This window comes from Cylindrospermum stagnale PCC 7417, from assembly GCF_000317535.1.
GTDB lineage: Bacteria > Cyanobacteriota > Cyanobacteriia > Cyanobacteriales > Nostocaceae > Cylindrospermum > Cylindrospermum stagnale.
This window is the reverse complement of the sequence record NC_019757.1, coordinates 5,245,544-5,303,214: the sequence shown is the minus strand read 5'-3', so window position 1 is coordinate 5,303,214 and position 57,671 is coordinate 5,245,544. Positions and strand designations below refer to the sequence as shown.

Below are 57,671 nucleotides of genomic sequence, written 5' to 3'. Positions count from 1 at the left end.
CTAACCCTAGAGGCACGGTAGTCGTCCCAGTTCACGCTTCTAGTGCTGTGGAACAAGTAGCCCGTCGCCATGATGGTAAGGTGATTCGCACCAAAGCAAATCCGACAGCATTGATGGAAGCTTCGCAGAAATATGCCAATGTGGTGCTGGGAGGTAGTGGCGATACTGGTTTTATCTTCCCCCATCTGCATCCTGGCTTTGATTCTATGTTCTGTATTGCCAAGCTGATTGAAATGTTGACCATCCAAGAGCGATCGCTTGCAGCTGTCAGATCAGAATTACCCCGTGTATTGTACAAAACTTATACAGTGCGCTGCCCCTGGACAGCGAAAGGGTCACTGATGCGTTATTTGGTGGAAACTCACCCAGCCCAAAATCTAGAATTAATTGATGGGGTAAAAATTTGTCAGCCCTATGATGATAGTTGGCTATTAGTTTTGCCAGATGCCAGTGAACCATTAGTACATTTATACGCCAACAGTAACGATCGCGATTGGGTAGATGAAACCTTGAGAAATTACCGCTCTCGTGTGCAAACATTCGTCGAAAGACAACAAGAACAGTACGCAGCTGAAATTTAATGTCTGAATCAGGATGAATCGGATTATGGGATGAACAGGATAGCGTAATTGTCTGAATCAGGATGAATCGGATTATGGGATGAACAGGATAGCGTAATTGTCTGAATCAGGATGAATCGGATTATGGGATGAACAGGATAGCGTAATTGTTTAAATCAGTAAATCCTCAAATCCTGATTCAGAGATTATCCAGTAAATCCTCAAATCCTATAAATCCTGATTCAGACGAGGATTAAATACTTTTTTAAACTGAAGGCTTATAGCACCAAAGTTAATAAGTAACCCCACAGGGAAATCGTAAGCTACTACATAGTTTTTCACTTGTGCTAAATGCACATTCTCTAAATTTATGACTGCTTTTAACTCTACAATTACTTGGTTTTCTACCACAAAATCTGCTCTGCGTGTCCCGACATCTATTTTGTCATAATAAATAGTTTGTTCTATTTCTCTGCCAAAATTGAAACCTGCTTTTTTAAATTCAATTTCTAAACATCTTTGATAAATCACTTCCTGAAATCCATTTCCCAGTTTATTATGTACCTTCATGGCACATCCATTGATTTTATATGTTATCTCGTCTAATTTCATATCAGGATTTACTAGATTTTAGCTAGGTTGCTTTGAGTAATTAAACCCTCAGCAAATATTATTGTGTATCATAGGTGTGTGATGATTAATTTTTGGTTGTATGTGGTTGAACAAAAACTAGATTCCTAGTGATAGTGATATGCTGACGCCAACAAACAGACAATCCGGTAAATCCTCAAATCCCATAAATCTTGATTTTAGACATTAATAATAGCATAAAAAGTCAAGTCTAGCGATACGCTGACCTGAACAAACAGACATGATATAACTCAGACAATCCTATAAATCCTCAAATCCAGTAAATCCTGATTCAGACGTTTTTCTGATCATTGGGACACAGCATTGCTGTGTCCCTGAGCATGTGGTCTAATTAATTCCGCGAATCTGCAACGCCAACACCTCTAGTAAGCAATGACACCGCTGCTATTCTGATTAGAATTACCGCGTTGTATAACATTACCCGTGCTATTGCTAGCCGATGAATTGCCGCTGGTGACGTTCGGGAACCCTTCACCTAAAACACTCTTGATTGAGGCTGGGCCACCAGTTGGTTTAGGATAGCCAGTACCTAAAACATTGTCTGCGACAGAACTACCGCCACTTACGTTCGGGAACCCTTCACCTAAGACACTGCTTCCAAAGGAATTGTTGCCAGTTAGGTTGGGGATAGTACTATTCGTATTGCCTGAGCTAGTATTTCCAGATTTGCCACCAATTATAAGCTGCTGCTGCTCTATTAATAAATCCACAAGCATCGGAGCTTTGATATTTTGACCTGACATAGTTTATCGCCTCACTTACGTGCTTAGATGGAGATACCTCCAAGAATTTAACTGTAAGCATTTTCGCTCAGGAATTCATAAATCTAAAGGTAGAAATTAAACTGGCATTTTTATTTCTAAAAGTAGATAGAATATCTGATATTTTTTGGCATCTCCAAATAAAAAATATGACTAATTTAGTTTACTAATCGAACTAAAAATATTCAGATGTGTAAGAAGGCTTAAGCAGGAAGTGCTTGAAAACTAGCTAGAATTAAATAACAAAGGCTATTCTCTAATTCCATGAGAGCAAACTTTTTGAATGTTGAAATAGCTGATGATTGCCTTTTTCAAAAAACCTACTTCACCCCTGAATAAAACCTCCAAATGGAGGAACACAGCTTCATTAAACACAAACACATCGACGGGTATATCTACGCTATAGCTGGGGCACTTGACTCCCACGTTACCATCGCCGGGTCATTTTTCGTGCCTTAGTCTAAAGTCTAGTCGTAGAGAAGGCGATCGCATTCAAAATGAATTGATCATTTTGGACTTGGTAAATATCGAATAATCGTTTCATTGCTGAACTAACCCGTTCAGTTGAGATATTTTCGGAATTCGCCAACGGTATCCGGATCTCGGCGGAGATCCTAAAAGCGTAGAGATCGCCCGGATCAATTCCTCTGGTTCAATGGGTTTGGCAATATGCTGTTGAAAGCCTGCTTGTAGCGCTTGTTGCTGATTAAAATCTCCGGCGTAGGCAGTCAAGGCGATCGCGGGAATCTGTCCGCCCTGCTCTGGTGGCAAGGCTCTGATTTGCCGCATCAACATATAGCCATCTATGGACGGCATGCCGATGTCGCTAAGGAGGACATCGGGTGGGGATTGAGTTAAGGCTGTAAATGCTTCAGCGGCAGAGGCAGATGCGATCACCCTTGCCCCTGCTTGTTCCAATAGAAAAGCCACAAAGTCTCGTGTATCGGTCTCATCATCAACCACTAAAACCTGGATACCCTTCAAATCAAGAGATGGTTCTGACAATATATAATCTAGATTTACAGTTGGCACAGATGGCATCAGTGGAAGTTTAACCGTGAATGTGGCTCCCATTCCTTCACCCTGGCTCTCTGCCTCAATAGTACCACCGTGCAGTTCAACTAAGTGACGCACGATCGCCAGACCCAAACCTAGTCCACTAACCTTCCGAGTGGTAGTGCTATCTGCTTGACGAAAATAATCAAACACATGAGGGAGAAATTCAGGAGAAATACCCATGCCGGTGTCGCTAATGGTGATTTGAGCTTGATTGTCAACCTGTTCCAATCGCACCTCAACCCGGCCGCCTGCGGGTGTAAATTTAACGGTATTGGAGAGCAAGTTCCACATCACTTGCTGCAAGCGGGTTGAGTCACCAGAAACAAGTCCGACGACCGGATCTAGCATGGTCTCTATTTGAATAGATTTGGCTTCTGTTGCGAGTCGCACAGTTTCGATTGCCGCTTTAATAGTTGATGCTAGATTAATCGGGCTGCTCGTGAGACTGAGCTTGCCCCGCAGAATCCGGGAAACATCCAGCAAATCTTCAATCAGTTCAGCTTGCAGTTTGGCATTCCGCTCAATGGTTGTCAGGGCGATCTTTGTCTTGGCCTCGTCTAGAGAGCCGTTTTGCAGCAGCCTTGACCAACCGAGAATGGGATTGAGGGGCGATCGCAATTCATGGGACAGCACCGCTAAAAATTCATCCTTAATCCGGTTGGCGGCTTGGGCTTCTTCTCGAGACGCTTCTGCTGCCGACCGTGCTTGCTGTTCTGCTTCGTATAACCGGGCATTTTCAATGGCGACCGATGCCATCTGTGCTAATTGCACCAGGATGGCTTCGTCGGTTTCAGTAAATTCACCCTCATATTTGTCTGAAAGCTGAATTAACCCAATGTTTTGTCCGTTTCTCCCTACAAGGGGGACAGCAAGCCAGCCTCGCATCGGAGGATGGTTTTCTGCCTCTTTGCCAAAGCCTCGCCATCGCGGATGTGTCTCTAGTTCTGTTTGAGTCATCCGCATCGGGCGATTCAGATGACACACACAGGCATAGATGCCAGACCCATCGGGCTTTTGATCGTAATTCCGCCAAGCCGCATACTTATCAGACAAGTAGATGGCGGTAATTGCCTGTGCCCAGTTCTGGTCAATCGTCATGCTGGTGATAGATTGGTGAGTCCCAATGATTGATGCTGCCTGATCGGTGATCACCTGCAACAGTTGTTCAACAGAAAGGGCAAAATTGATTGTCAGTGCGGCTGTGGTTAATTCCTGCAATTGTTTGACGTAGTGGCGTTCACGGGCTAGCAATTGTTCGCGTTCGAGTTCGGCTTGTTGGCGATCGCGAAGCGCGGCTTGCCGTTCGCTTACATCCAATAAAACACCATGCCAGACAATATCCCCATTTTCTCGACACTCTGGACGAGCGCTTACCTGTACCCACTTGAGTTTGCCAGAGGGTGTAACTATTCGCCACTCGTAAGACAATGGTTTTAAAGTTTGAGCGCTCTGTTTGGCAGCCGCATAATATCCGGCGCGGTCCTCAATATGAATTTGTGCAAAGTAAAGAGAGGCATCTTTTAAAACTTGCTCTGGTGTTAACTCTAGCAGGTCTTTACAGCCAAAACTGACGTACTCAAAACCAGCCGAACCATCAGAATGCTGTACAAAGGTGTAAATCATTCCCGGTATATTAGACGCTAAAGTTTGAAGTAACTTTTGGCTATGCTGTAATGCGGCTTGCGCCTGTTTAATATCAGTAATATCTGTTGCCGAACCGATGACTCCCTGCACCCCCCCCTGGGTATCCACAAAAGGTTCCACAATGGTTTTATACCAACGGACTTCCCCTTGTTTGTTGACAATCGCTTGACAGGGATAAATTTGTCGCTGTCCAATCTGCTTTACTTCTTGGTTATTAACAAGATGATGCTTCGTTTGTTCTAAAGCAACATTTGTCAAGTCGTTTTCCCGCTTGCCAATGATTTCCTCTACCTTGACTCCATAGGCCATGGCTCCTGCTTGGTTAATGGTGACAAAACGACCTTGAGTATCCTTGACAAAAATACTATTAGGCACAACATCGAAGACTTGCCGCAGGAATATTCTTTGGTTTTCTAGTTCTGCTTGGGCTTGCTGACGCTCTGCTCGCACCTGTGCGTCCCGGATTTCTCGACGCACTGCCTCTGGCAATCGGTTTAAGTTGTCTTTCATCACATAGTCATGAGCGCCTGCTTTCATCATTTCCACAGCAGATACTTCGCCGATAATGCCAGAAATGAGAATGAAAGGTATATCTTTTTGACTCTGCTTGACGATTTCTAGAGCCGCAGGCGCATTAAATCCCGGTAATCGATAATCTGAAAGGATGACATCCCAGCTACAGCGATTGAGGGCTACGCTTAGTTCCTGGGCCGTTTGGACACGCTCCCAAATGGGATTGAAACCACCGCGATGTAGTTCACGGAGAACTAACATAGCATCAGCCTCTGAATCTTCCACAATCAGCACGTTCAAGGGTTGACTCATTTTGATAAGCTCTTTGGTAATCTTTGAGTATTCCCCAACTAATATTTTCAGGACTTACGCAACTGGTGCAGCGATCGCTAAAAACAAACCAGGGGAGATAACAATTGACGAGCTAGACACTTAAGAGGATATAGACCTATTTGCTCATGACTTAGCCCGCATGATTAAGAAATGTTAATTCTTGATGGGAGTAGGGCAATATTTTGGTCAAAGAAAATGATGACGACACCCACACTTGTTAATCAAATAATTTAATATCTATGTTAACTGATTCGCCCCAAGTCCCCCACTGAATTCTGGACTCAGAATCACCGCAGCGATTGCCTGATAAAGGATAGCTTTGCGCCATAGCCCTATTTTTTTTGCTCAAACACAGATACAGTAATGGTCATGACTACAAAAAGGGGTGCTTTAGCATCAAGGGAGCGGTAGAGCCACAATTGACAGGTGTAAAAGCTTATCAATGTCGCCAGGCATAGATTCAAAGAAATTTTATTAATTGTCCAATGTTTGTCTGGTCAAAGCTCAAAAATATTGCCTATGTTACTGGAAAAACTATTTATCAACTTAAGTATACATTGCTCTCTGATTACTTAATTAATCTGCTTAAATATCCATCTGTGTTAATAACTCTAGCTTCAATATAAATTGCCCAGCGCTGTGCCAGTTGCCTAAGTCCTGATTTTTATCCCAAATGCTAGCATATTTGTCAGACAGCGCGATTTAAGCCGCGTTCAAATGGCTGGGTCATCTTCTGCCTGCGCTCAAGGGAGAGATAATCTTTTTTGAGATACCTGCTCAGTTAACTTAACTTGACAATGCCCCCAGTGTAGATAAATGAGTTAATCAAAAGTTCGGCTATTGTAGAATATAGGTATAGAGTCAACCCGGCTTTCTGCATTAGTGTACCTATTCAAGGTGGTTGAACTATGATTACAATTCCGGGTTATCAAATTCATAAAAAAATCCACGAAAGTGCTAATTCACGGGTTTATCGGGGAATTTCTGAACGGGATATTTTGCCTGTAATCTTCAAGATTTTGAAGAAACAATACCCTACACCAGAGGAAATTACCCGATATAAACTCGAATACGAAATTACACACAGCTTGTCACTGGAAGGTGTGATTAAATCTTACGATTTGCAGCAATATCAAAGTACTTTTATCATCATTTTGGAGGATTTTGGTGGTAAATCCCTAGCAAAGATCATAGCTAAAAACAGGTTTACTTTAAGAGACTTTCTCAAGTTAGCTGTTCAAATAACTAAAAGTTTAAGTGATATTCATAGCGCAAAAATAATTCATAAGGATATTAATCCATCCAATATTGTTTTTAATCCAAAAACACAACAACTTAAAATTATTGACTTTGGTATTTCAACTTCCCTATCGCGGGAGACCTTAACTCTCAAAAGTCCAACAGTATTAGAGGGAACACTGGCTTACATATCTCCAGAGCAAACAGGCAGGATGAATCGTACTCTGGACTATCGAACTGATTTTTACTCTTTGGGTGTGACCTTTTATCAATTGTTAACCTATCGACTGCCATTTGAATCGAGGGATTCCCTAGAGTTAATTCATCATCATCTGGCTCTAGAAGCGATTCCACCGCATTTTATCGATCCAGAAATTCCTGTGATGGTTTCAGAAATTATCCTGAAACTATTAGCTAAAACAGCGGAGGATAGGTATCAAAGTGCTGGGGGAATTATAAATGATTTAGAACAATGTCTGATTCAGTTACAACAAACAGGACGAATAGAGTCTTTTACCTTAGCACAACAAGATATTTCCGATCAGTTTTATATCCCTGAAAAACTTTATGGCAGAAAAAAGGAGGTTGAGACCTTATTAGCAGCGTTTGACAGAGTAGCAGGTAAAGATGACGCAAAGATGGGAAGATGCAAAGACCTAGAGAGTGAAAATGTCCCCGTGTCTTCTTCTCTAGTCGAGATGATGCTCGTTGCTGGGTATTCTGGTATTGGCAAATCAGTATTGGTGCAGGAAATTTATAAGCCGATTACACAGCAACGGGGCTATTTTGTTTCGGGCAAATTTGACCAGTATCAGCGTGATATCCCTTACTTTGCGATCGCCCAAGCATTGGAATCGCTGATCAAACAATTATTGAGTGAAGATGAAGCACGGTTGAGTCAGTGGCGAGAAAAACTCTTAGTGGCACTGGGATCTAACAGTCAAGTGATTACTCAGGTAATTCCAGCATTAGAATTGATTGTGGGAAATCAACCAGAAGTACCTGTTCTACCGCCGACGGAAGCCCAAAATCGCTTTAATCAAGTCTTCCAAAATTTCATTCGCGTCTTTACTCAGTCAGAACACCCACTCGTCATCTTTTTGGATGATCTTCAGTGGGCAGATCATGCCTCCCTGAAGCTGATTCAACTGTTAGCTACCACTGAAAAACAATCGTTGTTGTTGATCGGGGCATACCGGGATAACGAGGTAAATGCAGCTCATCCCCTGATCCAAACGGTGGAGGAAATCCGGCAGGGTGGAGGAGTGGTGAACCAACTTTCTCTGGCAGCATTGAACTTACCTGATATCAATCAGCTGATTGCCGATACATTGCACTGCCAACCAGAGGATTCCCTGCTCTTAGCCGAACTGGTGCAACTAAAAACTGGTGGCAATCCCTTTTTCATGAATGAATTTTTGAAATCTCTCTACACCGAAGGGCTACTGAAATTCGAGCGCCAAACCAAAAAATGGCAATGGTCGATAGAGCAAATTCAGAATCAGGGCATTACTGATAATGTTGTCGATTTGATGGCCAGCAAGATTCAGAAACTCAATGAACAGACGCAGCAAGTGTTGAGCCTATCTGCCTGTATCGGCAACTCTTTTAATTTAGAAACCCTAGCTTATGCCGCTGAACTATCCCAACGAGAAACCGCCCAGATTTTGGGAGTTGCGATCGCTCAAGGGTTGATTCTGCCCATGAACAATGCCCACAAATCAGTAGTCTTCGATGTGCCACTCCCTGGCAGCCCGACAATTGAATATAAATTTGTTCACGATCGCATTCAACAAGCAGCTTATTCTCTGCTTCCGCAAGCCGAGCAAATCAAAACCCATTGGCAAGTGGGACAGTGTTTATTGCAAATGACTTCCCCCGAACAGTTAGAATACAAAATTTTTGATATCACCAACCAACTAAACCTGGGCAAAAAACTGATAAAAACTCAATCTGAGCAGGATAATTTGTCTCGGTTAAACCTAATGGCAGGGGAAAAAGCCAAGGCATCAGCTGCTTATGAAGCTGCCTGGCGATATTTGCAAACTGGTTTGGATCTGCTGACAACAGATAGCTGGCAAACTAACTATGATCTTACCCTTACACTGTATAGTGCCACGGCAGAAGCCGCCTATCTTAGCGGTAATTTCGAGCAAGTAGAGCAACTGTGCCAAGAGGTACTTAATCATGCCAAAACCCTACTAGCCAGCTTAAAAGTCTACGATGTCAAAATTCAGACTTATGTTGCTCAAAGTAAATTGCTAGAGGCGATTCAGATTGGTTTACACTTACTGGAAAAATTAGGAATTTATCTCCCCATCCAGCCAACCTTTGAGGATGTTCAACAAGCAATCTCGGAAACTGCCTCAAAGTTAGCAAACAGACCCATTGAAGATTTGGTTAACTTGCCAATCATGTCTGAGCCAGAGGTGCTGGCAGCAATGCAGCTGTTGGCAAGTATGTGTGCATCAGCTTATTTGGCAGTACCTCCCCTATTTCTGCTGACTGTACTCAAGATGGTGGATTTGCTGGTTGAGTACGGAAATATGATGTTGGCTCCCTTTGCCTATGCCGCCTATGGGATTATTCTCTGTGGAGTTGTATTTGAGATTGATGCCGGGTATCAATTTGGTCAACTGGCCTTAAGTCTGCTGGAGCGCTTAGATGCCAAACCCATTCAAGCCAGAACCTTATTCCCGGTTAGTGACCAGATTAATGTTTGGAGGAAACACTTGAGAGAAAGTCTCAAGCCACTTCAGGATTGCTATCACGTTGGTATTGAGCAGGGCGATTTAGAGTTTGCTGGCTACGCTGCCATGCATTTCTGTAGTTATGCATTTGCAGTAGGTCAACCCCTGTCTGAACTACAACTTCATCTGACCAGTTATGCCCAGGCAGTGAAACAAATCAAGCATTCATCTGGCATTCATTTTATAGATATTTGCTGGCAAACTGTTTTGAACTTGATTCAGGCGGTTCCTGCACCTAGTATTTTATCGGGTCGAGCTTATGAAGAAGCAACCCGGCTACCCCAGATGCAACAAAGCAATTTTCATGGAGGTTTGTTCTATTTTTACCTGAATAAATTATTTCTGTGTTACCTGTTTGACGATGGAAAGGGGGCGATTGCAAATGCTGTTCTCGCACAAGAGTATATGCGTGCCATGACCGGCTCGGCGTTGGTTGCTATATTTCGGTTCTACGATTCTCTATCTCGACTGGCGGTGTATGCAGACACAGATCCCTCAAAACAGTCAGAGTTGCTGCAACAGGTAGCAGAAAATCAGGCAAAAATGCAAAATTGGGCGCACCATGCCCCAATGAATTATCTACACAAGTGGCACTTGGTAGAAGCAGAACGGTATCGGGTTTTGGGTGAGGTAGCGGCAGCAATGGATGCCTACGATCGCGCGATCGCTCTGGCAAGAGAAAACGAATACCTGCAAGAAGAGGCTTTAGCCAACGAACTGGCAGCAAAGTTTCATTTGGCAAAAAACCGGATAACAATCGCTAAAGCCTATCTGCAAGAGGCAAGGTATGGTTATTTAAGGTGGGGGGCAACGGCTAAAGTTCAGGATTTGGAAAGACGCTATCCCCAATTGCTAGAACTGCAATTTGAAAAAACCAGCACAGGTAAAGTTGACACTAGACAGTCGGCTACAACTAAGTTAGCAGCACTTGACCTAGAAACAGTGTTGAAAGCTTCCGTTGCGATCGCCAGTGAAATTTTGTTAGATAAACTGCTGGCAAAACTGATGACGATCTTAATTGAGAATGCCGGGGCGCAAACGGGTTATCTGATTTTACCAACACAAGACGAATGGCGGATTGAAGCAATCGGGTCGATAGGTGATCAGAAAATAGCTGTTTTGCAATCAATTCCCCTGGACTTAATCTCAACAGACGGCAATACTTACTTGCCAACTGCCCTGATTAATTACGTTGCTCGCACCCAAGAAAGCATCATCCTCGACAATGCTGCTCAATCCGGCAACTTTCAATCTGACCCTTGGATTGTGCAGCACCAATCGAAATCGATTCTTTGTGCGCCCCTGTTGAACCAGGGAAAACTGACTGGAATTGTCTTTTTAGAAAACAATCTCACCACTAATGCATTTACGCAAGAGCGAATTGAAATCCTGCGTTTACTTTCTAGTCGGGCAGCTATTTCTATTGACAATGCTCGTCTATTAAAGCATCAGGAAGAACTGAATGCCTCTTTAAGGGCGGAAATTGCCGAACGCCAAAGGGCAGAGAAAGACCGCGATCGCATGATTGCCATCCTGGAAGCATGCACCGATCATATTGGTATGGCTACCCCCGAAGGGAATGTTTTCTGGAATAACGCTCAAGCCAAGAAACTGGCAGGCATACCGCTGGATGCAGACCTCTCTAACACGATTATCTCCCAATACCATCCCCAATGGGCATTAGAAATTGTCCAAAATCAAGGCATTCCGGCAGCTATTCGAGATGGTACCTGGGTTGGTGAAACCGCTTTGTTGAGCAGTGATGGCAGAGAAATTCCGGTTTCGCAAATGATCATTGCTCACAAAACCAGGGATGGCAGTGTGGAATATTTTTCTACTATTATGCGGGATATCAGCACCCTCAAAGCGGTAGAGGCAGAAGTCCTACAACTTAATGCAGAATTGGAAGAACGGGTAATGGAGCGGACTGCCCAATTACAGTCTGCTAACAAAGCATTGGAGACTTTTTCCTACTCTGTTTCCCATGATTTGCGAGCGCCTTTACGGGCGATTGATGGCTTTTCGAGAATAATCCAAGAAGACTACAGTGAGCAACTTGATGCCGAAGCCAATCGTTACTTAAAAGTTGTCCGGGATAATGCTAAACGCATGGGTGAGTTGATTGATGATTTGTTGAATTTATCCCGTTTGGATCGCAAGGAAATATCTAAGCAGCCTGTGTTTGTCAATGAGTTGATTCAACAGGTGCTGCGTGATTTGACCCCAGAATGGTCAGGTCGTCAGATTGAATTTGCGATCGCTGATTTACCCATCTGTCAAGCTGATTTTTCCCTTTTAACACAAGTCTGGGTCAACCTGTTATCGAATGCAATCAAGTACACCCGCTACAAATCAGTTGCCCATATTGAAGTGGGTTATCAGGTTATGGATGGTGAATTTGTGTACTTTGTCAGAGATAATGGCTCAGGATTTGATATGCAGTATGCCGATAATCTGTTTGGAGTATTCCAACGTCTGCACCGCGAGCAAGAATTTGAAGGTACAGGTATTGGACTAGCGATCGTCCAACGGATTATTCAACGTCACGGTGGGCGCATTTGGGCTAAAGCAGCGGTCGATCAAGGCGCAACCTTTTATTTCACCCTTCCGAATAGGATAACCAATGACTGACCAACCCATTGATCAGCCCACCGATACATCTTTTGAGCAACCGATTTCTATTGTGTTAGTTGAAGATAATCCTGCTGATGCCGAACTAGCTATGCGAGCATTACGTCGCAGCAGAATTGGAAATCAAATCCAATGGCTTCAAGATGGAGCAGAAGCCCTCGATTTTCTCTTTTGTCGGGGGGATTATGCCCACCGTACCATGACGAATCAACCCAAAGTCATTTTGCTGGATTTGAAACTGCCAAAGGTGAATGGATTGGAAGTTTTACGGCAACTGAAGTCTGACCCACGCACTCAAACGATTCCAGTTGTGGTGCTGACTTCTTCTGCCGAAGATCGTGATGTGATCGAGAGTTACCAACTGGGCGTGAATAGCTACATCGTCAAACCTGTCGATTGTGAACAATTCAACCATGCAGTCCAGCAGCTTGGGTTTTATTGGGTCTTGTTTAACACCTTCGCGTAATTTCCCGTCCTCAACTCTTAGTAGGTCGGGGATGTAAGCGAGTCATGGCTTAGTCTAAACTCCAGTTAATTATGCATATGCCATATTTAGATACCTTTGCCCAGCCTTGTTACTTTTCTGTTTTTCCCAAGAAATTGTGGTGTCGATAATTTCGTCTAAATCATCGTGCTTTGGTTGCCAACCCAAAACTCTACGGATCTTATCAGCACAAGCCGCAACACAGGCAGGATCGCCCGGACGACGTGGTGCGGCAATAACGGGAAAATCTACACCAGAAATAGCCTTGACTCTTTCAATAACTTGTCGCACGCTGTATCCTTGCCCGTAACCGCAGTTAAAAATTTGGCTTTCCCCTCTTTTTTCTAAGTAATCCAAAGCATTTAAGTGAGCAGTTGCCAAATCCTCGACGTGGATATAGTCTCGGATTGCGGTTCCATCGGGTGTAGGAAAATCAGTACCAAAAATTCGTACTTCCGGCTTGCGCTTGAGTGCCGCATCACAAGCAGCCCGAATCAAGTGAGTAGCATTCGGTGACATTTGTCCCAATAGTCCACGTGGTTCGGAACCTGCTACATTAAAGTAACGTAGAATTACATAGCGCAGTGAAGATGCTGCCGCATAGTCCTGGATCAGCCATTCACTCATCAACTTGGAACGTCCGTAAGGATTAATGGGCTGTGTAGGGTTCAACTCAGTAACAGGATTTTCTGCCACTTCTCCATACACTGCGGCTGTGCTGGAAAAAATGAACTTGTTCACACCCATAACGCTACAGCAGCGCAGCAAATTTAAGGTGTTGCGGGTGTTGTTCGCATAGTAATCGAGGGGATGAGCTACTGATTCTGGAACAATCAGACTAGCGGCAAAGTGTAAGACGGCGCTGAATTCATGCTGGGCAAAAATTTGATAAAGACGCCCGGTGTCTGCTAAATCGCCAATAATTAGTTTCCCGTGTAGTACAGATGCTGGTGAACTTGTAGAGCAGTTGTCGTAGACCACGACATCATAACCAGCTTCCCCCAGTTGACGAACTACATGGGAGCCAATGTAACCAGCACCGCCAGTTACCAATATTTTCTTCTTCATTTGTTTTTCCTTATCTACCTTTACCTAACAAAACAACTCGAATGGTTTTGAAGGCGATCGCTAAATCCAACCAAATGGAATAATTTTTGATGTAATACAGGTCGTAAGCAAGCTTTTCGTAAGCATCTTCAATAGATGCTCCATAGGGATACATGACCTGTGCCCAGCCTGTAATTCCCGGTTTTACCAGATAGCGTACTTCATAGTAGGGAATCGCTTCTTTGAGTTTGACATCAAATTCTGGTCGTTCTGGACGAGGGCCAATCAGACTCATTTCCCCCTGTAAAACATTCCATATTTGGGGTAATTCGTCAATACGTAACAAACGCAGCCAGTATCCGACTCTGGTGATCCGTGGATCGCGTTGACTAGCCCACTGCGCCCCAGACTTTTCTGCATCCTGATACATGGAGCGAAATTTATAAACTCTAAATGGTTTACCGTACAATCCACTTCGCCGCTGACTGTACAACACTGGGCCAGGACTATCTAATCTAATTAGTAATGCAACCAACAACAGAAGTGGTGCAACTAATACTAGCAACAACAGGATCAATATGAGGTCAACAACGCGCTTCAGTTTCATGCTGAAGTAACCAGGCATTAGGTTAAAACCATCGCTAAAAGCCAACCATTTATCCTGTAGCAGCGATGAAGGTAGTTTATACCAAAATGTTTCGTAAACATCCGGCAATGTGTAAACCGGAATGCCTCGCAATCGCATCTGCATTAACTGTTGCGCAAGAGATTTGGAAAAATTTATCTGGGCTGTAACTATGACCCCAGACCAGGGTTCTTGGCTCCATTGCGATAACTCGCTCAGATTTCCCTGATAACTCAAATTGCTTTTTGGTAAGTCTATGGTTTTTTGATTTTCCTCTGCTAGAACAGTCAGCTTTCCTAAAGGATTAAGTCCCAGCAATTTTTGGGCAAATTTGATGGCATTCTCCCCTGCTCCTAGTATTAACCAATGACTTTTTCGGGCGTGCGTTCGCACCCACTTTATTGCCACCAGGCGCAATATTACTGCCCAGATAGTAAAGATTCCTAAGCTAGGTAGAAAGATACTCCGCCACAATACCGGGTTATGTTTGGCAATACCTGACAAGTAAATTAGGGCAGAAATGAAGAAGGCGATCGCAATGTTACAAATAATAATTCGAGCAGGCGCTCTTAAACCTGCAATTTGTCGATCTGGATGGTACGCATCTCCTAAATAGAATGCTGCAAGTATCATGCCAACAAATCCATAAGGCAATGGATTGAGCCAATGTAAGGGTTGATCTAAGCGCAACCATTGGGCGATCGCTAAACAAATGAGCAATCCAAAAATATCCCCTAACAAGAGCAATATCGGTAGGCTGCGGACTATATTTGGCAGCCTAGTATTCGCAGGGGGACTAACATAAGTTGTAAGCATCATTTATTTTTCTGATTCTTCAGTATTTTGGTATTGATTTGTTTGTTAAAGGCATCAATAAATTCAAACATGGTAATACTAAAGACTAGCAATTTTGTGTCAAAGCCTACATCAACGAGAAATCTTTGTAATGCTCGGTTTTTTAAAACTGGTATTGCTTGTTACAAATTGCTAGGGTAATTATCAGTCAGTTTCGGTAATATGTCCTACAGGCAGACATCTTACTTACGTTAACTGTCTGAACAAAACTAGAAGATTCCGGTTTGATTCTTGCTCAATATACTGAAGCTTAACCGTTTATTAGACGGGGCTTAAGGTTTGGGACTTGTTTAAAAATCAAATAGGAGCACCAGACTTTGTTCCTTTTATATTTGCATGATGCCATGAATGTAGTCAATATGAACTTGATATTTAAATATTAGCGTAGATTTACTTTCAGAGTATGTACTGATTCAGCAGGATCATTGTATCTTGTCAATAATACCCAGGTAATATAAAATTCCAATAAAGAATATTTAAAATACCTTGACATTTAGATAATATTTCTGGGATAAAACTAAAAAGATGTAACAAAAAAAGTACTTTTAGGAAAATAGCGAAAATAACTGTTGTTTTTTATACAATCTGATTCAATAGTAATTAAACCTCAGTATGTCCAAAGGACTATCTTGGACTACCAAAATTGTGAAGCAAAATTAGTCAGTATTTTAGGTATTCGCAACAGATTCCATGCCCTCTAACCAAGAAGACCAAAACTCCCTAGATTTGCAACAATACTCGCTGATTCTGAAAAGGCGCTGGCTAGTCATAGCTGCGGTGACTGCGTCTGTTTTTGGACTTTCAGCTTTAATTGCCATCAGACAAAAACCAATTTATGAAGCAGAAGGCAAGTTGCTTTTCAGTAAAACTGACCGCGTTTCTTCGCTGACAAGTCCCTCGGCACAAGTTGGAGAGTTGAGCAGTGTGACTCAACAAAGCAGCCCGTTGGATACAGAAGCAGAGGTAATTCGTTCTAACCCAATAGTTGAGAAAACTATCAATAGTCTCAACTTGGTAACAAAGCAAGGATCACCCTTGGAAATAGATGAGTTTCTCAAAAAAATCAAGGTTAAGAGTGTTCGGAGTACGGATATTTTGGCGATTTCCTACAAAAGTAGCAATCCCAAAGAAGCCGCAGATGTTGTGAATTTGCTGATGAGATATTACCTAGAGAACAATATTCGCATTAACCAAACCCAAGCGACAGCGGCAAATAAGTTTTTGAGTAAGCAATTGCCTGAAGTTGAAGCCAGGGTAGTCAAAGCAGAGGCAGCTTTGCGTCGGTTTAAAGAAGAAAATCGGGTAATTGCCTTAGACCAAGAAGCAACAAAAGGAGTGGACAGACTCGCAGATTTATCAGACCAGATCACCCAAGCCCAGGCAAATTTAACGGATGCTGCAACTCGCTCACAACTTCTGCAACGTCAATTGAGATTGAATTCGCAGCAGGCTGTGGATCTGGGGAATTTAAGTCAATCAAAAGCTGTGCAGGACGTATTAACAGAATACCAGCAGGTGCAAAACCAGTTAGCAGTAGAACATACTCGCTATACAGATGAACATCCGATGATCGCTAATTTGGCGGCAAAAGAAGCAGCCCTGAAAAAGCAGCTAGAAACTCGAATTTTTGAGAATGCAGGTTCTGAAAAATCTGTAGCAGCGCAGAATTTAGGCATGGGAGAACTCAAGCAGACCCTACTGGCGCAACTGGTACAGTCGGATGTAGAACGGTCAGCATTAGCTAACCGAGTCGCCGTTTTGCAGAATGCATACGCACTTTCCCAAAGACGATTGAGTGTCTTACCCCAACTGCAAGAAAAACAGCAGCAGCTAGAGCGACAGTTGCAAGTAGCGAGATCTACCTATGAAGAACTGCTAAAGCGATCGCAAGAAGTCGAGGTAGTAGTAAATCAGAATGTCGGTAACGCCAGGGTAGTATCTGCGGCTTTACTTCCGAAAAAAGCTGTTTCTCCCAAAATTGCCCTTTATCTCGCCTTGGGTGGATTTTTGGGAATTTTGCTGGGTGTAGGGATAGCTCTGATGTTAGAAGCTATGGATCAATCCCTGAAAACTCTTGAGCAAGCCCAGCAGTTACTAGGTTATCCTTTACTCGGTACGATTCCTCACTTGGGTCAAAAAGCTAAAAATGGTGGGGAAGCTTTAATCGAACTGCCGGTGAGAGATAATCCATATTCGGGAGCAAGTTCAGCCTTTGAGATGCTTCAGACGAACCTGGACTTTACCATCTCTGATAAACCACTAAAAGTAATTGCCGTAGTTAGTTCAACTCCGGGTGAAGGCAGATCATTTGTGGCAGCGAATCTGGCAGTAGCTAAGGCACACATGGGACGCAGAATTCTATTAGTAGATGCGGATATGCGTCACTCCTGCCAACAGGAAATCTGGAAATTATCTGACCCAGTCGGACTAAGTAATGTTTTAGTTGGTCAAGCGGAATTTCGCAGCACCTCCCAAGAAGTATTAGTTAACTTGGATCTACTAACGGCTGGGACAATTCCACCCAACCCCGCAGCATTGCTAGACTCGCAGCGCATGGCTTTGTTAATTCAAGAGGCTGCCAAAGATTATGATTGTGTGATTATTGATACTCCTGCCTTGAGTTTGTTTAGTGATGCACTGATGCTGGGCAAGATTGTAGATGGGATCTTGCTGGTTGTACGTCCTGGAGTACTTGACTGTGCTGTTGCTAAGAGTACAAAGATGATGCTCGAGCAAGCGCGATCGCGCGTTTTGGGAATGGTGGTGAATGGAGTTACTGCCGATAGTGGTTATATTTCCTACAGCCAGAAGGGTTATTACGACAAAAATAGCAGCGATGCCTACGGCGGCAAGCTACGCAATGGTAAGGGTGAACTCAAGTTTCCCAATACACGCATTTCCTAATCCTTTGATGGCGGTTTAGTTTAACTCTTCTAGTTTTCTACGGTAATGCTTGTATTAAAAGAGAAGATTTTTGGTGAAAAACAGCTTACTTAAGAACGGTTTTTACAACTCAATCACAGGATTAATCAAAATAGGGCTAGGCATACTGGTTATCCCGATACTAATCCGCTTGTTGGGAATTGAAGAGTATGGACTATGGACCCTAGCTTCTGCTGTGGTGGTAATGGTTACTTTAGCTGAAGCCGGTCTTTCTACAGCCACAACCGTATTTGTCTCCCAAGACTTAGGAAAGAAAGATGTTGATGGTCTGTCACAAACCTTGACTGTAACTTTTGGGGCAATGCTGATCTTGGCAACTTTAGCAGTAGTTGCTCTTTGGATGGGTGCTGAACCGATGATGAATTTATTTCCTAAATTGGGACAGTTACAACAGTTAAAACTTATACAGGCTATTCAAATTGGTGGGTTAGTAGTAGCAGCGCGATTGTTGCAACAAATCTTGATTGGTGTCGAACAAGCTCATCAGCGTTATGACTTGATGAATGTGCTGAATACAATGCAGTCCGTGCTACTCAATGTCGGAATGTTGATTGTCGTATGGCTAGGCGGTCGCACCGTTGAGTTAATGCAGTGGCAGGCTGGAATTGGTGTCGTGAGTTTGTTCAGTCATATCTGGGTAGTGCGATCGCTACTCGAAAGTAGGAATCTTCGTCTGAGTTGGAATCAACAAAAAGCAGTAGCAGTAGGAGGCTACAGCTTAATGATGTGGCTAAATACATTGGGCAGTATGCTTTTTAGTCGAGGCGATCGGCTGATTGTCGGCAGCTTGCTAGGTAGTGAAATGCTTGGAGTATATGGAGGAATTACTGATATCACCGCGCAAATCAACTCATTTTCTGCATTACCTGTACAGCCTTTACTTCCAACTTTAAGCAATCTATTCGGACAGCAAAATATTAATCAGCGTCAACTGGAGCAGCAACTTAAACAAGCTACCCAAATCAATGGATTAGTTGCTTTAGGAATGGGAGCCACTCTCATAACACTTTCTCCATTAATTCTCAAACTATTATTCTCTGAGCAAACTGCAAGTCAATATTTAATTACATTCTGTATTGCCACAGCAATTTACGCAATTTATTCATGTCATGCTGTCGGCTACTACTCTTTGTTAGCGACAAATGCAGTTAAAACTTGTGCATTAATTCAGCTACTAGGCAGTTTATCGTCACTAGGATTAATTTTCATTGGTGCTGATAATTTTGGCTTAACAGGAGCAATTCTCGGTAATTTGGGATATCTCTCCACCTTTTTAGTAACTGTATTTGGCATGAAACGTTTATCTGTTTCTTATTCTCTCTGGTTCAAATGCTTATGGTTCCCATTAATTTGGTTTTTTATGGTTGTGCTATTGAACTTTAAGCTGCCAAATGATTATATCTTAAGATGTATTATATTTCTGATACAGACAACTATTTTAGTGACATGGTTTGCTATTAGTAATAACTACAATTTTTCAGTTCTCAAAAGATATATTGCTGCTAAAAAATAAGGTTTATGACTTTCATTTTGCGATTGATTTTAAATTAAAAACAATTAAGGTTGGTATTCATGGATATAATAATTTGTACTTACAACAACGATAATTTACTAGATCGTGTTCTGACAGCCCTTTCATTATCAAAAGTATCTCCTGGCTATCAATGGACAGTTTTAGTTGTAGATAATAACTGTACAGATGATACTGGTGCTGTTGTTGAAAGACATATCAATTTACAACTAATACCTGGCTTGCGTAGGATAGTAGAGCCAAAACAAGGATTAACTCACGCCCGGTTGTGTGGAATTAAAAATACAACTAGTGAATGGCTCGCTTTTGTTGATGATGATTGCCTTTTATCAGCAGACTGGATAGATAAAGCAAGACAATTTGCGGAAACTCATCCAAATTGTGGTACTTTTGGTGGCAAGGTAGTTCTCGATTGGGAAATAACTCCTTCGCCCATCCTTGTCAAACATTCAGGTAAATTTGCTGCCAATGAGCGCGGCGAAACTTCACAACAATTAAATCGGCGTAATTACCAGATTCCAGGTGCAGGTTTGGTTATGCGTAGAACTGCCATTGAGAAAAGTGGCTGGTTGGATAAACAATTACTCAACGATAGAGAAGGAAAAAAATTAAGTGCGGGAGGAGATTCTGAGATAGTTTTGCGAATTCTGAACGCAGGTTATGAACTTTGGTATACACCTGATTGTGTGCTGCACCATTTCATCCCCACAAAGCGGATGTCAGAAACTTATCTTTTTAACTTAATGTATGGTTTTGGTGCCGCAGCGCCTTACATTGCTGTGATGCGTTGGCACCGTTCTTATTATCTTTGGTTGCTTGTATCTATTTTACGAATTTTCAAAGGATTTTTGCAAATAATTGCTTGCTATGTTAAAGCTTTAATCAATCCGAAGAATCAAGCAGAAACATTGATTATGTGGAATTGGACTAAAGGTCAAATTCATAGTTTATTTACTATTCTCAGGATGAGAAAAGAAGAACATATCATCTGGTTAAGCTTATTTCAATAACCTTTGATTGCCTCAGCATAAAACATAGAATTAGATAATGAATTTAAATTTATCAATTGTCCAAACCAACTATCAAAAGTACATTTTTCTATTTGTTGGAATATGTATATGGGTAAAAATTCCGATAGTTGGAGTTTTACCCTTACTTTTATTTGTATTTCTCAATAAAAATTCAAAATCCTATAGCCTAGACAGCTTACTCAATAATTCTATACTTCTGCTAGTTGCAGTCACCGTCACTCTTTTCTGTTGTCTTATTGATGTTCAAGCTGATACAGAGTTATATTTAATAGCATATCGAGATTGTAGTGGTGATAATCCCATAGCCTGTTTTCAATCAACCAATTATCCATTTGAACCGGGGTTTTATTTTCTCGCTTCTCTAATATTTATTATTTGTAATGGTTCGGACATGGGCTTTCTATTAAGCTGGTCTTTTATAATTAATTTTCTGACTATTTTTGTGATCTGTAAGGGATTTTCCCAAAAAAATTATGCTTTACTGATATTTTTTGTTTTACTAAATCCTACATTTTATCTTCAAGCATTTATCATGCGCCAATTTATTTCAAGTGCTTTTTTTTTGTGTGCATTAGTTTCTAAAAAGAATAAATTTACTTGTGTATTATTTTTGTTTTTGAGTATTGTTAATCATTACTCTATACTTCTTTATTTACCTGTAATAATCCTGCAATTTATCGATGTAAATAGCTTGTTACAGCATAAATTGTTTAATAAAATTAGTGGAATTCTTAAAAATTTAAGTATTATTTTATTTATGTTTGCATTAATATATTCTGTTAATCAAGCTACTATCGCATCTATTTTTGATAAAATTAGTAGCATTCCCCAACTTAGTTTTTTAGCCGCTAAAAGTTCATTTTTCGTAAAAAACCAACTAGCAAGTATAGGTTTTCTAGCTCATTTAGTACTTGTAGCATTTCTTGGTTATTTTTATCTAAACCTCTCACGAGATAATTACACTGAAACAAGTTTAAATTCTGTCCTTACCTTAGAAGAAAAACGTTTAGACCTAAGTATGTTATATCTTTATGTATTGCAGTCAATTTTATTCTTATTCACCCGCAATCTTGATTACCTCCCTTTGAGATTGAGCCTGATACTTCTATCCTTTTTAGGAATTTTCTTCTATTTACCTCTAGAAAGAAAAAGTAAGCTGAAACCACCGATAAAATCTCTCTCTATGGTTACTTTAGTTGCATTAATGTTTAGTTATTTTATTTATTTTTTACAAGCTAACTCAGGTAAAAATGTTACTACATTTAATTATTTAGAAGGTCGTCTGTTTACAGCATCTATTATAGATTACATTGATCTGGCTATTTCTCGGTGGTAAATAACTCACTCTAAGTTTAAAAATTCATGAATAACCTAATTCAAGTTGATGTAGTTACTCTGACAAAAAATTCTTCTGCTTGTATACTGAAAACTCTAGATAGTGTTAGTATGCAAGATTATAAATATATTAATCACCTGATTATTGATGGTCATTCAACAGACGAAACAATTTCTCTGATCAATCAATATAACCATCAAAAAAAAGTAACTATATTACAGCAAAATGGTGTGGGGATTGCTAATGCTTTTAATGCAGGATTAATGAAATCATCAGGTAATTTAGTGATTTTCTTAAATTCTGGTGATACTTTAGTTAATGAAGTGGTAATTACTAAAATTGTAGATTCTTATATTAAAGAAAAGTGGCTTTGGGCATTTGGGGAAACTATCTCTCTGAGCCGAAAGCAATACTTAAAAAGACATATCAAGCAGTATAGTCATTGGGATCAAAAGTTATTTTTGTCTCGCAATCCAATCTGTCACCAGTCTACTATTTTCTCTCAACAACTTTTTCAGAAAGTTGGCTTCTATGATGAGCGGCTAACTTTAGAAATGGATTATGATTTTAATATTAGAGCTTCTTTAATTGCTCAACCACACCTGCTATATTTTCCAATTTCTTACTATGATACTACAGGCGTATCTTCTATAAAGGTCTTTAAACATTATAGAATACACAGAGAGTTACGGAAGAAATACTTTCCGCTATCTCCTTTTAATAACTTGATAACTGATGGTTTGTGCTTCTTAAAAGCATGTATGCGGTTTATAATGATCCCTGTGAAAATATTCTTGTAATTTAAATTGTGATTTATCAAAAGCAAATTCAATATGATGGCTAAATCTAATATGTTAGTTGAACCCACAGCTAAGACTTTTCCTTCTGTAACTGTAGCTATACCTACTTATAACGAGGTACATTATATAGAAAACCTGGTTTTAGGGTTTTTACGAACAAGTTATCCCAACTTAATCGAGATATTTGTAGCTGATGGTGGCAGTAATGATGGCACTCAAGAAATAGTCAAAAATCTATCAGATAAAGACTCACGAGTTAAGTTAATACACAATCCTGACAAAATTCAATCGGCTGGTCTTAATTTAATTATTTCTGAATCGATAGGTGATGTTTTTATTAGAATCGATGCCCATTCGGATTATGCACCTGACTATATTGAAAGATGTGTAGAGGCTTTGCTGGAATCAAAAGCTAGCAATGTCGGTGGAGCGCAGCGTTTTGTTGCCAAAACTTCTTTCCAAGCTGGTGTTGCCCTTGCATCCAAAAGTTTTCTTGGTAATGGTGGAGCTAAATATAGAAATCCCAACTATACAGGTTATGCCGAGACAGTTTATTTAGGATGTTTCTGGAAAAAAAGTTTACTAGAGACCCAAGGCTATGATGTCGAGGCAAGTTCTAATGAAGATGCTAAATTAAACTTGAGATTTAAAAAAGTATTTGACACAACACAAATTACTAATCAAGATGCGGAATTAAATCAAAGATTAATTGCTCAAAATCAACAAGCCATATATATTGACTCCAAAATTCGTGCTTGGTACTACCCCCGAAAAACTTGGAAGTCTTTGTTTATTCAATATTTAAAATATGGCAGAGGTCGGTATTTAACAAGTACAAAACACAAAATTAAATCGCAGTTGAGAGGGTTGCTACCTTTTGTATTTATATCTACTGTCATTTTATTGCTGATTGTTGATTTACTATTTCCTAAACTGGGGTTGCCTATAGAAATATTGATTGTAATAGGTTTATTTTTGCCTTTTTTAGAGAGTCTACGAGTTACTTTGGCATGGTCAAAAAGCTTTAATTCCGAGATTTGGCGAGGTAGAGAAGATAAAATACCCTCATTTTTTAGTCGTTGGTTATTTTGTGGGATTACTTTATTAAGTATGCCAATTGCTCACTTTTCTGGATATGCCTATCAATTATTTCGCCAGAAAATTATGAGAGTAAGAAATTGGTAAATTAATTTGTGGATTAATATACGCACCGGGGATTTCTTTGCAGAGCTTCCAAATTATGCGAACCCTATTTATAATATGATGTCCGGCAAATCACCCATAAAGTAGAGACGTTGTATGCAGCGTCTCTATATTGCTAAAAATAAGGTTTAGGACTTTGATTTACTAACTGATTGTTAAATTAAAAATCATTAAGGATTGGATTCATGGATATAATAATTTGTACTTACAACAATGCTAATTTGCTAGATCGTGTTCTGACAGCCCTTTCATTATCAAAAGTATCTCCTGGCTATCAATGGACAGTTTTAGTTGTAGATAATAACTGTACAGATGATACTGGTGCTGTTGTTGAAAGACATATTAATTTACAACTAATACCTGGCTTGCGTAGGATAGTAGAGCCAAAACAAGGATTAACTCACGCCCGGTTGTGTGGAATTAAAAATACAACTAGTGAATGGCTCGGTTTTGTTGATGATGATTGCCTTTTATCAGCAGACTGGATAGACAAAGCAAGACAATTTGCGGAAACTCATCCAAATTGTGGTGCTTTTGGTGGCAAGGTAGTTCTCGATTGGGAAATAACTCCTTCGCCCATCCTTGTCAAACATTCAGGTAAATTTGCTGCCAATGAGCGCGGCGAAACTTCACAACAATTAAATCGGCGTAATTACCAGATTCCAGGTGCAGGTTTAGTTATTAGCAGAACTGCCATTGAGAAAAGTGGCTGGTTAGATAAACAATTACTCAACGGTAGAGAAGGAAAAAAACTAAGTGCGGGAGAAGATTCTGAGATAGTTTTGCGAATTCTGAACGCAGGTTATGAACTTTGGTATACACCTGATTGTGTGCTGCACCATTTCATCCCCACAAAGCGGATATCAGAAACTTATCTTTTTAACTTAGTGTATGGTTTTGGTGCCGCAGCGCCTTACATTGCTGTGATGCGTTGGCACCGTTCTTATTATCTTTGGTTGCTTGTATCTATTTTACGAATTTTCAAAGGATTTTTGCAAATAATTGCTTGCTATGTTAAAGCTTTAATCAATCCGAAGAATCAAGCAGAAACATTGATTATGTGGAATTGGACTAAAGGTCAAATTCATAGTTTATTTACTATTCTCAGGATGAGAAAAGAAGAACATATCATCTGGTTAAGCTTATTTCAATAACCTTTGATTGCCTCAGCATAAAACATAGAATTAGATAATGAATTTAAATTTATCAATTGTCCAAACCAACTATCAAAAGTACATTTTTCTATTTGTTGGAATATGTATATGGGTAAAAATTCCGATAGTTGGAGTTTTACCCTTACTTTTATTTGTATTTCTCAATAAAAATTCAAAATCCTATAGCCTAGACAGCTTACTCAATAATTCTATACTTCTGCTAGTTGCAGTCACCGTCACTCTTTTCTGTTACCTTAATAGATATTCAAGCTGATACCGAGCTATATTTAATAGCATATCGAGATTGTAATGGTGATATGCAAATTCATCTGTAATTGTAACTACAAAATTCAATGTGCTTACACTGTGGAGCAGTTGACTTACTTTTCAAAAGGCAAAGTAGGTAATGCGTTTTTCGGATATATTGCTAACTCGGTTTCTGGGTCAAAAAAGTGGATTTTATCAGGAGATAGCGATAACCACAGTTGTTCACCAAGACGGATTAATCGGTCTGGGGGAATTCTTACTTGCAGGTAATTGTCTGAATTGGCAACTTGAGATTCTGATGCGGTAAGTCTGACAGCTAGAAAAGTATCGTTACCCAAATTTTCTACTAAGTCTACTTGCACTGATAAATTTTTGGTGGCGGGTACACTTAAGCTGAAATGTTCTGGACGAATGCCTAAAATTAAGGTTTGTCCGTCGTATTTTTGGAGGGTATTTACCCAGATTTCTGGGAGGGTAAAACGAAAGTGAGAATGGGTAATTAATAGAGGGGCATGAAACTCTACAGGAATAAAATTCATGGGTGGTGAGCCGATGAATTCTGCTACAAAGCGGTTAACAGGGCGGTTGTACAGTTCCAAGGGGGCAGCGACTTGCTGGATTTTTCCCTCAGACATAATGGCGATGCGATCGCCCATTGTCATCGCTTCTGTTTGATCGTGGGTGACGTAAATCGTTGTCGTTCCTAACTGGCGCTGCAATTTGACAATTTGGGCGCGGGTTTCTGCCCGGAGTTTGGCGTCTAAATTAGAAAGTGGCTCATCCATTAAAAAGACTTGGGGATTCCGGGCGATCGCTCTTCCTAATGCTACCCGTTGCCTTTGTCCCCCTGACAACTGTTTGGGTAAGCGATTTAGCAAAGCTTCCATTTGCAACAGTTGAGCAACATTATGCACCCGCTGATCCACCGCCCGTTCTTTATCAGAAATGTAACGGAGTTTTTTCGGCAGATTTCTGCTCATCCCCACTAGCAAATCTTTCCCCCACTTGCGAAAATCAAAGGATGCAGGGGTATCTCCTGCTTCGACAAAACGACGACGCAAGCCAAAGGCGATGTTGTCATACACCGTCATGTGAGGATAGAGTGCGTAATTTTGAAACACCATGGCGATATCGCGTTCTTTGGGGGGTAAATCATTAATTAAGCGATCGCCAACCCAAATATTCCCGCCTGTCATCTCCTCCAACCCAGCGATTAACCGCAGCAAGGTGCTTTTACCACAGCCAGAAGGCCCCACCAACACCATAAACTCACCATCGGCGATCGTTAAATTAATCCGCCGTAAGACATTGAGAATATCTGGATGCGATCGCGCGGCATCATGTGTAATCCCATGCTTGAGCGGATTTTGGGTTGGTGAAGTAATAATTTCCCCTTTACGCGGGGGAAAACTTTTATAAACGTTCTCTAAAATAACTTGCGCCACGAGTATTTGAGGTAAAAGTAATAGTTAATAGACAGTCAGAAAATATTTGTTCTTAGGTTCAGGCAAGAGGGTTTTTTACACAGTTAGCTTTATTAAGATTTCTCTACTCAGTCAAGATCAAAACAAGTGTCTTGGCCAAACTTCAGATTTAGGGCTGATTATACAGGTTCTGTAGCTAGGAAAGGTTTAAAAAATAGCGATTAACCATTCAATTGCAGGTGTTGTGATGAATACCTATATACCTGAAAATGCTTCTTCAGATCCAACCGTTAACCCTACCCATGATATTTTAGACATCCAAACCACTGATTGTTGCATTGTGGGTAGTGGCCCAGGGGGGGCTGTTTTAGCTCTGATGTTAGCGCGTCAGGGCATTTCTGTGACGCTGCTAGAAGCACACAAAGACTTTGATCGAGATTTTCGCGGTGACACGATTCACCCATCGGTGATGCAAATCATGGAAGAATTGGGTTTAAGCGATCGCTTATTGCAACTGCCCCATAGCAAAATGCGTCGCCTTAGCCTACAAACTCCTCAAGATACCGTCACCTTAGCAGATTTTAGTCACCTGAAAACCCGCTACCCCTATATTATGATGCTTCCCCAAGTCAAATTTTTGGAGTTCATCACCCAAGAAGCACGACAATATCCGCATTTTCATCTGGTGATGGGTGCAAATGTACAAGAACTAATCGAAGATCAGGGGGTAATTCAAGGTGTCCGTTATCGAGGAGGCGGTGGGTGGCATGAAGTCCGCGCCATACTCACAGTGGGTGCAGACGGACGCCACTCAAAACTGAGGCAGTTGGGTGGTTTTGAATCAATTGAAACCTCTCCACCGATGGATATTCTCTGGTTTCGCTTACCTCGTCAGCCAGAAGAACCTGAGGGCGGTATGGGGCGGTTTGCTCCCGGTCACATTGTGGCGATGCTAGACCGTGGTGATGAATGGCAACTAGCTTACGTGATTCCTAAAGGCGGTTATCAGCAGATTCGCAATGCTGGTTTGGAGGCGTTAAGAAAGTCTATTGTGGAGGTAGTGCCAGAATTAAGTAATCGCATCGAACATTTACACGATTGGTCACAAATCGCCTTTCTCTCTGTAGAGTCTAGCCGCGTCAAGCGCTGGTATCGTCCAGGACTGCTACTCATTGGCGATGCGGCTCATGTTATGTCTCCTGTTGGTGGGGTTGGCATCAACTACGCGATTCAAGACGCTGTAGAGGCTGGGAATGTACTGAGCAAACCGCTGAAAACCCGATTTGTGGAACTCAGTGACCTGGCACAAGTGCAACGCCGTCGAGAATTGCCTACAAGGATTATTCAGGCATTTCAAACCTTGATTCAAAAGCGGATATTTGCCCCGGTTCTCAGGGACAATCAAAGCTTTCAACCACCTTTACTGCTGCGATTGCCGATTTTGCGCGACCTTCCAGGGCGGTTGATTGCCTTGGGTGTGTTTCCGGTGCATGTGCAAACTTAAATTTGTCTAGAGTATTTTTTCTGTCATTGATGGTACAATAGTACTATTGCAGAATTCAATGCTCGTTTTAGTCAGGCGGAGGCGATGAACAGGATCTTATGATATTGTTCAAAGCGATCGCTTGACTTTTGTAATGAAAATACCTCAAAACTAAGAGTATTATTTTTTTGATGGCACCGCCAAGGACGCCAAGTAAAGAAAGAAATAATTTATTTAAATCGGTACTTGACTCAATTAGGAGAGAATTTCCATGAACAGCTGCGTTTTGATGGCGCAAATTATTCAAGAGCCGCAACTACGGTATACAGCCGATAACCTAGAAGTTACGGAAATGCTGGTACAGTTTCCCAACTCCCAGCGAGCAGAAGATCCACCAGCCACCTTAAAAGTTGTTGGTTGGGCGAATATGGCAAAAGAGATTCAACAAAACTATCATGAAGGCGATCGCGTAATCTTGGTAGGGCGCTTAGGAATGAATACGATTGAGCGTCCCGAAGGTTTCAAAGAAAAACGTGCTGAATTGACAGTGCAACAAATTCAACCTGTAGGCAGCGAACGCCCATTCGTTGCGACTTCATCGCCATCAGCTACCAGAACCCCAGCAGTTACAGACACCCCTGTCATGCAACCAGCATCCCGTCCCCCAGAGGTATATGAATCATCACGTCCCGCACCTGCCCCAGCGGTTAGTAGTGCAAGTGTGGTTCCCCCGGTGACAAAAGCTGAACCCGCATATCAACCCGCAACTTTTGACCGTAGTTTCTCAACCGCAGTCCCGCAAGCCGAACCAGATCCGGATGATATTCCGTTTTAAATTGGCTTTTTCTGCGGCAAAATTTTCAGCTAATCCCACTCATTTACGGGGTGGGATTTTGCATTGGAACGTCGAACAGGCAAGATGCCTGTTAGAAGAAGAGACTTTTGTCAGCGGTCTTAAATTATGAGACTGCGATATCATCAGAACGACTGCTAAAATTCAGATAATTTTCCGACAAAATTCACACCTACTTCCATGAGAGAAACTGTCCTAGAAGTTCGCAATCTACAAGTTGAATTTTCCGGTGATGGCAGCACAGTCAAAGCTGTCGATGGTATTACCTTTCAGTTGTATCGAGGTGAAACTCTAGGAATAGTGGGAGAGTCGGGGAGTGGTAAATCAGTAACAGCCTTAGCCGTGATGGGTTTGTTGCAGAGTCCGGGAAGAGTTAGCGGTGGAGAAATCTGGTTTCGTCCCCAGGTGAATGCCCAACCAATTAATTTAGCAGCTTTGCCTCCTGAAGAAATTCAGTTATACCGAGGCGGCGATATCGCCATGATTTTTCAAGAACCGATGAGTTCCCTGAATCCGGTTTATGATATCGGCTTTCAGCTCACAGAAGCAATTATCCGGCATCAAAAGGTGACAGATGCTGAAGCCAGACAAATTGCGATCGCTAATTTGCAAGAAGTTAAACTCCTACCTAGCGACGAACAAATCCAGCAGCAGTATTTTGACACCTGGAGTCAAACTAACCCAAATTCATCGCCACCGGATGGGGTAAAGCTGGCAACTTTTGTGAAAGAACACAAACAAGCGATGCTGGAACGCTACCCACATCAACTTTCTGGCGGACAGTTACAGCGGGTGATGATTGCCATGGCAATTTCTTGCAACCCATCGCTATTAATTGCCGATGAACCAACCACCGCCTTAGATGTGACGGTGCAAGCGACAATTCTAGAATTGATGAGCGAATTACAGCAAAGCCGGGAAATGGGGATGATTTTTATCACCCACGACTTAGGGCTAATTTCCGAAATCGCTGACCAAGTAGCGGTGATGTACAAAGGCAAAGTTGTCGAACTGGGTGCAGTCGAGCAAATTTTTACTAACCCCCAACATCCATATACTAAAGGTTTGGTAGCTTGTCGCCCTAGTCTTAACCGTCGTCCCCAAAAACTGCTCACCGTTTCTGACTACATGAATGTCGAAGAGACGCCAGATGGACAAGTGGTAATTTTGGCGAAAAAACCCGCACCACCCCTGGAAGTTACCAGTGAAGAATTTAGCCAAAGATTAGCCAACCTCAGCGAAAAACCACCCCTGTTGCAAATCCGTAATCTCAAAGTAGGCTTCCCTATCCGGGGGGTCTTCGGTGGTACAAAACGCTACAATATGGCTGTTAATGACGTTTCTTTTGATGTCCAACCAGGGGAAACACTGGGATTAGTCGGAGAATCGGGTTGTGGCAAAACCACCCTCGGCAGAACTTTGCTGCGATTAATCGAACCGATGGGCGGTGAGATTATCTTCAATGGGCAAAATATTACTACTTTAAAAGGAAAATCGTTGCAGATACTGCGGCGGGAAATGCAAATAGTCTTTCAAAACCCCTTTAGTTCTCTAGATCCGAGAATGAATATTGGAGAGGCGGTAATGGAACCGTTGTTAATTCACGCTGTTGGGAAGACGCTACGACAACGGCAAGACCGGGTTGTGGAACTTTTAGAACGGGTGGGATTGAATGCAAACGATCGGAAACGCTATCCCCATCAGTTTTCTGGTGGACAACGCCAGCGGATTTGTATTGCTCGTTCTTTGGCTTTAAATCCGAAGTTTATTATCTGTGATGAGTCGGTTTCGGCGTTGGATGTGTCGGTGCAAGCCCAGGTATTGAATTTATTAAAAGAATTGCAACACGATTTTCAGCTTACCTATATTTTCATCTCCCACGATTTAAGTGTGGTGAAATTTATGAGCGATCGCATTTTGGTAATGAATCAGGGCAAAATCGTGGAAGAAGGTACAGCAGAAAGCATCTACCGTGAACCCAAAGAAGCATACACCCGAAAATTAATTGCTTCCATTCCCACAGGTAGCCCCGAACGCAAAAAGCAGCGAAAACTTTGACATTCTCCTCAAAGTTCGCGCCATCGCCCTAAATTTAGGGGATAAAATCTGAATTGAGGACTTGATCTAGAGAAAAGGGTGGCTGTTCGGGGAATAATTCTAAGGAAAGTTGATATTTTCTGAGAGTATCATTTCTAGCATCTGCATAACAGTCTAGAAATAGCTCATTTAAAATAGATTTCAAGCTGGGACTATCTGCAAGAGTATAAATTATTTGTCGTCTTTGCTCAACAACAGTATTGCGCCAACCTCTAGCATTATAATCTTTTTCTTCTATCCAAAATTGCAGTTTTAATAAATGTTCAATTAAGACTATTAATCGAGTTTTTAACTCTTTCTTTTCCCTCCGCCCCATACTGTCGATTTCTTCAATCAAATTCTCAATATCTAATTGATCTAGTTTTCCTTCTTGCAAAAGTTTAACAGTAGTTTGTATCCATAAATAAAAATCTTGCTCATATAATTCTTTATTAATATCAGTCGTCAGCATAAGTATTTCTCCTGACACGATAGAATGATAATTTCATTACATTATATAAGAAAGGAATATATAGCGGTTTTCAGAACAGTGAGGTACAGTTTTAAATCGCAAAGTTTGTAGGGGCCGGGTTTCCCCGCCCTCTCTCGATTGTATTTCATCCAATCCAACCGAGAATCGCCATAAGCGATATTTATTTTGTCAATTTTGAGAAAGATAAATTATTTAAATCTAGATTTTAGGAAAATAGCAATATTTCCACTTTGTCAATAAGCAGCCTATATTCTCAAGATTATTGACAATTATTTTTAATAATTCAACGAGTTTAGGTTTTTTCAGCCATTGCTATTGACCCCTTGACTTTTTTTTGGTATTGTATCTGTACACTTGAACGGTATTGTTATAAAAACTTTAATAGCTGCTTTCTAGCTGCATAGATGTAAAAGCTGCTAAACCTCAAAAAAAATACACCCAAAAATTAATTGCTGCCATTCCCGATAACTCATGAGCAAGGTGGAATCCTAAAACCTTGATAACGAATCTGCCTAGGAAAATTAAATTAAAAGAAAGCTAGTAGTAAGGACTTCAGTCCTTAAAATCTGGGAATTTCTTTATTTTGCTGACGATAGGCAAGAATCATCTCTTTTATAGCATCTTGCAACAAAGCTCTGCAATCTTCTAATGTTTCGCCTTCTGTAATCACTTCTTGCCATTCAATGAGTTGTCCCATATATCCGCTATTAGTTTTTGTATATTTTGCGGTGTATGTAGTTAACATCAGGTGTTTGTGAATAGAAATTTATATATTGATCAAGCCGCTGATATTTGAGTTCAGAATGCCTTAGTGTAGCCTACGGTTAGCGATCGCCTAAATTATTCACACATCACCAAAAACAGAATTTGTCAATTACCGAATTCCCGCAAAAAATCCCTGTGCCCTAGAATTGGCAATTATCAAATTTATAAGATACAATCATTTTAAGATAAAAGCCTCGCTGCTCTGTTACCGGAGTCGTAACAGCGAGTATGCTCGTTGCCCCATTTCAGGGGTCGTAACAGCGAGAAATATCTAAGTGTAAACACTGAAGTGGTATTTAAGCAAAATGAACAATAACACGCAAGTACTAAACAAAGGACACACAAATGTCGAAATTTCGCCCCGCGAAGAACTGGTACTCCTTGCCCTGTTTAACAAAGAACTGTACGGTTTACAGATTCCCCAAGCTATGGAAGAAGCTAGTGGAGGTCAGCGTCAAATGGGTATCGGCACACTTTACCCTGTCCTGCATTCTCTCGAAAAAAAAGGCTTGGTCGAATCCCGTTGGGGAGATGAAGCGCGAGAAGAACGAGGAGGAGCAAGACGACGCTATTATAAACTTACAGGTAGCGGCGTTACCACCCTCGAAGCCTTCCAATCTTTCCGTTCCAACCTGCTCACCTGGCAACCTAGCTGATAATATAGCAGGGATAGAATTTGAAGATCACGATTGGGAACTGACAATTAGAGAACTGCAACTCAGGATGCAGTATCATATTGAAGATATTGTATCTTTAAAATCAGAGAAAATAATCACCGATTTAGAAGAATTAGCAGAAGAGCTAGAAAAATTATCTAAATTAAATAAGAGATTACGCAAATATAAAAAAGTTGAACCTGGGGAAACTTGGGTTAGTCGGTGGATAGCTTCCCCAATTGCTTACCTATTTCCCCCCGAACGACGAGAAGAATGGTTAGGAGATTTATACGAAGTTAATGGGGAGATGCTGCACAAAAGTTATCCCCGTTGGCAGGTAAATCTAAATAATCTTGGTAAAACCGTAATTTTGATTATATCTGCTTTGCAAATCAAACTTTCAGATTTACTCTCATTCGCGAAAGTGAGTAAGTAAAACGTAGGACAGGCATCTTGCCTGTCAAGGCTTTAATTAAATCTGCTATTCTCAATTTAGCAGAATACAAATTTTAGACATTGCTGAATTAACATGAACTGTTCCTTCTAGGTTTGCGCCTTTCTTTGCGCCTTTGCGACGAAAGCGTGAGACTTTCATATTTTGATTCAGCAACGCTAGATTTTACCAATTTCCTCAGCTACAGGAATCGTTTTTGTCAACACCTGCATCTGAAGTCTATATTAAATCTAAACCTAATTGATTTGAGGTACTCCTCATGACAGCCTCAGTTGAATATATCCCAGTTACCCCCATTGAATACCCAGAAGAGGACGGAGAACCAATGGCTGAAGGTGATCTACAGCGTAAATGTCTGGTGTATGCTACGACTGTGCTAGAAATTTATTTTCAAAGTCGTTCAGATGTGTATGTCGCTGGTAATCTCTTTATCTATTATGAAAAAGGAGATCCTGAATCAGTTGTCGCACCAGATGTATTTGTGGTGTTTGGTGTAGACAAACATGATAGAGGTTCTTACAAAACTTGGGAAGAACAAGATAAAACCCCTGATTTTGTTTTAGAGATTACCTCAAGAAGTACCCGCAGCAAAGACCAAGGTGCAAAAAAGGGAATTTACGCTTTTTTGGGAGTGAGTGAATATTTCCAATATGACCCCACAGGTGATTATCTCACGCCCCAACTCCAAGGTTTACACTTGGTTGATGGTAATTATTTCCCCATCGCCACTAATATATCGTCAGATAATACACTTTCGGTATCCAGCGAAGTTTTAGGGCTAGAGTTGCGACTAGAAGCTGGAAAGTTGCGTTTTTACAACCCCGCGACAAGTGAGTTTCTCCTTACTCATCAAGAGGAAGTAGCAGCCAGACAGGAAGCGGAAACAGCCAGACAGGAAGCGGAGGAAAAAGCGCAAAAGTTAGCCGCTAAACTGCGAGAGTTAAATATTGACCCAGATAGCCTGTGAACTTCACCCCTCAATCCTCTACCAAGGGAAAGAGGGGAAATTCATTTTCTTTCGGCTATTCTCAATTTAGCAGAACGCGATCGCGCATTTTCGCGAATCTCATCTTCCAATGCAATAATTGGCTTTTTTGTCAAGACCCGCAACAACGGAGAATTTCTTAAACCATGCTTGACTGGTCGGTCTTCCAGACTGTGAAAACTGATAATCACAATTCTGCCACCGGGAACCAAAGCGTTTGGTGCTTTCTCGATCAAGGTATCGAGGGATTTTAACTCATCGTTGACAGCAATTCGCAAAGCTTGAAAAACGCGAGTCGCGGGGTGAATTCTGCCATAACGGTATTTAGGGGGAACAGAAAATGCGATCGCTTCAGCTAACTCTGTAGTTGTTGTAAACGGTCGTTTTTCGACAATTCGCCGTGCAATTCGCCGTGAAAGTCGTTCTTCACCATATTTAAAGAAAATTTCCGCTAATTCCGCCTCATCCCACTCATTTATCACATCAGCCGCCGTTAACCCTTGTTGCCGGTTCATTCGCATATCCAAATTTGCAGTATGGCGAAAGCTAAAACCCCTCTCCGGGTGATCTAAATGGTGAGAACTCACCCCCAAATCTGCGAGAATACCATCATAAGTATGCGGTGGAAATTCGTATTCAGCAAAATTTTTGTGAATAAAATTTACCCGTTCCCCAAACTCAGCTAAATTCTTCTGTGCTGCCGCCAAAGCATCCTCATCTTGGTCAAGGGCCGTTAACCGCACATCCTCAGCAGCAGCTAAAATTAGGCGACTATGACCACCACCGCCAACCGTCGCATCTAAATAATGCCCACCAGGACGCACCGCTAAAGCTTCAACTACTTCCCGACTCAATACGGGAATATGGGAAAAAGCCAGTTCTTCTAAATCTAGGGATATTTGTGAATCTGATTTCATGATTAATTTTTATGATTTTTGATAAATAGCTGATTGGGGGATTTGGCGGAGCTTTTTTTCTATATCTTTAGTCCAGTTATCGAGAATCATAATATAATAATTACCTGGTAGTTCTATGTTCTCATGCAAAGCTTGTAGAAGAAAAGATGGAGCATACTGCGATTCCACAAATTTCCATCTTCGCTTCACGCCCAAGACATAAAAAGGTCTATCGGGAAAATATTGCACCACCTTCTCTGCCAAGTAAGCCGTTTTCACATCATTATGCAGAGCTAATTTTCGACAAACAGATTGGACAATATTATCAGGAATATTGTGGGGTTTAAATTTATCACTTCCTGTAACATCAGATCGCTCTTGATGTGCCTTCAAGAGTTCGTCACGATACTGACGTATACGTTCTTGATAGGAATTTGCTGCTGAGATTCTTCCTTGTTTCTTGAGAAATGAGTAAATTAACTCACAGCCTTCGATTAATTTGTCAGAATCTTGAGCGATCACTTTTTCAATATAATCTATCCCCGCAGAATTATGTTGTTGCAGCAATATCTGTCCTAATAGATAGTTAGCCAGGAGGTGATTTGCCTCCTTAATTAATATTGCTTGCAACAAAGAGATAGCTGCTTCCTTACTTTGAAACTCCAAAGTCAAGCAGGCAAGATTCCAAGCTTCTGCCGTTGTTAAACACTGATTTTGCTCCTTTTTCTCTAAATCTCTCAGCTTCCTTAGGGATTCTTGAGCATAGGCATATTGCTGTCGCCAACCAATTTCTACTTGCTCTTGCCAAGTTTGATTCAAATAATCGGTGAATTTCCCGAAAGCGTTCCCCAGTAATTCACTAGCTGCGCTCACCTGTGCTTGTGCAGGTAAAGGTAATTCATTGATAGAGGTGGGATATCCCAAAGCTTTGAGTCGGTCTGTGAGACATGGGTGGGTATCTTCGTTAGTGGTTATTTTAGCTAAAGCCTGTTCTAAAAAGTGACTAGCATCTTGAGGATCTACACCAGTTAGCAAAGCAGTAGACATTCTGGTGAAAGTGTTGTTTGGCGGTTCTAGGCGATTTTCTACCTGTTTGTGGATGCTAGGCCAGAATGAATTTCGCAAAAAATTATCTTTTAATTGGACATTGATTAACGCTTGGGCGATAGTTTGTACTCCTGTTATTTCTGCTGCACAGCGATCAGCTTCGTATTCATTAGTTCGCCTGAGAACAAATGAATAAGCACTAAAAAAGGGAGCATACCATTTAAAAACCTGGCAAATATCACCAAAACTATTTGATTACCAATAATATCCAGTTGTGCAAATAGTTGAGAGTAAATTTTTTGTACCCGATAAATCCAGCCATTAACTAAACTGTGGTTTCCAGATAAATGCCCTAATTCGTGAGCGACAACCGCTGTAAACTCTTGTGGGGATAAGCCTTGCATTAATGGCAATCCCAGTAAGAGGTAATTTTGCTGCCATCCCAATAAACCCCACCGGGGTCTTTGAATCACCCCGGCATTGAACTCTTCTGTAAGTAGAATGTGGTGAAATCGCGGTACTTTTAACTTAGTAGTGAGTTTATCAACTAGAGCAAACAGGTCGGGTACATCTTGGCGCTGGAGTGTTAAACCCTGAGGTGGGGGAAAAAATACCCAAAGCGATCGCCAAACAACCAATATCGGCACAACCATGACACCAAGTATAACCAAATACCACAGAAGAAAAGCAACAGAATAGAATGCCTCAATTTGCCACATGATCACTGTAATCGCGATCAACACTGTGAATAATCCAGCCAAAGTCCCAAAGATATAGGCATAACCGAGTGCAGCCAACAGAAAAACCCGCAATTTATAAATAGCAGGTTGTTGACGGGCGAAACTCTCCAAGCGGCTAACCAGTGTATCAAACTGTTCTGGATTTAAAGCCATTTCAGTAAATTCCCAATTAAAACACCAGCTTAACTCAGGAATTGATGCTGGCGAACGCAATGCGGGTGCGTATGCTTTGGTGCAAATCGCCAAATTGCTATGTCCGGTCTATATTTCAATATTCACTCAGTATCAGACTTGAGAACTAACATTCTCTGACATCCTCCACCCCAGCAAACGAAAAAATTCCTGTGCCTCAAGCCCTTGCATATCAAGCTTCCCTATAATAATTGAAGAGGTGCAACAAAATGAAACATCAATTACAAGTTCGACCCTGCTATCCTCTCTCCAACATAACCCTGTAGAGTCAAGATTATATAGATTGCCCCGACAAACCTGAGGAAGGGCAGACACGATAATTCGGGTCTGGTTGGCATCTTAGCGGTTCAATTCAAAATGTTGCCTTTGGCACGCTACGCGAACACAACGGGAGAACACTAAATTTATGGCCAGACTAGAAACCCGCACCGAACCAATGGTGCTAAACATGGGGCCTCACCACCCCTCAATGCACGGGGTTCTGCGGCTAATTGTCACCCTCGATGGCGAGGATGTAGTTGACTGTGAACCAGTCATCGGCTACCTACACCGGGGAATGGAAAAAATTGCCGAGAACCGCTCTACTGTCATGTATGTCCCCTACGTCAGCCGTTGGGACTACGCAGCAGGGATGTTCAACGAAGCAGTCACAGTCAACGCCCCAGAAAAGCTAGCCGGGGTTGCTGTTCCCAAACGCGCCAGCTACATCCGCGTGATCATGCTGGAACTCAATCGCATCGCTAACCACTTGCTGTGGTTTGGCCCCTTCCTAGCTGACGTCGGCGCCCAAACTCCCTTCTTCTACCAGTTCCGAGAACGGGAGATGATTTACGATTTGTGGGAAGCCGCCACAGGTTATCGCATGGTCAACAACAACTACTTCCGCGTTGGCGGTGTAGCAGTTGATTTACCCTATGGTTGGGTAGACAAGTGTCTAGAATTCTGCGACTACTTATTACCTAAAATTGATGAGTACGAACGCTTAGTCACCGATAACCCGATCTTCCGCCGTCGTGTTGAAGGCATTGGCACCATCACCCGCGACGAAGCCATCAACTGGGGACTTTCCGGCCCGATGTTACGCGCTTCTGGGGTACAGTGGGATTTGCGGAAAGTTGACCACTATGAATGTTATGATGACTTCGATTGGGACGTGCAGTGGGAAACCGCCGGTGATTGCTTTGCCCGTTACGTAGTGCGGATGCGGGAAATGCGCGAATCAGTCAAAATTCTTCGCCAAGCGATCAAAGGTTTACCCGGTGGCCCTTACGAAAATCTAGAAGCCAAACGGATGATGGCTGGGAAAAAATCTGAGTGGGATGCTTTTGATTACCAATACATCGGTAAGAAGGTTTCTCCCTCCTTTAAGATTCCCAAGGGCGAAATTTACTCCCGTGTTGAAAGCGGTAAAGGTGAACTAGGAATTTATCTTGTTGGCGAAGATAATGTCTTCCCTTGGCGATGGAAAATTCGCCCAGCAGATTTCAACAACCTCCAGATTGTGCCTCATTTACTCCGGGGGATGAAGGTGGCAGATATCGTCGTCATTCTCGGCAGTGTTGACGTAATCATGGGATCTGTAGATAGATAGCTTTGATTGGCTGGGCATGGCCCAGCCATCAGCAATTTGAAATTGCCCATTACTCAATTTTAATTTTAGTATTTTAAAATACAAATTTATTCAAGTTTTTCAGGTAGAAAATTAATTTTTTCAAAGTATCTAAGGTGAGATTTTTCCAGTTTGATGTAGGAAATTTTGATTCTCTAGAGTTGACTGTTATCCTATTGTCTGAACATTAAATTAGCACTGTTAATCCAGCATATTTTTTCACTAGAGTACTATGGAAATTCGCAAGTATTTACTTAGTTGTAACTTGAGAACTATGCAAATTCACTCTCGCCCAGAATTTGAACATAGCCCAAATCGGCATATTGAACAGGGTTTGCAAAGATTACTCGACCGCCTTGTGCAAAAAATGCAGCGGGATGCGTTAATTAGAGAAACAACTCATAAACTCAGAGAGTTGCTACAGGTTGACCGTGTAGTTCTGTATTACTTTTACGGGCAGTGGCAGGGGCAAGTGACCTTTGAATCTTTGAGTTCTCCAGAATTATCCATCCTCGGTTCAACGGGTGCAGATGATTGTTTTAATCAAGAGTATGCTGGTTTGTATTTGGCAGGACGGGTAAAAGCGATCGCTAATATCGAATTAGAAGCGATCGCCACTTGTCACCGAGATTTTCTCCGCAGTCTACAGGTGCGTGCCAACCTAGTAGTGCCAATTTTGATACCCAGAGGCTTGTGGGGATTGCTAGTAGCGCATCACTGTCAAAGCGCTCGTTCTTGGTCAGCATTAGATATAGAAAGGATGCTAATAGCGGCACAGACCCTGGCAACAGATTCTAATATCCTCGAAAGTTAAGTTACCGGGCATTTAAATCGCCTACAGTTAAGTAGTATCTGCCAACACTGCTTTTTTAATCAGGAACAAGAAATATGAAACTTGGTTACACGGTTATTTGGGTGGATGATGTCGTAAAAACCGTTGAATTTTACGAAAAAGCATTTGGTCTAGTTCGTCGCGCTGTCCAAGATCCAGGCAAATTTATCTCGGCAGAAATCGAAATCGGCAGTACCACACTAACTTTTTCCTCCACCAGCGAAGCCGAGGCATTATTTCCTGGGGGCTTCCGTGCCAATGATCCCGCGCAACCACCAGCATTAATCCAGATATCTTTGATCACTCCCGATGTCGCCACCGCTTATATGAGAGCAATCGGGGCAGGAGCAAAACCACTAGATGCACCAAAAAATCAGCCAGGGGGAAAAACCCTCGCCCGTGTCCGCGATCCTAATGGTGTGCTAGTGGCTTTGGTGAATAAATAGACGATAGGCATCGCCCCGACCTAGGGGACGGCGTTCTTCACCCGCTGTTCGCCTACCGCTCGCCTTGATCTTCACTCTTCTATTTCAAAATCCTCTTTTGCCGCACCGCAAACCGGGCAGACCCAATCATCAGGTATATCTTCAAAAGCTGTACCTGGTTCTATCCCACTATCAGGATCGCCAATTTCTGGCTCATATTCATAACCACAGACGGTACATATATACTTTGCCATATTCCTTTTATTTCCCCTAGTAAGCTGTTTGCATAGATTCACCCTCTCGCATCAGCCGAGGGCTTTGATCATGAAACTAATTAAAGTTAGGTTAATTCATTAACAAAGTGTTGCCAAATTTTATCTTTAGCGCCTCATCCCAAGGTTCTATTTCTGCAATTAGTGGCAAGCTATAAACAGGTAAGCAAATTTTAGCTTGGGGATTTTGGCGGGAAAATTGGTAATGGTTAATAGTAGCTTACCTGTTTCCCATGCTCCAATCTCCAAACTCAAATTTTAGGGATGAGAATCCCGCGCTATGTGCAGTTATATGCGATGTCTACGACGCGCTACGCCAACGCATTACCACCCATCCCCAAAAGCGAATTACCTTCGCTGAATACATGGATTTAGCCTTATACCACCCAGAACACGGCTACTATTCTAGCAATGCCGTCAAAATTGGGTTTCGGGGCGGTGATTTTTTCACCTCTTCTAACCTTGGTGCTGACTTTGGCGAGTTGCTGGCAGTACAATTTTTCCAGATGTGGGAAATTTTAGGGCGACCAATGCCGTTTTCTCTGGTAGAAATGGGAGCAGGTCAAGGAATTCTCGCGTCCCATATCCTCAACTACCTACAGTTGCACTACCCGGATTTTTTTGCCGCCCTCAACTACATCATCGTTGAAAAGTCCCCAACGCTAAAGCAAGAACAGCAGCAACGGTTGCAGCATTTGAGAGTCACTTGGTGCAATCTAGAAGAAATCCCGCCTAACTCCATTACTGGCTGCTTTTTTTCCAATGAATTGGTAGATGCCTTGCCAGTGCATCAGTTTACCCTAGAAGCCGGGGAATTGCGCGAAATTTATGTCACAACAGCCCCGAACCTCAGCCTCCAGTCCCCTTCCTTACAAGGAGAAAGTAGAGACGTTGCAGGCAACATCTCTCCGAAATCAGGGGAGATGTCAGAATTTATTGAGGTACTAGGGGAACCTTCTACGCCAGAGTTAGCAAAATATTTCGAGATGGTGGGAATCGACTTATCCCCAAGTGTTTATGCAGATGGCTATCGCAGTGAGATTAATTTAGCTGCTCTTGACTGGTTGAGTATAGTGGCTGACCGCTTGCAACGCGGGTATGTGTTAACAATTGATTATGGCTATCCCGCCAGTCGTTACTACAACCCCAGGCGATCGCAAGGAACGCTACAGTGCTACTACCAACATCGTCACCATGACAACCCCTATATCAATATCGGGAAACAAGATATCACCGCCCACGTTAACTTTACAGCTTTGGAACGTTGGGGTGAGCAATGCGGTTTAGATCAAGTTGGCTTTACCCAACAGGGTTTATTTTTGATGATGTTGGGTTTAGGCGAACGGCTTGCTGGCATCTCCTATCAACAGCAACCGATCTCCCAGCTATTGCAGCGGCGGCAAGCACTACACCAACTGATCGATCCCACAGGACTCGGCGGCTTTGGAGTTTTAGTGCAAAGCAAGAAACTCAAGCAGACAGAAACTTCGCGATCGCTGACAGGATTGACTGTACCAGACTAAAGATAGGTATGAAAAGTAAAAACTAAGAGTGCATCATCCTCTATCAGTCTCATTTAGACTAGCATAACAGTGATTAATGTGAATTCAAAGACACCAGGAAAGTCATAACTATGAGTACTCATGACCTGCTTATGCTAGCAACACTACTTACCCCCGGTATCTTACTTTCAGTCATAATTATGGCTACTTTTGCCGCAGGTGGCTGATCGCTAGATCCGGGACTTGGGAAAAAGGTAATCGGTAATCAATAGTTTTTTCCAATTACCTTTTTCCCAATTGCTAATTGAAATCAAACGACGGGCAAAGCCTACGCTGTACCAAAGGAACGTAAAAAATGAAGGTGGCATTTCTGGGAACTGGATTGATGGGACTACCGATGGCTCAAAGGTTATTAGCTGCAAATATAGAGCTAGTTGCCTACAACCGCACCCCAGAAAAATTAGCACCACTAGCAGCAGCTGGCGCCCAAATTGTCACCCAACCACGCCAAGCAATTCGCTCTGCTGAGTGCATAATTCTCATGCTCTCTAATGCCGCAGCGATTTATCATGTCTTACTCACAGATACGAATTGGCACACTCTCTCAGGGCGCAGCATCATCCAAATGGGGACAATTACCCCCATAGAAAGCCAAGAAATCAGAGACGCCGTGGTCGCTGCTGGTGGTGAGTATATAGAAGCACCTGTAATAGGCAGCATCCCAGAAGCAGAAACTGGCAAACTAATTGTCATGGTTGGCGCCGAGTCAAAACAATATCAACGTCACTTGCCGTTACTACAACATTTTGGTTCAGAACCTTTACTGATAGGCCCCGTGGGGTCTGCCTCATCACTCACACTAGCACTAAATCAACTAATTGCCTCCCTGACAACTAGCTTTGCCCTCAGTCTAGCTTTTGTCCAGCTTCAGGGAATCAATATAGACTTATTTATGCAAGTTCTGCGTGACAGTAAACTTTACGCACCTACCTTTGACCAAAACCTGCAACGGATGTTAGATGGCAATTATGCAAACGCCAATTTACCCACAAAACAATTGATCAAAGTGACAGATTTGTTTATCTCCGAAGCCAAAGCCCTGGGTTTGAATCTCAATAGTATTGAGGGTGTGCGGCAAATCTTGCAATCAGCAATGCAAATGTCACGTCCTGAAGACGATTACTCATCAGTATTTCCTGCCATTCGGGAATGGGGAGATGCCAGCGGGGAATAGAAAATTTTTAGTCAGCAAAGTCCCCATTTTTAATAATGTCTGATGACAAGCTGCTGGCGTGTCTACTACTGACTTGATTAATTCACTCTTGTTAGTAAATCTTCACTGCCAGCACTTGTCCCCACCACGAAGATATAGTTTCATTAACATAATATTCAATTTTGATATTTAAATTTCTTAACTTCTGTTGTGTATTAGTCTTCAATAAAATATACTGACTTGTACTAAGCTTCAGATAAAATTTTAATTAGCATAAAAAGCTTATCTAGTAAGCTTTTGCATAAATGCTTGGGTAATCATCATATTCGCTTATAATGTAACGATTGTTCTCAGGAAAGCACCGTAAAATTAACCAGCAAATACTCGCTACTTTCTGCTATGGGTGAATTGTTGCATTCTTAAGCAAGTAATTCACCAAATATCTAGACATTCAATCTTTAGTTACAATTCCTAACTCAAGAAAATCTTTAGTTTTTTTGTCTATCCTTCAAATTTAGATTTTGTAATGAACATAAACAAGCAGATTCAGAGTATTGTAGCCTGCTTCTTGCTGGCAGGTTTTGGATTGTGGCTCACCAACAACTCCGAAATGTTACGCTATTTTTTCTTCTTACGCGTGCCAATTCTTGTTTGCTTACTGCTAGTCTTTTTTCCATTAATCTCAGTTTATTTATTTCCATCATTACTCAAAAACTTATTTGTTCTCCGCTCCAATGGACAATTAATTTTAGTGATTATTGGTGCAACTTTAGCTGGAATATCAACCGTACTTGTTTATAATATTATCTTAACTAATGCATATCTTCGATTCGCCTTAAATCCAGGAAAACCTATTCCTGAATCAATGCAAGATATCATAGCAATTCTCTTAGCTTACCCTATTGTAATTACCTCGATTTATCTATCTAGAAAAGAAATAAGAAGTCAAAAAACACCTATCTGGAAGGGCATAATATCAGGTGTGGGACTAGCAATGATTCTGATAGTCATCTTGGACTTTGTTAAGTATATTTTAAAAAATAATGATTTCCTCAAACAAATAATCCTGAATTGTCTTTCTCTCTTACCAAAAGAATTACAGAAAGGTTATATACTTCGTTCTGGTGAATTAGCTCCTGGCATTATTGAAGCGATCGCATTTTTATTAGTACTTTTAGTTCTTTATTTTTACGGTTATGTAAAACTACAACCCCAAGCTAAATGTAATCGATTTGAGGCTCCTGCTCTTGTCTATGTCACGCTAATTCTTTCTATAATGGTGCTGTTATTAGGAGGAATGTCGTTCTTTCTCGATTATCCTCGCGTTCCGGTACTGTTATTATTTATAGTTATCTCTGCGGCTGGCTATTTAATTTTCCAGGTAGATCATTTCTATAACCTCAAAGATTCTCCAGTCTCCAAACCTCAACCAGACGACTGGAAGCAAGCGATAAATAAGCGCCTTGAATACCAAGGTAATAATAAAATTTTAGTAGTTATTTGTGCTAGTGGTGGAGGTATTCAAGCAGCCGGATGGACAACCGCAGTTTTGACCGGTTTGCAAGAATTAATTGGCATCTCATTTACACAAGCCATCGGTTGGGTAAGTTCAGTTTCTGGTGGTTCAGTAGGGGCGATGTACTATCTAGACCGCTTTGGTGACAATGGTTATCCAGAGCAAGAAGAACTACAAAATATCTTTGATAGTGCGACTAAAGATAGTTTAGACGCCATAGGTTGGGGACTAGCTTATCCGGACTTATTACGCTTTATTGGTTTTCCTTTCTTAGTACCTAAAATGGAAGATCGTGGTACAGCTATCGAGATTGACTGGAGAGGGGAGTTGAAGCATCCAAAAACACCACCTTCTTTAACTTATTGGCGAGAAAAAGTTGAAGCTGGAATTATTCCTATTCCTATTTTTAATGCAACTCTAGTTGAAGATGGTCGCCGCTTTTTGATCAGTCCAATGACCTTTTATAACCCAGTTAATGATCAAGACAATGTCAGATATCAGGATTTCGAGTATAAATATATAGATTTTAATACTCTTTATCCAAAATATGACATCGATATAACTACAGCAGCCAGACTTTCTGCCACTTTCCCTTATTTGTCACCCGTTTCTCGCCCTAACAAAGACACTGGTAGCAATTTCCATGTAGCTGATGGAGGTTATTTTGACAATTTTGGCGTAGCAACTAGCGTGCAATTGCTAGATAAGTTGTTAGGGTCTAGCCAACAGCATCAAATTAAAAAAGTCTTATTTTTACAGATAAATGCTTTCGCTGACTCTCCCATTAATAATCAGAATCAAGGCAAGCCAGGATGGCAGATGGAGGTATTTGGGTCAATAGAAGCATTATTAAAAGTTCGCAGTTCTACCCAGACTGCTGGTAATTTACTAAATGTTAAATTTCTTAGAGAAAAGTGGAAGAAGCAAAATGTTGAAATAGCTGATTTCACCATTACTTTTCCTAGAAAAATCAATACACAACCACTTTCTTGGCAACTAACTCAAGAACAAAAAGAAGCAATTAAAAAAGGCTGGAAAGAACTCAAAGACTATCAAGATGATGAATTAGTCATTCAACAAATCGAGCAAAAATGGCAACAATGGCATCGTCAATCACCTCCAAATTTGGAGTAACATAACTTAGTTGCTAGTTCTGATAAATCTAGTATTTTCGTCTAAGTTATAAGTCATCTGAAAAAGTTTTTCCAATTACATAATTAGTTGAATAGAGTATAAGACTTACGCACAGTAAAAACTTACCCTCTTTCTAGGCTTTTTTGATGCGTCTCTTTACTACACGTAGTGTGCGTTCCCTAACGCACAATTTATAGGACTTTCAATGAATAAGGGATTTTCAAGAAATAAATTATCTATCTTGTGGGGTGGGCTTCTAGCCCGCCCCGAATCTGGGACGGTTGGGGGCACCCTTCCCACAAGAAAATTTGGGATATTTTTTTAATTGGAAGTCCCTTATAGGGGCGGCTATGTCTACAGGAAATAATGGCATAACTCCTAGAATTCTAGCCGCTGTACTTTTAACTGAAATAGTAAATCGTCCTAAAAAAAAACAGAGAAAATGAGTTGCAAGAGGTGCAGTCTAACTTAAGTAGGAGTACAAATTTGCCTTAGCAAAAAGTTAATCAGTCAATTGGAATAGGTCTAGTTAGGCTAAGTACAGCAGCAATGCTAATCGGTAAAACCTCATGGATAGAACAAGATAGAAATAATCGTGACCCAGGGCGCAGAAAAGCAGAAGATAATTTTAACAGTCTACCTATGCAGGAAAAAGAAGCTCTATTTGACCTGTTGCATTGGCCAAAATCAAATATAAAAATAGCTAGCCAATTATTAAACCGCCTGAAGAATCGTTCTCATCGATATCAAAATCTAACCAGACGTGAATTTGCTAATCGAGAAAGAGCAGTTACTATTATAGCGACAGAATACAATCTTGGCGGTACAAATACTATTGAAGATAAGGCAGGAACATCGCAATATGGACTAGACGTTTGGAGGTTAATGCAAGCAAGTTCAATAATTAAAAATTTCTTTCCCAACGAATAAATAATAAAATATACACAGCAAGTAGATATGAAATTAAAAAAGATAACAAAAGTATTAATGGGATGTGCGTTTTCAATAAGTAGTATAGCTTCTGTATTAGGCATGATTTTGGCTTGGCGAGTACTTAATATTCGCTCAAATAGCACATTTTATGCACGCAAATATTCTTTTAATCAATTAGTTGTGTGGACTCCAGATGAAGTGGCACTTTTATTATCGATACCGCTATGTATACCGTTGTTGATACAACCTCACTGGAAGACAATATTGCTTGCTATGTTTTCTGTTCCCGTCTATTTTTTGATTAAGAAGATATGCTACATAGTGTAAGTTACCTTAATTCATCCAGGTGATTGCAAGCGGCGAATCTGACTGGAAACTTTGGTACTGTTGCTAGTGGATTGAGTCTAGAAGAAGCCATTGAGGGGGTAGATATTCAGGGCAATCAGCTAGAAACATGGGAAAGATGGCAACGGGGTTTAGTAGGAGGAGCAGGTTCTTACGTAGGTCTTCATGGTCTTGGAGTACCTTTGCCCAATCCCAATTTGGGCATCCCTCGAAATCCCTTTGGAAGTCCAGGTGTAACAAAAAATCCTAATACGAGACTTGCCAATGTCCATGACGGCGATACGGTGACGATGATTGAAGATCCTCTGAACCCTGGCCGCTATATTCCTCAATTTAAAACCCCAACAGGTGGTGCTTCTACACCTCCTTCTAACAAAGGTGGTGCGATCGTTCCTGCCAGAAATACATCAGTTAATACTGACTTATCAGTACCTTCTTCTCAGCAAGGTGGTGCGATCGCATCCGGTGGGATGAAGCCCATCGCACCTATCAAAGCTTTACCCCCTGTAAGCGGGACTATTACCACCCCAGGGCAGATAGTTCCACCAAATCTTCGCAAATTAATCCCTCAAATCAACACCCCACCTACTGGAACCTCCACGACTTCTTCCAGTCAAAGTGGAGCGATCAAAGCTTTACCCCCTGCGCGTGAGACTAATATCACTGGGGGCCAGATAGTTCCACAAAATCTTGGCTCTTCCTCAGCACCAACGCCCGGACACCTTGAAGGTCAGCGGGACTATCAAGTCTTTGATCCTACAAATCGTGAACGCACGATTACTGATATAGATCATTTTGAGGGTAATACACTTTGGGAAGAAAAGAGTGCCACTGATGCTATTAACCGTATTAATGGTGCCGATTTGACACCTGGCTGGGTTCAAAAAAATGTGACCGCTAAGTTTGATAAAATTCTAGAAGCAAGGCAGTATATACCCGGTTATGAGAATGCAGAAATAGGATTTCACTTTACAAAACCTGGAGCTAATCCTACTTTTAAGGCGGCGGTTGAGGTGATGTATGGGCATTGGGGCGGTTTTGGAGGTGCTTGGTCACGAGTTGATAAACTAGAGCGTCACAACTGCCTGCAAATCTATTTCTCCATGAACCGTTACCTTGACTTACGCCCCCTAACAGGAATGAACGAGAACTTCCTACCGCTAGAGCAAGACCCAGCACTACCAGTTGTATACACATTCCGCGATGCTTGTGAGCAATTGCAAGCAGAAGTAGCTTTTTTAGATACTCGCGCTCATTATGGCGATGAAGTCTGGGAAAATAGAGGAGGTAGCCGGGACTGGATTATCAAGAAGTACTCTATACTGCTGGATTTTGATATTAATGGACTGGCTGATGAAAGGTTTGGGCTTTTGTATCTGAATGATTACATGAGCGACCAATGGGACTCTGATCCCATGCGCGATGAGCGTGATGCCATCCCACTTTCTCAAGGACGCCTAGTGTTTGCCGGACGGGGTTGGGCACGGTTGGCTTAACGTTTAATTAGAAACGAATGAAGGATATTCCAAGCAACCTGATAAAAAATGCTGACTGTAACTCTTGATTATCTCCGCATCAGCATTTCAGACGATCCCGATCACCTTATTCGTGACATAATCGAATGTGCATTTTCTCCACCATACATAAACCAAATCGAGGAAATATTCGCCCCTGATGGAAATGGACTCACAGTGCCAGACATTATTTATATCTGCCGCGTGCTGGAAGTGATGGATCTTCCAGAGTATATGTGGGAAAACCCACCAATAGATATATTTAACAACGAAATTTGGGTGATATCTCGCCTTTGTCCTGAACCTGGGGCTAAAGAGTGCCTGATTGAAGGAGAGGAACTCCGGCATCTATTGAAAGAGGCTAAATTAGTGCGAGCTGCACGGGATGCAAAACTGCACACTTCCTAAACTTCCAGCAGTATTCAATCTTGGTGAGTAGATAAGAATAATTTGATCAATCCCTATTTAGCCATCCCACAATTCACTATCTAGCAAATTCCAGAAAACCTAGAGTTTAAAGCCTATATTTCATAAACAATGACAGACACGCTATTATTAACCGTCAACAATCACCCTCTTACCCTCGCTGAGTCCCTTGCTTATCTCCGGGTTGCTGGCAAACCGCAACCTTTCTTAATGGAAATAGTGCAACAGTATGTTCTTAAACAAGAAACATCTGCGAAGCCCATCGCAGATATTGAGACTTGGGATTTTTCAATAATTGAGTGAAGTTTTTTTATTTGTTTCCGGAGAAAAATCACAAAAAATAACCAAGAGTATATATTGAGTCATAAAACGTAAAAATATTTACTATAAGGCTGCTAAAAATCAGCGACTGAGTGAGTCGGCAAAGGAGAAATATAAATCCAACCACTTGCTCCCGTTATAGCTCGGCTGTGGTTGTCGGTACCAGTAAGTTAGCTAAGAATCAGGCGGAAATCATCAACAGTGATATCTGGCAATAAGTTGTCAAAAGTTTTACTTTGAGGATTGGGTAAATGTATAGCGGGCAACACAGAACTTCCAAAAAATCTTCCAATTCCTCTGACAAACCAGTACCTAGTCGGTTCGCACCGCGCGGCTTTGTCGTTCAGCCAAAAACTGAAGAAGTAACACCCCAACAAGACCAAACGCCAGAAGAACAGACTCAAAGGGAAGAGCCAAATCAGTATAAAAGTGGCTTTATAGATAGCTCAAAATGGAGACCTGGCCCTCCAGCTAGGACACCAAGAATTCAGATGAAGCTTACCCGTCTTCAGTCTGGGGATATGTATCAGCAACAGCCAGTCTCATCAAATCCTGTTGTTATTCAGCCTCAAGCCAACACAGATTTATCGCCAGAACAAAATTCTACGTTGGAGCCATTCGAGAAAGCTGACGAAGTAGCGAATGAGGGTGTTGAAATTCAGCGCTTGAGTGAGTCGGGAGAATCAGGGGATGAGGACTCCAACTCAGCGAATGGGGGAACTGTTCAACGTGCCTGCTCTCTATGCGAGACAGAAAAATCACTAGTCCAAACCAAACTCACCATCGGCTCGACCGGAGATAAATACGAGCAAGAGGCAGACTCGATGGCAGAACGGGTGATGTCAATGGACACACCAACTGCTACTAATGGACATACAATTCAGCGTCTGGGTGAAGAACAAGAACAACCCCAACAGCCTTTATCGGCATCCGTTACCCCACTCGTTCAACGCTTGTCAGAACTTGTTCAGCGGATGGCTGAAGTTAAAGCATCAACTAACGAAACTCTAGTAAATTCCAACAAGGAACCACTCTTTACCTCTAAACAAGATCATGTAGAGTCTACACAACTGCCCTGGCTCCAGCCAAAACATATTAACAGGGTGAATTCCCGTCCAGGTACTGAAGCTAAATATTTAGACAATCGCTCTCATACAGATACATCAACTGCCGAAGAGCAACCAATTCAACGCCTGACTGACGAAACGCTTCAAAGGTCAGGAAACAGTGATACAACACCTGCCACTCCCAGCTTAGAAAGTCGTTTGGGGAGTCAAACAGGTGGGGGTAGCCCTTTAGATGAGCAGACACGCTCTTTTATGGAGTCGGGTTTTGGCGCTGATTTTAATCAAGTACGGGTGCATACTGACACGACTGCTGTGCAGATGAACAAGGAGTTGGGAGCACAGGCGTTTACTCATGGTCATGATGTTTATTTTGGGGCTGGGAAAGCACCGGGTAAGAATGAGTTGACTGCTCATGAATTGACCCATGTGGTGCAGCAGGGTGGTGCGGTACAACGCAAACTTTCAGCCTCTCAAGACAAAAGTTTGCTGATACAAAAGGCAGAATTAGCTCAAGATTATATCCAGCGCCAAGGGGATAATTCCACACAAATAATTGACATTAATACATCTGGTGCCGTAGGAGTAGATTCTAAACAAGAATACTCTTTTACTATTCCCATCTCTGGAGATGTTGGTGCAGACAAATTTTTAGTCATCTCAATAATGTGGATATTTAGTCTGAATCAAAACGATGCAACTAAAGTAAGAAATAAATATATTAAAGGTTGGAAATATTACAGAAAACCCACAGAGGAAGAGTTAAAAAATAAAGTCAGGTTAGTACTTATTGATAAATCATTATATGAGGCAGTTAAAACAGATTTATATGGAACCGACAATCAAACTACTAATAACAGCCCAGCAAATTTACCAGGAGTAAATGGGGGACGTTATAACTCAATACACAACCCTAGCTCAACAAATTTACCAGGGGCAAGTGGGGGTGTTTCTGGGTCAAGACACAACCCTAGTTCAATAAATTCACCAGGAGTCAATAGTGGTGTTTCTGACTCGATGCTCAACAATAACCCAAGCAACCCTGTTGAACCCAAAGGTAAATATGGAACAGGTAATCAAAGTACTGGTAACGCCCTAACTACAGAAGGAAGAAGACAAAAATTTGATAACTTAGTGAAAAACCCTGATGGAATTCTTCCGCAAAGGATTTTGACCGCAACAGCTAGTAAAATATACAACGAAACGCACCGAAAAAACCCTGTTTCCTTGGATACTCTTCCTGGCAACAACCAAGAATGGGATTTAATTCTGGATCGCCTTCTGCAAGAGCGTGAGCTACTTAATGGTTTACCCAATGAGATTAAGCAGGTGCTTGGGGGTCAAGCTTTATTTGATAGCTTTCCCCAAGATTATCAACAGCTATTAAGAATTGCTAGGAATCTTAATAAACTACCACCAGAACTCCGGAGCAGTGTTAAGCCTCTAAACTCCAACGATATTTATAGTCCAGGGGGACTCGATACCTATGAGCAGTATGTTTCTGATCTGAGCAAAAATTCTGGGATAAGTTCTGCTTTGTCAGAGGGGAAATCAGGGACAACCACAGAGCAAACTGAGAAAGAGCAACTAAGCAGACTACCCGAAAACATCAAATCTCTATTAGGTGCAGAGGAGTCTTTTCAACCAAACAATTATCAGCAACTACTACGCATAGCTGAAAAACTTAAACAGTTTGGTCCAGAAGATTTTGCCGTCTATAAGTTGCTCACCATTAAGGCTACCGATAAGCTGGACTTGTTTGAAAAATCGTTGGATATGTACTTGGCCCGCAAGGAAGAACTCAAAAAAGCTTTGGCGGAACAGCAACAGAACAATCCCAAAGAGCCAACCATGCAGGATGCCATTAACGAGAAGTGGCAGGGGCTAGATGAATCTGCCGTTGGCAATATGTCAGAAGATAAGCGTTATCAATTGGCCCGCCAAAAAACCAGCGAACTTACTGAGGCCCAGTTGAAGTTCATGCAAAAACATCCAGGGCAAACATTAACCGATTTTGCCAAATCTGCCACCCTGATGAATACTGGTGAAACTTTTAACGCTACTAGTAAAGACCTTATTGAGGCTGCTAGTGGCGACGCTAATGCCTGGGCACGCTGGGCAGCAGGTGCTGGTGCGGGGGCTAAGATTTCCGGTTGGTTACTGGCAGTAGGCGGTATTTTGTACGTAGCTTCTTGGCTTACAGGTGTCGGAGAACTGGCCACTATTGCTGCCGCTGCTGCCGTTCTGCTTGGCGCTACCGTAATACTTTCGGTGGCAGAGTCTGAATTAAGAATCAAAGCTGCCTCCCAGGCTAAAGAGCCAGAAGAATTTAAGCGCAATGTGGAGTTGGCAGCAGCAGCCCGAACGAATGTAATTTTGGCTGTGTCCATGATTGTCGTAGCTGCGGTATTGCATTTTACTGCCAAGGCATTGTTCCCTAAAACCGTACAGAATATCAATACCTCTCTGAAAAATTTCCGGGAACGGATAAGACTCAAAGGTTCTGTATCCGAGCTTAAGCCCGAAATAGTGCAAGAGATGGGCTTGCGAAAAGGAGAACTAGCTAAAGCGACGGAACTAGCCAAACAAAAGACTTTAGATGCTGCCAAGGATTTGGAAGGGTTGAATACAGAACAATTTGTGGAAACGCTGGAGAAAGGGGACAGCGGATTCATGGATCAATCCAAGCTGCCACCAGAGCAAAGGTTAAATTACCGCGAATTGCTGAGAACACCCGAAGGACGTGCCGCTATCGAAGGATATAAACAAAAACTCGTTAACGCACTAAAAATAGATGTAGTTGCAGAAATCGAGAAGTTATCTCAGGAATATGCGTCAAAAATAGATGAATTCTTGAAAGACATTGATGCCGCCAAAAATCACGACGATCTGAAGGCGGCTACTAATAAAACAGAAGGCGCTCTTACTGAAGAAAATATGAAGAAATTCATGCAGGAAGAGCAAGAAAATATAACCAATAGAAAACTTGAAGAGGCTGTCAATGAAGCCCATAAAGAAACCCATATAGAGCTAGAACAGTTACGAGTCAGTAGGTTTCTTGGAAACGAGATAATAAGGGGGATCTCAACTAATGACGTGCATATTTTAAACTTGCTTGATGACCAAGCTCTGAATATCCTCGCAGGTGCATCTAACACCCAACTCATTCAAGCTATTGCTTTAGCTAGGAGAAATACAAAAGCATTAAATGTTTTGCTTGTAAAATATGGAAAAGATTTAGTTGGAAAATTATCATCTAAAACGTTCGCACAATATTTGCCAGATATTATAGAAGTTGGAGCAGGTGAGGGAAATTACTCACAATTTCTAAAAAAAGAATTCTTGTATGAGGGCGAAGAATTTCTAGCAACAGATTTTGCTCAGGAAGCTGGTAAAGGTAATTTTCTTCTCAATGCTGAAAAATCAGGAATTGCCACTAGATATGGCATTGATGCCAATCAATTGCATGAGCTATTTGAGCCAGAAAGTGCACGAATAATTGTTGGAGCTAATCCTTATGGAAATGGGCCTAAAAACCCTGGTCAAAGCTACGGTTTGACAAAATTCACAGGTAAAGGACAAAACACGGCAGCAGATAATCGGTTTCTCCTGTCTGCCTACCAAATTCTTCAGCCTGAAGGCAAAGTTATTATTCGATGCAAAAGCAATATTATCAGAAAATACATTAACAAATCTACCCTGATTTCTAATCAACAGAAACAGCAACTTAGCCAACATTTTCCAAATGTAGAAGGTACTAATCCTTATACTCGCGTAAAACCTGAAGACCTTTTAGAGTTTGCTAAAATTGGTTATGAAATAACCGTTACCCCAACTTCACCTCCTGAAGGCGCCTCTTTTGGTCGTCCAGACACAAATCCGGGTCAAGGTATAAAACTAAACCCTTTCAATGTTGAAATTACTTTTCAAAAATCAAATACACCAAGCGTTAATTATATTATTGAAGATAAGCCATTTGTGGAGCAACCCTAATGATTTCAACAATTCTCAAGGCCAGAACTATTGCTATTACAACTGTCTCGCCAGATGGACGCCTACTTGCTGCTAGTGATGACTACAACTACTTATATATTGTGGACATAGAAACAGGTACTCTTTTATTTGAGAAAGAGCTGGACTATGATCTTGAAAGCCTTCATTTTGACAGAACTGGAAAACGTCTCTTTCTCAATGATGGAATTGTAGTTAAGGTCTACTCCATTCTAGATTTTACCGAAATCTCGCTACCAGCCATACAGGAGTTCGATGACCCTACAGGTCTCAAATTTCTCGATAGCCAACCTTCTGGAGAAGTACTCTTATTCCTACCAGTTAATGGGAGAATATATCATCTAGATCCTTTAGGGGAAAAATGTCACCCCATAGCTTTTATTCCTTACGACTCCGTTTCCGGTAAATATTTGGGGCAGGAATTTAACAAACTGATTCTGTCAGCGTCAGATTATTCTCCCCGAATTACTATTTTGAATCTTGAAGGTGATGTCTTGCTGCAAAAAGTTTTTCCTGTTACTGAATGGGAAGAAGGAGAACTATTGAGTATAGCTCTCAATGGAAGACATTCTCTACTTCAAAATAGCTTTCTTATTATTAGAGATGCCAGATTAAACGAACTATCAAAATGGCAATTATCTAAGGTGACTCCCAGGCATCTCTGTGCCATCAGTCCCAACATGGATATTTTTGGTATCATTGAAGACAAGGGTGTCCAATTATTTGATGCTAGGACTGGACAGAAGCAAGATTTTATCCCCACAAGTAGCTATGGGCCAAGCAACATTATTTTCTTTGAAAAAGATAAAATTATAAATCTAATTTGTTCAATGATTGATGGAGAAGTTCTACTTTTACCCCTCATTTAAAGAATGTATTGCATTAATTAAGTAAAAATTCAAAATATAAATGTTAGAAATTGATCCTAAACAACAACTTTTCCCTGAAATTATAACTATGATGGATGGTCAACCCATGCCAGATGCTGAAGTTATAGTGTATCAAAAATTTTTTAATGCTTTAGAAAGCGATCAACTCTTTCAAGAACTCTTAAACGGAATAAACTGGCAACAAGATAAAGTAAAATTTAATGAGCAAGAAATTGGTATACCTAGACTTACAGCATGGTACGGTGACGAGGGTAAGTCTTATAGCTATTCAGGAATGGTTAAGCATCCATCTACTTGGAATCCCACATTATTAAGAATTAGAAGCAGAGTTGAAAAAGTTGAAAAAGTAAATTTTAATAGCGTTCTTCTTAATCTTTATCGAAGTGGAAAAGACCGAGTTTCATGGCATAGTGATGATGAGGCTGAACTAGGTAAAAACCCAATTATAGCTTCAGTGAGCTTTGGAGAAACTAGGCGATTTCAATTTAGACACAGAATCAACAAAACTTTAGACAGAATCACAGTCAATCTGACACATGGTAGTCTTCTAATTATGAAAGGCTCAACTCAACATTTCTGGCAACACCAAATACCAGAAGCTGCAAAATCACTGAAGGAAAGGATAAATTTAACCTTCAGGATAATAATTTAAATCTAATGATAAATCTAGTTTTTTATTTGAGGGCAAGTTATCTAGTATATTTAATAAGGCAAAAATGAAGTAAGAGACCAGTTTTATATAGAGAAGATGTGCTGAATTGATGGCATTGAACTAAATCCATTCAAAGATCAACAACTGATAAATGCTAAACTGATGTGATTAAGTGAGCCAACTGTTTAACGAAATTTTTCTAGAAACAGCAACCTGCGGTTTTAAAGAAGAAACTGGCTCTTGGGAGATGGATATCGTTTTGCCAGAGGAGCTATCCCCAAGTTGTCTTAACAATTTTACTTGTACGATGATTCGTTATTTCTTAATAGCCTTTCACCAGCTATGCAAGCCTATAGAGATCCGCTATGAGTCCACATCTTTCAGTTCAAATAGTCAAATACAAGAATTTAAAGAAGGGCTGGTTAGTCCAAGTAGCAAAAATAGCCATGAGCAACTTGTGAAGGATATGCTATCAGCGTTAGGAAATGCTGAAAATTCGTATTTTACCCATCTCTTTCTGGATTGTGATCTGCAAGTTTTTATCCCAGACATAAAGGGTATATTACATCAAGTATGGGTGCCTCAGTCGGGGATGTTTTATCTTGGCTATGTACTGGAAGATAATGAAATGGGACTATTAGTGCCAACAGAGGGTTCAATTAGTTTTTTCACTTCTATCGATGTTTGGGTGGAAAAAACATTAGATTCAAGTGTACGCTGGCGGAGTAATTATGCTTGTGCTATTCAAAACCAACCACTACTAAAGGAAGCTCTAGAGAAGTGGGAGAATTTAGTTGGAAAGCCAATTATTGAATGGAATTCCCGTTATTATCGCGATCAAATTTTCAAGTACGGCTTTAAGAGCAATGAATAACTACTATTCAAACTAAATGAACTATACAGGAGAATAACTATAGCAGTCCTATGACTGCTGGTTGTTTGGAAGTTGCCATTGCATTTAATTCCCAAATAACGGGTCAATAGCCAGAAGTATCTGAGCGATTAAAACCTCTATTACTCAAAGCAAAAACTGTTATGAGTGCCATACCTCAATTCCTTGATTGTTGAAGGAAAAGAGATACCACTATCTCCATAATGTTTACAGGAGAATAACCATGTTTTTCAAAACCGCAGCTGCCGCATTCTTTTTAGAGATTGGAAGTAATGACCATTCATTAGGGGAGTTATTAACACTGGCTGGAATGCAAAATCAGGAACATCTGGATGAGCAGGAAAAGAGCGCTTCAGCTATCCATGACCCAAGCGTTGAGGTGATTTATGGGCATTGGGGCGCTTTTGGAGGTGCTTGGTCACGGCTTGATAAATTAGAGCGTCACAACTGCCTGCAAATCTATTTCTCCATGAACCATTACCTTGACTTCCGCCCTGACATAGGAATGAATGACAACTTCTTACCACTAGAGCAAGACCCAGCGCTACCAATGGTATACACATTCCGGGATGCTTGTGAGCGATTGCAAGCAGAAGTAGCTTTTTTAGATACCCATGCTCACTATGGTGATGAAGTCTG

General features: G+C 41.4%; 41 protein-coding genes and 1 pseudogene (2 of these 42 running past the window's edge). 31 read left to right on the top strand and 11 right to left on the bottom strand.

Annotated elements, in window-relative coordinates:
- Positions 1-581, top strand: partial view of a mannose-1-phosphate guanyltransferase gene (locus CYLST_RS22155; protein WP_015209973.1) — the final stretch only. 1,948 nt of this gene lie to the left of the window's left edge; 581 of the gene's 2,529 nt are visible here — the last part of the coding sequence; the start codon falls outside the window, past its left edge; it ends in the stop codon at positions 579-581.
- Positions 582-788: 207 nt separating this feature from the next.
- On the opposite strand, the gene CYLST_RS22150 is transcribed toward CYLST_RS22155, so the two are convergent.
- From CYLST_RS22150 to CYLST_RS33625, 3 genes are all read right to left on the bottom strand, one after another.
- The gene (locus CYLST_RS22150; protein WP_015209972.1) at positions 789-1,172 is read right to left on the bottom strand and encodes a GxxExxY protein; all 384 of its coding nucleotides are present in this window, start codon (positions 1,170-1,172) and stop codon (positions 789-791) included.
- A gap of 401 nt (positions 1,173-1,573) precedes the next feature.
- Positions 1,574-1,954, bottom strand: a complete 381-nt coding sequence (locus tag CYLST_RS22145; RefSeq protein WP_015209971.1) for a hypothetical protein — start codon at positions 1,952-1,954, stop codon at positions 1,574-1,576.
- Positions 1,955-2,512: 558 nt separating this feature from the next.
- The gene (locus CYLST_RS33625; RefSeq protein WP_015209970.1) at positions 2,513-5,500 is read right to left on the bottom strand and encodes a response regulator; all 2,988 of its coding nucleotides are present in this window, start codon (positions 5,498-5,500) and stop codon (positions 2,513-2,515) included.
- 929 nt (positions 5,501-6,429) lie between these two features.
- Between CYLST_RS33625 and CYLST_RS22135 the strand changes: the two genes are divergently transcribed.
- Both CYLST_RS22135 and CYLST_RS22130 read left to right on the top strand, forming a co-directional pair.
- Complete coding sequence (locus tag CYLST_RS22135; RefSeq protein ID WP_015209969.1) at positions 6,430-12,141, top strand: AAA family ATPase; 5,712 nt, start codon at positions 6,430-6,432, stop codon at positions 12,139-12,141.
- Positions 12,134-12,607 (top strand): response regulator, encoded by a 474-nt coding sequence (locus tag CYLST_RS22130; protein WP_015209968.1) that lies wholly within the window; start codon positions 12,134-12,136, stop codon positions 12,605-12,607. Before CYLST_RS22135 ends, CYLST_RS22130 begins: the two co-directional genes overlap by 8 nt.
- A gap of 69 nt (positions 12,608-12,676) precedes the next feature.
- Here CYLST_RS22130 and galE read toward each other — a convergent pair whose 3' ends face one another.
- Together galE and CYLST_RS22120 are read right to left on the bottom strand one after the other, a co-directional pair.
- The gene (galE, locus tag CYLST_RS22125; protein ID WP_015209967.1) at positions 12,677-13,693 is read right to left on the bottom strand and encodes a UDP-glucose 4-epimerase GalE; all 1,017 of its coding nucleotides are present in this window, start codon (positions 13,691-13,693) and stop codon (positions 12,677-12,679) included.
- 10 nt (positions 13,694-13,703) lie between these two features.
- A complete protein-coding gene (locus tag CYLST_RS22120) occupies positions 13,704-15,116 on the bottom strand; it encodes a sugar transferase (protein WP_015209966.1) in 1,413 nt (470 codons plus the stop codon).
- 726 nt (positions 15,117-15,842) lie between these two features.
- On the opposite strand from CYLST_RS22120, the gene CYLST_RS22115 reads away from it, so the two are divergent.
- The 7 genes from CYLST_RS22115 (at position 15,843) to CYLST_RS22085 (ending at position 25,150) form a co-directional block, all read left to right on the top strand.
- Complete coding sequence (locus tag CYLST_RS22115; RefSeq protein WP_015209965.1) at positions 15,843-18,056, top strand: GumC family protein; 2,214 nt, start codon at positions 15,843-15,845, stop codon at positions 18,054-18,056.
- A 73-nt stretch (positions 18,057-18,129) separates the two neighbouring features.
- A complete protein-coding gene (locus tag CYLST_RS22110) occupies positions 18,130-19,608 on the top strand; it encodes a lipopolysaccharide biosynthesis protein (RefSeq protein WP_015209964.1) in 1,479 nt (492 codons plus the stop codon).
- Positions 19,609-19,667: 59 nt separating this feature from the next.
- Positions 19,668-20,636 carry a glycosyltransferase gene (locus CYLST_RS22105; protein ID WP_015209963.1) on the top strand — a complete coding sequence of 323 codons (969 nt, stop codon included), beginning with the start codon at positions 19,668-19,670 and terminating at the stop codon, positions 20,634-20,636.
- 37 nt (positions 20,637-20,673) lie between these two features.
- On the top strand, positions 20,674-21,993 hold the full coding sequence (locus CYLST_RS22100) for an EpsG family protein (protein WP_015209962.1): 1,320 nt from the start codon (positions 20,674-20,676) through the stop codon (positions 21,991-21,993).
- Between the two features lie 26 nt (positions 21,994-22,019).
- On the top strand, positions 22,020-22,793 hold the full coding sequence (locus tag CYLST_RS22095; protein ID WP_015209961.1) for a glycosyltransferase: 774 nt from the start codon (positions 22,020-22,022) through the stop codon (positions 22,791-22,793).
- Positions 22,794-22,826: 33 nt separating this feature from the next.
- Positions 22,827-23,978 carry a glycosyltransferase family 2 protein gene (locus tag CYLST_RS22090; protein ID WP_015209960.1) on the top strand — a complete coding sequence of 384 codons (1,152 nt, stop codon included), beginning with the start codon at positions 22,827-22,829 and terminating at the stop codon, positions 23,976-23,978.
- A gap of 203 nt (positions 23,979-24,181) precedes the next feature.
- Positions 24,182-25,150, top strand: a complete 969-nt coding sequence (locus tag CYLST_RS22085) for a glycosyltransferase (RefSeq protein ID WP_015209959.1) — start codon at positions 24,182-24,184, stop codon at positions 25,148-25,150.
- Between the two features lie 380 nt (positions 25,151-25,530).
- On the opposite strand, the gene CYLST_RS22080 is transcribed toward CYLST_RS22085, so the two are convergent.
- Positions 25,531-26,862, bottom strand: coding sequence for an ABC transporter ATP-binding protein (locus CYLST_RS22080; protein ID WP_015209957.1), 1,332 nt, complete (start codon positions 26,860-26,862; stop codon positions 25,531-25,533).
- 226 nt (positions 26,863-27,088) lie between these two features.
- Between CYLST_RS22080 and CYLST_RS22075 the strand changes: the two genes are divergently transcribed.
- The 3 genes from CYLST_RS22075 to CYLST_RS22065 all read left to right on the top strand — a co-directional run bounded on the left by CYLST_RS22075 (position 27,089) and on the right by CYLST_RS22065 (position 31,235).
- Positions 27,089-28,345, top strand: a complete 1,257-nt coding sequence (locus CYLST_RS22075; RefSeq protein WP_015209956.1) for an FAD-dependent oxidoreductase — start codon at positions 27,089-27,091, stop codon at positions 28,343-28,345.
- A gap of 250 nt (positions 28,346-28,595) precedes the next feature.
- Entirely contained in the window at positions 28,596-29,159 is a 564-nt protein-coding gene (locus tag CYLST_RS22070; protein WP_015209955.1) for a single-stranded DNA-binding protein, read from the top strand.
- A gap of 198 nt (positions 29,160-29,357) precedes the next feature.
- Complete coding sequence (locus CYLST_RS22065; protein ID WP_015209954.1) at positions 29,358-31,235, top strand: ABC transporter ATP-binding protein; 1,878 nt, start codon at positions 29,358-29,360, stop codon at positions 31,233-31,235.
- A gap of 34 nt (positions 31,236-31,269) precedes the next feature.
- Here CYLST_RS22065 and CYLST_RS22060 read toward each other — a convergent pair whose 3' ends face one another.
- Together CYLST_RS22060 and CYLST_RS22055 are read right to left on the bottom strand one after the other, a co-directional pair.
- Entirely contained in the window at positions 31,270-31,725 is a 456-nt protein-coding gene (locus CYLST_RS22060; protein WP_015209953.1) for a DUF29 domain-containing protein, read from the bottom strand.
- A 580-nt stretch (positions 31,726-32,305) separates the two neighbouring features.
- The gene (locus CYLST_RS22055; RefSeq protein WP_015209952.1) at positions 32,306-32,491 is read right to left on the bottom strand and encodes a type II toxin-antitoxin system HicB family antitoxin; all 186 of its coding nucleotides are present in this window, start codon (positions 32,489-32,491) and stop codon (positions 32,306-32,308) included.
- 325 nt (positions 32,492-32,816) lie between these two features.
- Between CYLST_RS22055 and CYLST_RS22050 the strand changes: the two genes are divergently transcribed.
- From CYLST_RS22050 to CYLST_RS22040, 3 genes are all read left to right on the top strand, one after another.
- Positions 32,817-33,167 carry a PadR family transcriptional regulator gene (locus CYLST_RS22050; protein ID WP_015209951.1) on the top strand — a complete coding sequence of 117 codons (351 nt, stop codon included), beginning with the start codon at positions 32,817-32,819 and terminating at the stop codon, positions 33,165-33,167.
- A 67-nt stretch (positions 33,168-33,234) separates the two neighbouring features.
- Positions 33,235-33,603, top strand: a complete 369-nt coding sequence (locus tag CYLST_RS22045; RefSeq protein ID WP_015209950.1) for a hypothetical protein — start codon at positions 33,235-33,237, stop codon at positions 33,601-33,603.
- 277 nt (positions 33,604-33,880) lie between these two features.
- Positions 33,881-34,588 carry a Uma2 family endonuclease gene (locus CYLST_RS22040; protein WP_015209949.1) on the top strand — a complete coding sequence of 236 codons (708 nt, stop codon included), beginning with the start codon at positions 33,881-33,883 and terminating at the stop codon, positions 34,586-34,588.
- 41 nt (positions 34,589-34,629) lie between these two features.
- Here the strand turns inward: CYLST_RS22040 and rsmH are convergent, their stop codons facing one another.
- Together rsmH and CYLST_RS33620 are read right to left on the bottom strand one after the other, a co-directional pair.
- On the bottom strand, positions 34,630-35,523 hold the full coding sequence (gene rsmH / locus CYLST_RS22035; protein WP_015209948.1) for a 16S rRNA (cytosine(1402)-N(4))-methyltransferase RsmH: 894 nt from the start codon (positions 35,521-35,523) through the stop codon (positions 34,630-34,632).
- A 9-nt stretch (positions 35,524-35,532) separates the two neighbouring features.
- Positions 35,533-36,953: pseudogene (locus tag CYLST_RS33620) on the bottom strand (M48 family metalloprotease).
- Between the two features lie 934 nt (positions 36,954-37,887).
- On the opposite strand from CYLST_RS33620, the gene CYLST_RS22025 reads away from it, so the two are divergent.
- From CYLST_RS22025 to CYLST_RS22015, 3 genes are all read left to right on the top strand, one after another.
- Complete coding sequence (locus tag CYLST_RS22025; RefSeq protein ID WP_015209947.1) at positions 37,888-39,072, top strand: NAD(P)H-quinone oxidoreductase subunit H; 1,185 nt, start codon at positions 37,888-37,890, stop codon at positions 39,070-39,072.
- 292 nt (positions 39,073-39,364) lie between these two features.
- Positions 39,365-39,904 carry a GAF domain-containing protein gene (locus tag CYLST_RS22020; RefSeq protein ID WP_041233218.1) on the top strand — a complete coding sequence of 180 codons (540 nt, stop codon included), beginning with the start codon at positions 39,365-39,367 and terminating at the stop codon, positions 39,902-39,904.
- Between the two features lie 74 nt (positions 39,905-39,978).
- Positions 39,979-40,368: a VOC family protein gene (locus tag CYLST_RS22015; protein ID WP_015209945.1), complete on the top strand. Its 390-nt coding sequence runs from the start codon at positions 39,979-39,981 to the stop codon at positions 40,366-40,368.
- Positions 40,369-40,439: 71 nt separating this feature from the next.
- Here the strand turns inward: CYLST_RS22015 and rd are convergent, their stop codons facing one another.
- The gene (gene rd, locus CYLST_RS22010; protein WP_015209944.1) at positions 40,440-40,601 is read right to left on the bottom strand and encodes a rubredoxin; all 162 of its coding nucleotides are present in this window, start codon (positions 40,599-40,601) and stop codon (positions 40,440-40,442) included.
- Positions 40,602-40,852: 251 nt separating this feature from the next.
- Between rd and CYLST_RS22005 the strand changes: the two genes are divergently transcribed.
- The 12 genes from CYLST_RS22005 to CYLST_RS21950 form a co-directional block, all read left to right on the top strand.
- The gene (locus CYLST_RS22005) at positions 40,853-42,142 is read left to right on the top strand and encodes a class I SAM-dependent methyltransferase (protein ID WP_015209943.1); all 1,290 of its coding nucleotides are present in this window, start codon (positions 40,853-40,855) and stop codon (positions 42,140-42,142) included.
- 334 nt (positions 42,143-42,476) lie between these two features.
- Positions 42,477-43,355 carry an NAD(P)-dependent oxidoreductase gene (locus tag CYLST_RS22000; protein WP_015209941.1) on the top strand — a complete coding sequence of 293 codons (879 nt, stop codon included), beginning with the start codon at positions 42,477-42,479 and terminating at the stop codon, positions 43,353-43,355.
- 505 nt (positions 43,356-43,860) lie between these two features.
- The gene (locus CYLST_RS21995) at positions 43,861-45,984 is read left to right on the top strand and encodes a patatin-like phospholipase family protein (protein ID WP_015209940.1); all 2,124 of its coding nucleotides are present in this window, start codon (positions 43,861-43,863) and stop codon (positions 45,982-45,984) included.
- Positions 45,985-46,533: 549 nt separating this feature from the next.
- Positions 46,534-46,914: a hypothetical protein gene (locus tag CYLST_RS21990; RefSeq protein ID WP_041233217.1), complete on the top strand. Its 381-nt coding sequence runs from the start codon at positions 46,534-46,536 to the stop codon at positions 46,912-46,914.
- A 353-nt stretch (positions 46,915-47,267) separates the two neighbouring features.
- Positions 47,268-48,758, top strand: a complete 1,491-nt coding sequence (locus CYLST_RS21985; protein ID WP_015209938.1) for a hypothetical protein — start codon at positions 47,268-47,270, stop codon at positions 48,756-48,758.
- Positions 48,759-48,806: 48 nt separating this feature from the next.
- Positions 48,807-49,184, top strand: coding sequence for a hypothetical protein (locus CYLST_RS21980; RefSeq protein ID WP_015209937.1), 378 nt, complete (start codon positions 48,807-48,809; stop codon positions 49,182-49,184).
- Positions 49,185-49,313: 129 nt separating this feature from the next.
- A complete protein-coding gene (locus tag CYLST_RS21975) occupies positions 49,314-49,505 on the top strand; it encodes a hypothetical protein (RefSeq protein WP_015209936.1) in 192 nt (63 codons plus the stop codon).
- 269 nt (positions 49,506-49,774) lie between these two features.
- The gene (locus tag CYLST_RS21970) at positions 49,775-54,580 is read left to right on the top strand and encodes an eCIS core domain-containing protein (RefSeq protein WP_015209935.1); all 4,806 of its coding nucleotides are present in this window, start codon (positions 49,775-49,777) and stop codon (positions 54,578-54,580) included.
- A complete protein-coding gene (locus CYLST_RS21965) occupies positions 54,580-55,467 on the top strand; it encodes a hypothetical protein (RefSeq protein WP_015209934.1) in 888 nt (295 codons plus the stop codon). The genes CYLST_RS21970 and CYLST_RS21965 overlap by 1 nt, the downstream gene beginning before the upstream one ends.
- A 40-nt stretch (positions 55,468-55,507) precedes the next feature.
- Positions 55,508-56,140 carry an alpha-ketoglutarate-dependent dioxygenase AlkB family protein gene (locus CYLST_RS21960; RefSeq protein ID WP_015209933.1) on the top strand — a complete coding sequence of 211 codons (633 nt, stop codon included), beginning with the start codon at positions 55,508-55,510 and terminating at the stop codon, positions 56,138-56,140.
- 172 nt (positions 56,141-56,312) lie between these two features.
- Positions 56,313-57,014, top strand: a complete 702-nt coding sequence (locus tag CYLST_RS21955; RefSeq protein ID WP_015209932.1) for a hypothetical protein — start codon at positions 56,313-56,315, stop codon at positions 57,012-57,014.
- A 241-nt stretch (positions 57,015-57,255) separates the two neighbouring features.
- Positions 57,256-57,671, top strand: partial view of a hypothetical protein gene (locus tag CYLST_RS21950; RefSeq protein ID WP_015209931.1) — the 5' portion only. The gene runs 223 nt beyond the window's last position; 416 of the gene's 639 nt are visible here — the first part of the coding sequence; its start codon is at positions 57,256-57,258; the stop codon falls past the right edge of the window.

Bases quoted from the DNA above. Each gene is read 5' to 3' on its own strand.
- CYLST_RS22150 (WP_015209972.1), bottom strand. From the start codon at position 1,172: ATGAAATTAGACGAGATAACATATAAAATCAATGGATGTGCCATGAAG.
- CYLST_RS22145 (WP_015209971.1), bottom strand. From the start codon at position 1,954: ATGTCAGGTCAAAATATCAAAGCTCCGATGCTTGTGGATTTATTAATA.
- CYLST_RS33625 (WP_015209970.1), bottom strand. From the start codon at position 5,500: ATGAGTCAACCCTTGAACGTGCTGATTGTGGAAGATTCAGAGGCTGAT.
- CYLST_RS22135 (WP_015209969.1), top strand. From the start codon at position 6,430: ATGATTACAATTCCGGGTTATCAAATTCATAAAAAAATCCACGAAAGT.
- CYLST_RS22130 (WP_015209968.1), top strand. From the start codon at position 12,134: ATGACTGACCAACCCATTGATCAGCCCACCGATACATCTTTTGAGCAA.
- galE (WP_015209967.1), bottom strand. From the start codon at position 13,693: ATGAAGAAGAAAATATTGGTAACTGGCGGTGCTGGTTACATTGGCTCC.
- CYLST_RS22120 (WP_015209966.1), bottom strand. From the start codon at position 15,116: ATGATGCTTACAACTTATGTTAGTCCCCCTGCGAATACTAGGCTGCCA.
- CYLST_RS22115 (WP_015209965.1), top strand. From the start codon at position 15,843: ATGCCCTCTAACCAAGAAGACCAAAACTCCCTAGATTTGCAACAATAC.
- CYLST_RS22105 (WP_015209963.1), top strand. From the start codon at position 19,668: ATGGATATAATAATTTGTACTTACAACAACGATAATTTACTAGATCGT.
- CYLST_RS22100 (WP_015209962.1), top strand. From the start codon at position 20,674: ATGAATTTAAATTTATCAATTGTCCAAACCAACTATCAAAAGTACATT.
- CYLST_RS22095 (WP_015209961.1), top strand. From the start codon at position 22,020: ATGAATAACCTAATTCAAGTTGATGTAGTTACTCTGACAAAAAATTCT.
- CYLST_RS22090 (WP_015209960.1), top strand. From the start codon at position 22,827: ATGATGGCTAAATCTAATATGTTAGTTGAACCCACAGCTAAGACTTTT.
- CYLST_RS22085 (WP_015209959.1), top strand. From the start codon at position 24,182: ATGGATATAATAATTTGTACTTACAACAATGCTAATTTGCTAGATCGT.
- CYLST_RS22075 (WP_015209956.1), top strand. From the start codon at position 27,089: ATGAATACCTATATACCTGAAAATGCTTCTTCAGATCCAACCGTTAAC.
- CYLST_RS22070 (WP_015209955.1), top strand. From the start codon at position 28,596: ATGAACAGCTGCGTTTTGATGGCGCAAATTATTCAAGAGCCGCAACTA.
- CYLST_RS22065 (WP_015209954.1), top strand. From the start codon at position 29,358: ATGAGAGAAACTGTCCTAGAAGTTCGCAATCTACAAGTTGAATTTTCC.
- CYLST_RS22060 (WP_015209953.1), bottom strand. From the start codon at position 31,725: ATGCTGACGACTGATATTAATAAAGAATTATATGAGCAAGATTTTTAT.
- CYLST_RS22055 (WP_015209952.1), bottom strand. From the start codon at position 32,491: ATGTTAACTACATACACCGCAAAATATACAAAAACTAATAGCGGATAT.
- CYLST_RS22050 (WP_015209951.1), top strand. From the start codon at position 32,817: ATGAACAATAACACGCAAGTACTAAACAAAGGACACACAAATGTCGAA.
- CYLST_RS22045 (WP_015209950.1), top strand. From the start codon at position 33,235: ATGCAGTATCATATTGAAGATATTGTATCTTTAAAATCAGAGAAAATA.
- CYLST_RS22040 (WP_015209949.1), top strand. From the start codon at position 33,881: ATGACAGCCTCAGTTGAATATATCCCAGTTACCCCCATTGAATACCCA.
- rsmH (WP_015209948.1), bottom strand. From the start codon at position 35,523: ATGAAATCAGATTCACAAATATCCCTAGATTTAGAAGAACTGGCTTTT.
- CYLST_RS22025 (WP_015209947.1), top strand. From the start codon at position 37,888: ATGGCCAGACTAGAAACCCGCACCGAACCAATGGTGCTAAACATGGGG.
- CYLST_RS22020 (WP_041233218.1), top strand. From the start codon at position 39,365: ATGCAAATTCACTCTCGCCCAGAATTTGAACATAGCCCAAATCGGCAT.
- CYLST_RS22015 (WP_015209945.1), top strand. From the start codon at position 39,979: ATGAAACTTGGTTACACGGTTATTTGGGTGGATGATGTCGTAAAAACC.
- rd (WP_015209944.1), bottom strand. From the start codon at position 40,601: ATGGCAAAGTATATATGTACCGTCTGTGGTTATGAATATGAGCCAGAA.
- CYLST_RS22005 (WP_015209943.1), top strand. From the start codon at position 40,853: ATGCTCCAATCTCCAAACTCAAATTTTAGGGATGAGAATCCCGCGCTA.
- CYLST_RS22000 (WP_015209941.1), top strand. From the start codon at position 42,477: ATGAAGGTGGCATTTCTGGGAACTGGATTGATGGGACTACCGATGGCT.
- CYLST_RS21995 (WP_015209940.1), top strand. From the start codon at position 43,861: ATGAACATAAACAAGCAGATTCAGAGTATTGTAGCCTGCTTCTTGCTG.
- CYLST_RS21990 (WP_041233217.1), top strand. From the start codon at position 46,534: ATGCTAATCGGTAAAACCTCATGGATAGAACAAGATAGAAATAATCGT.
- CYLST_RS21980 (WP_015209937.1), top strand. From the start codon at position 48,807: ATGCTGACTGTAACTCTTGATTATCTCCGCATCAGCATTTCAGACGAT.
- CYLST_RS21975 (WP_015209936.1), top strand. From the start codon at position 49,314: ATGACAGACACGCTATTATTAACCGTCAACAATCACCCTCTTACCCTC.
- CYLST_RS21970 (WP_015209935.1), top strand. From the start codon at position 49,775: ATGTATAGCGGGCAACACAGAACTTCCAAAAAATCTTCCAATTCCTCT.
- CYLST_RS21965 (WP_015209934.1), top strand. From the start codon at position 54,580: ATGATTTCAACAATTCTCAAGGCCAGAACTATTGCTATTACAACTGTC.
- CYLST_RS21960 (WP_015209933.1), top strand. From the start codon at position 55,508: ATGTTAGAAATTGATCCTAAACAACAACTTTTCCCTGAAATTATAACT.